The sequence below is a fragment of the Pseudomonas sp. BCRC 81390 genome (genome assembly GCF_030341915.1).
GTDB lineage: Bacteria > Pseudomonadota > Gammaproteobacteria > Pseudomonadales > Pseudomonadaceae > Aquipseudomonas.
Genome location: NZ_JATAAG010000066.1, coordinates 517,303 through 572,586, shown reverse-complemented (window position 1 = coordinate 572,586; position 55,284 = coordinate 517,303). Strand labels below are relative to the sequence as shown.

At 61.6% G+C, this 55,284-nt stretch carries 54 protein-coding genes, 4 tRNA genes and 1 pseudogene (1 of these 59 only partly in view); 23 read left to right on the top strand and 36 right to left on the bottom strand.

What is annotated here, in order from left to right; translation table 11 throughout:
* The 3 genes from QSV36_RS19240 to QSV36_RS19230 form a co-directional block, all read right to left on the bottom strand.
* Nucleotides 1-127, bottom strand: the 5' end (the start) of a protein-coding gene (locus QSV36_RS19240; RefSeq protein WP_502945692.1) for an amino acid permease. Its footprint begins 1,313 nt before the window's first position; 127 of the gene's 1,440 nt are visible here — the first part of the coding sequence; the start codon lies at nt 125-127; the stop codon falls past the left edge of the window.
* Nucleotides 128-270: 143 nt separating this feature from the next.
* Nucleotides 271-1,542: a cystathionine gamma-synthase family protein gene (locus QSV36_RS19235; RefSeq protein ID WP_289133759.1), complete on the bottom strand. Its 1,272-nt coding sequence runs from the start codon at nt 1,540-1,542 to the stop codon at nt 271-273.
* Nucleotides 1,543-1,711: 169 nt separating this feature from the next.
* Complete coding sequence (locus QSV36_RS19230; RefSeq protein WP_289134229.1) at nt 1,712-2,596, bottom strand: homocysteine S-methyltransferase family protein; 885 nt, start codon at nt 2,594-2,596, stop codon at nt 1,712-1,714.
* Between the two features lie 118 nt (nt 2,597-2,714).
* Here QSV36_RS19230 and QSV36_RS19225 point away from each other — a divergent pair, with 118 nt between their 5' ends.
* The gene (locus tag QSV36_RS19225) at nt 2,715-3,536 is read left to right on the top strand and encodes an ABC transporter substrate-binding protein (protein ID WP_289133758.1); all 822 of its coding nucleotides are present in this window, start codon (nt 2,715-2,717) and stop codon (nt 3,534-3,536) included.
* Nucleotides 3,533-4,354, top strand: coding sequence for an amino acid ABC transporter permease (locus QSV36_RS19220; RefSeq protein WP_289133757.1), 822 nt, complete (start codon nt 3,533-3,535; stop codon nt 4,352-4,354). The genes QSV36_RS19225 and QSV36_RS19220 overlap by 4 nt, the downstream gene beginning before the upstream one ends.
* A 58-nt stretch (nt 4,355-4,412) precedes the next feature.
* Here QSV36_RS19220 and QSV36_RS19215 read toward each other — a convergent pair whose 3' ends face one another.
* Entirely contained in the window at nt 4,413-5,342 is a 930-nt protein-coding gene (locus QSV36_RS19215; RefSeq protein WP_289133756.1) for a malate dehydrogenase, read from the bottom strand.
* A gap of 227 nt (nt 5,343-5,569) precedes the next feature.
* On the opposite strand from QSV36_RS19215, the pseudogene QSV36_RS19210 reads away from it, so the two are divergent.
* Nucleotides 5,570-5,755 (top strand): annotated as a pseudogene (locus QSV36_RS19210) (aromatic alcohol reductase); the annotation flags it as partial.
* A 20-nt stretch (nt 5,756-5,775) separates the two neighbouring features.
* On the opposite strand, the gene QSV36_RS19205 reads toward QSV36_RS19210, so the two are convergent.
* Both QSV36_RS19205 and QSV36_RS19200 read right to left on the bottom strand, forming a co-directional pair.
* Complete coding sequence (locus tag QSV36_RS19205) at nt 5,776-5,898, bottom strand: hypothetical protein (protein ID WP_289133755.1); 123 nt, start codon at nt 5,896-5,898, stop codon at nt 5,776-5,778.
* On the bottom strand, nt 5,895-6,335 hold the full coding sequence (locus QSV36_RS19200) for a YqaA family protein (protein ID WP_289133754.1): 441 nt from the start codon (nt 6,333-6,335) through the stop codon (nt 5,895-5,897). The genes QSV36_RS19205 and QSV36_RS19200 overlap by 4 nt, the downstream gene beginning before the upstream one ends.
* Before the next feature lie 291 nt (nt 6,336-6,626).
* Here QSV36_RS19200 and chrA point away from each other — a divergent pair, with 291 nt between their 5' ends.
* Nucleotides 6,627-7,997: a chromate efflux transporter gene (gene chrA, locus QSV36_RS19195; protein WP_289133753.1), complete on the top strand. Its 1,371-nt coding sequence runs from the start codon at nt 6,627-6,629 to the stop codon at nt 7,995-7,997.
* Nucleotides 7,998-8,088: 91 nt separating this feature from the next.
* Here chrA and QSV36_RS19190 read toward each other — a convergent pair whose 3' ends face one another.
* From QSV36_RS19190 to QSV36_RS19165, 6 genes are all read right to left on the bottom strand, one after another.
* Nucleotides 8,089-9,834 carry an MOSC domain-containing protein gene (locus tag QSV36_RS19190; RefSeq protein ID WP_289133752.1) on the bottom strand — a complete coding sequence of 582 codons (1,746 nt, stop codon included), beginning with the start codon at nt 9,832-9,834 and terminating at the stop codon, nt 8,089-8,091.
* 220 nt (nt 9,835-10,054) lie between these two features.
* Entirely contained in the window at nt 10,055-11,545 is a 1,491-nt protein-coding gene (locus QSV36_RS19185) for an aldehyde dehydrogenase (protein WP_289133751.1), read from the bottom strand.
* 13 nt (nt 11,546-11,558) lie between these two features.
* On the bottom strand, nt 11,559-12,452 hold the full coding sequence (locus QSV36_RS19180) for a dihydrodipicolinate synthase family protein (RefSeq protein WP_289133750.1): 894 nt from the start codon (nt 12,450-12,452) through the stop codon (nt 11,559-11,561).
* A gap of 65 nt (nt 12,453-12,517) precedes the next feature.
* Nucleotides 12,518-13,846 (bottom strand): MFS transporter, encoded by a 1,329-nt coding sequence (locus QSV36_RS19175; RefSeq protein ID WP_289134227.1) that lies wholly within the window; start codon nt 13,844-13,846, stop codon nt 12,518-12,520.
* A 185-nt stretch (nt 13,847-14,031) separates the two neighbouring features.
* Nucleotides 14,032-15,351: an NAD(P)/FAD-dependent oxidoreductase gene (locus QSV36_RS19170; RefSeq protein ID WP_289133749.1), complete on the bottom strand. Its 1,320-nt coding sequence runs from the start codon at nt 15,349-15,351 to the stop codon at nt 14,032-14,034.
* A 94-nt stretch (nt 15,352-15,445) separates the two neighbouring features.
* Nucleotides 15,446-16,168 carry a GntR family transcriptional regulator gene (locus QSV36_RS19165; protein WP_289134225.1) on the bottom strand — a complete coding sequence of 241 codons (723 nt, stop codon included), beginning with the start codon at nt 16,166-16,168 and terminating at the stop codon, nt 15,446-15,448.
* Between the two features lie 340 nt (nt 16,169-16,508).
* Between QSV36_RS19165 and QSV36_RS19160 the strand changes: the two genes are divergently transcribed.
* From QSV36_RS19160 to souR, 6 genes are all read left to right on the top strand, one after another.
* Nucleotides 16,509-17,201: a GntR family transcriptional regulator gene (locus tag QSV36_RS19160; protein WP_289133748.1), complete on the top strand. Its 693-nt coding sequence runs from the start codon at nt 16,509-16,511 to the stop codon at nt 17,199-17,201.
* A gap of 125 nt (nt 17,202-17,326) precedes the next feature.
* Nucleotides 17,327-18,178, top strand: a complete 852-nt coding sequence (locus tag QSV36_RS19155; protein ID WP_289133747.1) for a glycine betaine ABC transporter substrate-binding protein — start codon at nt 17,327-17,329, stop codon at nt 18,176-18,178.
* Nucleotides 18,179-18,252: 74 nt separating this feature from the next.
* Nucleotides 18,253-19,365 carry a quaternary amine ABC transporter ATP-binding protein gene (locus QSV36_RS19150; RefSeq protein WP_289133746.1) on the top strand — a complete coding sequence of 371 codons (1,113 nt, stop codon included), beginning with the start codon at nt 18,253-18,255 and terminating at the stop codon, nt 19,363-19,365.
* Entirely contained in the window at nt 19,362-20,219 is an 858-nt protein-coding gene (locus QSV36_RS19145; RefSeq protein ID WP_289133745.1) for an ABC transporter permease, read from the top strand. Before QSV36_RS19150 ends, QSV36_RS19145 begins: the two co-directional genes overlap by 4 nt.
* Nucleotides 20,206-21,057 carry an ABC transporter permease gene (locus tag QSV36_RS19140; RefSeq protein WP_289133744.1) on the top strand — a complete coding sequence of 284 codons (852 nt, stop codon included), beginning with the start codon at nt 20,206-20,208 and terminating at the stop codon, nt 21,055-21,057. The genes QSV36_RS19145 and QSV36_RS19140 overlap by 14 nt, the downstream gene beginning before the upstream one ends.
* 49 nt (nt 21,058-21,106) lie before the next feature.
* Nucleotides 21,107-22,165 carry a transcriptional regulator SouR gene (souR, locus tag QSV36_RS19135; protein ID WP_502945691.1) on the top strand — a complete coding sequence of 353 codons (1,059 nt, stop codon included), beginning with the start codon at nt 21,107-21,109 and terminating at the stop codon, nt 22,163-22,165.
* A gap of 42 nt (nt 22,166-22,207) precedes the next feature.
* Here the strand turns inward: souR and gabP are convergent, their stop codons facing one another.
* From gabP to QSV36_RS19115, 4 genes are all read right to left on the bottom strand, one after another.
* Complete coding sequence (gabP, locus tag QSV36_RS19130) at nt 22,208-23,614, bottom strand: GABA permease (protein ID WP_289133742.1); 1,407 nt, start codon at nt 23,612-23,614, stop codon at nt 22,208-22,210.
* Between the two features lie 145 nt (nt 23,615-23,759).
* Nucleotides 23,760-24,662, bottom strand: coding sequence for a DMT family transporter (locus tag QSV36_RS19125; RefSeq protein WP_289133741.1), 903 nt, complete (start codon nt 24,660-24,662; stop codon nt 23,760-23,762).
* A 378-nt stretch (nt 24,663-25,040) separates the two neighbouring features.
* Nucleotides 25,041-25,532 (bottom strand): helix-turn-helix domain-containing protein, encoded by a 492-nt coding sequence (locus QSV36_RS19120; protein WP_289133740.1) that lies wholly within the window; start codon nt 25,530-25,532, stop codon nt 25,041-25,043.
* The gene (locus QSV36_RS19115; RefSeq protein WP_289134223.1) at nt 25,529-26,893 is read right to left on the bottom strand and encodes a type II toxin-antitoxin system HipA family toxin; all 1,365 of its coding nucleotides are present in this window, start codon (nt 26,891-26,893) and stop codon (nt 25,529-25,531) included. Before QSV36_RS19115 ends, QSV36_RS19120 begins: the two co-directional genes overlap by 4 nt.
* A gap of 734 nt (nt 26,894-27,627) precedes the next feature.
* Between QSV36_RS19115 and QSV36_RS19110 the strand changes: the two genes are divergently transcribed.
* Entirely contained in the window at nt 27,628-29,322 is a 1,695-nt protein-coding gene (locus QSV36_RS19110) for a DUF262 domain-containing protein (RefSeq protein ID WP_289133739.1), read from the top strand.
* Between the two features lie 198 nt (nt 29,323-29,520).
* On the opposite strand, the gene QSV36_RS19105 is transcribed toward QSV36_RS19110, so the two are convergent.
* Nucleotides 29,521-29,596, bottom strand: a tRNA-Thr gene (locus tag QSV36_RS19105).
* 71 nt (nt 29,597-29,667) lie between these two features.
* Entirely contained in the window at nt 29,668-30,078 is a 411-nt protein-coding gene (locus tag QSV36_RS19100; protein WP_225780306.1) for a pilin, read from the bottom strand.
* 216 nt (nt 30,079-30,294) lie between these two features.
* On the opposite strand from QSV36_RS19100, the gene QSV36_RS19095 reads away from it, so the two are divergent.
* From QSV36_RS19095 to yacG, 4 genes are read left to right on the top strand one after another with little or no spacing between them, the layout of a single operon-like run.
* Nucleotides 30,295-31,503 carry a type II secretion system F family protein gene (locus tag QSV36_RS19095; protein WP_289133738.1) on the top strand — a complete coding sequence of 403 codons (1,209 nt, stop codon included), beginning with the start codon at nt 30,295-30,297 and terminating at the stop codon, nt 31,501-31,503.
* A 2-nt stretch (nt 31,504-31,505) separates the two neighbouring features.
* Nucleotides 31,506-32,372 (top strand): prepilin peptidase, encoded by an 867-nt coding sequence (locus QSV36_RS19090; RefSeq protein WP_289133737.1) that lies wholly within the window; start codon nt 31,506-31,508, stop codon nt 32,370-32,372.
* Entirely contained in the window at nt 32,372-32,995 is a 624-nt protein-coding gene (gene coaE, locus QSV36_RS19085; protein WP_289133736.1) for a dephospho-CoA kinase, read from the top strand. Before QSV36_RS19090 ends, coaE begins: the two co-directional genes overlap by 1 nt.
* The gene (gene yacG, locus QSV36_RS19080) at nt 32,992-33,192 is read left to right on the top strand and encodes a DNA gyrase inhibitor YacG (protein ID WP_225780302.1); all 201 of its coding nucleotides are present in this window, start codon (nt 32,992-32,994) and stop codon (nt 33,190-33,192) included. The genes coaE and yacG overlap by 4 nt, the downstream gene beginning before the upstream one ends.
* A gap of 197 nt (nt 33,193-33,389) precedes the next feature.
* On the opposite strand, the gene QSV36_RS19075 is transcribed toward yacG, so the two are convergent.
* Entirely contained in the window at nt 33,390-34,073 is a 684-nt protein-coding gene (locus tag QSV36_RS19075; RefSeq protein WP_289133735.1) for an energy-coupling factor ABC transporter permease, read from the bottom strand.
* 110 nt (nt 34,074-34,183) lie between these two features.
* On the opposite strand from QSV36_RS19075, the gene QSV36_RS19070 reads away from it, so the two are divergent.
* From QSV36_RS19070 to QSV36_RS19055, 4 genes are all read left to right on the top strand, one after another.
* Complete coding sequence (locus QSV36_RS19070) at nt 34,184-34,615, top strand: hypothetical protein (RefSeq protein ID WP_289133734.1); 432 nt, start codon at nt 34,184-34,186, stop codon at nt 34,613-34,615.
* Nucleotides 34,616-34,669: 54 nt separating this feature from the next.
* Complete coding sequence (locus QSV36_RS19065; protein ID WP_013970766.1) at nt 34,670-35,299, top strand: DUF1780 domain-containing protein; 630 nt, start codon at nt 34,670-34,672, stop codon at nt 35,297-35,299.
* A 133-nt stretch (nt 35,300-35,432) separates the two neighbouring features.
* The gene (locus QSV36_RS19060; RefSeq protein ID WP_013970765.1) at nt 35,433-35,606 is read left to right on the top strand and encodes a DUF3094 family protein; all 174 of its coding nucleotides are present in this window, start codon (nt 35,433-35,435) and stop codon (nt 35,604-35,606) included.
* 84 nt (nt 35,607-35,690) lie between these two features.
* Nucleotides 35,691-36,986, top strand: coding sequence for an NAD(P)/FAD-dependent oxidoreductase (locus QSV36_RS19055; protein ID WP_225780299.1), 1,296 nt, complete (start codon nt 35,691-35,693; stop codon nt 36,984-36,986).
* Between the two features lie 259 nt (nt 36,987-37,245).
* On the opposite strand, the gene QSV36_RS19050 is transcribed toward QSV36_RS19055, so the two are convergent.
* From QSV36_RS19050 to rluD, 6 genes are all read right to left on the bottom strand, one after another.
* Nucleotides 37,246-37,321: transfer RNA gene (locus tag QSV36_RS19050), tRNA-Lys, on the bottom strand.
* Nucleotides 37,322-37,327: 6 nt separating this feature from the next.
* Nucleotides 37,328-37,404, bottom strand: a tRNA-Pro gene (locus tag QSV36_RS19045).
* A 4-nt stretch (nt 37,405-37,408) separates the two neighbouring features.
* A tRNA-Asn gene (locus QSV36_RS19040) sits at nt 37,409-37,484 on the bottom strand.
* A 325-nt stretch (nt 37,485-37,809) separates the two neighbouring features.
* Entirely contained in the window at nt 37,810-40,374 is a 2,565-nt protein-coding gene (gene clpB / locus QSV36_RS19035) for an ATP-dependent chaperone ClpB (protein ID WP_289133733.1), read from the bottom strand.
* A 248-nt stretch (nt 40,375-40,622) separates the two neighbouring features.
* Nucleotides 40,623-41,363 carry a peptidoglycan editing factor PgeF gene (gene pgeF / locus QSV36_RS19030; protein ID WP_289133732.1) on the bottom strand — a complete coding sequence of 247 codons (741 nt, stop codon included), beginning with the start codon at nt 41,361-41,363 and terminating at the stop codon, nt 40,623-40,625.
* A complete protein-coding gene (gene rluD, locus QSV36_RS19025; protein WP_085626778.1) occupies nt 41,360-42,322 on the bottom strand; it encodes a 23S rRNA pseudouridine(1911/1915/1917) synthase RluD in 963 nt (320 codons plus the stop codon). Before rluD ends, pgeF begins: the two co-directional genes overlap by 4 nt.
* A gap of 147 nt (nt 42,323-42,469) precedes the next feature.
* Between rluD and QSV36_RS19020 the strand changes: the two genes are divergently transcribed.
* On the top strand, nt 42,470-43,489 hold the full coding sequence (locus QSV36_RS19020) for an outer membrane protein assembly factor BamD (RefSeq protein WP_225780296.1): 1,020 nt from the start codon (nt 42,470-42,472) through the stop codon (nt 43,487-43,489).
* Nucleotides 43,490-43,583: 94 nt separating this feature from the next.
* A complete protein-coding gene (locus QSV36_RS19015) occupies nt 43,584-43,814 on the top strand; it encodes a PP0621 family protein (RefSeq protein WP_289133731.1) in 231 nt (76 codons plus the stop codon).
* A 31-nt stretch (nt 43,815-43,845) separates the two neighbouring features.
* Here QSV36_RS19015 and thiO read toward each other — a convergent pair whose 3' ends face one another.
* The 5 genes from thiO to QSV36_RS18990 are packed head-to-tail and all read right to left on the bottom strand — an operon-like array spanning nt 43,846 to nt 46,679.
* Entirely contained in the window at nt 43,846-44,943 is a 1,098-nt protein-coding gene (thiO, locus tag QSV36_RS19010) for a glycine oxidase ThiO (protein ID WP_289133730.1), read from the bottom strand.
* 54 nt (nt 44,944-44,997) lie between these two features.
* Nucleotides 44,998-45,387 (bottom strand): type IV pilin protein, encoded by a 390-nt coding sequence (locus tag QSV36_RS19005; protein WP_289133729.1) that lies wholly within the window; start codon nt 45,385-45,387, stop codon nt 44,998-45,000.
* Nucleotide 45,388: 1 nt separating this feature from the next.
* On the bottom strand, nt 45,389-45,853 hold the full coding sequence (locus QSV36_RS19000) for a hypothetical protein (protein WP_289133728.1): 465 nt from the start codon (nt 45,851-45,853) through the stop codon (nt 45,389-45,391).
* The gene (locus tag QSV36_RS18995) at nt 45,850-46,500 is read right to left on the bottom strand and encodes a PilW family protein (protein ID WP_289133727.1); all 651 of its coding nucleotides are present in this window, start codon (nt 46,498-46,500) and stop codon (nt 45,850-45,852) included. The genes QSV36_RS19000 and QSV36_RS18995 overlap by 4 nt, the downstream gene beginning before the upstream one ends.
* On the bottom strand, nt 46,497-46,679 hold the full coding sequence (locus QSV36_RS18990) for a prepilin-type N-terminal cleavage/methylation domain-containing protein (protein WP_289133726.1): 183 nt from the start codon (nt 46,677-46,679) through the stop codon (nt 46,497-46,499). The genes QSV36_RS18995 and QSV36_RS18990 overlap by 4 nt, the downstream gene beginning before the upstream one ends.
* Before the next feature lie 109 nt (nt 46,680-46,788).
* Here QSV36_RS18990 and QSV36_RS18985 point away from each other — a divergent pair, with 109 nt between their 5' ends.
* Complete coding sequence (locus QSV36_RS18985; RefSeq protein ID WP_289133725.1) at nt 46,789-47,289, top strand: GspH/FimT family pseudopilin; 501 nt, start codon at nt 46,789-46,791, stop codon at nt 47,287-47,289.
* Nucleotides 47,290-47,345: 56 nt separating this feature from the next.
* Here the strand turns inward: QSV36_RS18985 and ispH are convergent, their stop codons facing one another.
* The 6 genes from ispH to murJ form a co-directional block, all read right to left on the bottom strand.
* On the bottom strand, nt 47,346-48,293 hold the full coding sequence (gene ispH / locus QSV36_RS18980; RefSeq protein ID WP_186674026.1) for a 4-hydroxy-3-methylbut-2-enyl diphosphate reductase: 948 nt from the start codon (nt 48,291-48,293) through the stop codon (nt 47,346-47,348).
* A gap of 14 nt (nt 48,294-48,307) precedes the next feature.
* Nucleotides 48,308-48,745 carry an FKBP-type peptidyl-prolyl cis-trans isomerase gene (fkpB, locus tag QSV36_RS18975; protein ID WP_186674028.1) on the bottom strand — a complete coding sequence of 146 codons (438 nt, stop codon included), beginning with the start codon at nt 48,743-48,745 and terminating at the stop codon, nt 48,308-48,310.
* On the bottom strand, nt 48,738-49,253 hold the full coding sequence (gene lspA / locus QSV36_RS18970) for a signal peptidase II (protein ID WP_289133724.1): 516 nt from the start codon (nt 49,251-49,253) through the stop codon (nt 48,738-48,740). The genes fkpB and lspA overlap by 8 nt, the downstream gene beginning before the upstream one ends.
* A complete protein-coding gene (gene ileS, locus QSV36_RS18965) occupies nt 49,246-52,077 on the bottom strand; it encodes an isoleucine--tRNA ligase (RefSeq protein ID WP_289133723.1) in 2,832 nt (943 codons plus the stop codon). The genes lspA and ileS overlap by 8 nt, the downstream gene beginning before the upstream one ends.
* Complete coding sequence (gene ribF, locus QSV36_RS18960) at nt 52,074-53,024, bottom strand: bifunctional riboflavin kinase/FAD synthetase (RefSeq protein WP_289133722.1); 951 nt, start codon at nt 53,022-53,024, stop codon at nt 52,074-52,076. Before ribF ends, ileS begins: the two co-directional genes overlap by 4 nt.
* A gap of 118 nt (nt 53,025-53,142) precedes the next feature.
* Complete coding sequence (gene murJ / locus QSV36_RS18955; protein WP_225780278.1) at nt 53,143-54,681, bottom strand: murein biosynthesis integral membrane protein MurJ; 1,539 nt, start codon at nt 54,679-54,681, stop codon at nt 53,143-53,145.
* 250 nt (nt 54,682-54,931) lie between these two features.
* On the opposite strand from murJ, the gene rpsT reads away from it, so the two are divergent.
* A complete protein-coding gene (gene rpsT, locus QSV36_RS18950; RefSeq protein WP_003247625.1) occupies nt 54,932-55,210 on the top strand; it encodes a 30S ribosomal protein S20 in 279 nt (92 codons plus the stop codon).
* Nucleotides 55,211-55,284: the final 74 nt, after the last annotated feature.

The window sequence follows — 55,284 nt, the reverse complement described above, 5'->3', positions numbered from 1 at the left end:
CCGATGTCAGGAACAGGCCGGTACCGATGACACCGCCCAGCGCCAGCATGACGATATGGCGGGTTTGCATATCCTGCTTGAAGCCATGCGCAGAAGCATTTGTCGTTGTAGTTGTCTGCAGGGACATTGTGGTTTTCTCATGAAAGTTGGCGGGCAAGGACGTTGCAACGACCTCGTCTTGGCAGAGCGAAGCGAATTGCCTTGCATATTGTTTTTGTTCGACTTCATGAACTGGCACCCACCGCAAGGAACGGGTGCCACGCGCCTGCCTCAGGCCTGTACTGCGGCCAGGCCGGCGTACGCGTCACCGTGCAAGTCCTTTGCTGCGGCCAACTCCTGGCGGACCGCTGCACACGCCTGTGCCAGGTCTGCCAGCAGGTCCTCGGTGTCTTCGATGCCCACCGAAATGCGCACCAGCCCCTCGGAAATGCCCAGGGCCAGGCGTTCTTCGAGGGTGTTTTCCACATGGCTGGTGGTTCGCGCCGGGCCGTAGATGGTTTCCACCGCGCCCAGGTTGCCGGCCCGGTGGGCGTATTTCAGGCGCGGCAGCAGCTGCGCCACGGTGGGCATGCCGCCCTTGAGCACGAAGCTGACAATGGCCCCGAAGCCGCGCATCTGCGCCTTGGCGATCGCATGGCCCGGGTGCTCCGGCAACCCTGGGTAGTTGACCGCTTCGACCAGCGGTTCGCTGCTCAGGTACTGGGCCAGGGCCTGGGCGCTGGCCTGTTGCTGACGCAGGCGCAAGACCAGGGTCTTGATCCCGCGGATGATCAGATAGGCGGAAAACGGGTCCAGCGCTGCACCGTTGATCTCACGGTAGTGCCGCACCTGCGCCATCAGCGGCTCGGCACCGCAAACCACCCCGCCCAGCACGTCACCGTGCCCGGACAGGAACTTGGTGGCGCTGTGCACCACCACGTCCACGCCCAGGGCCAGCGGGTTCTGGTTCAGCGGGGTGGCGAAGGTGTTGTCGGCCACTACCAGCGCGCCGACCCGGCGGGCGGCCGCACACAGGCGCTGGATGTCCAGTACCTTCAAGGTCGGGTTGGTCGGGGTTTCCAGGTACAGCACGTCGCAGCCGGCGGCAATTTCGCGCTCCAGCGCCTCGCTGTCGAGGGTGTCGCACAGGCACACCTGCACGCCCATGCGCGGCAGGAATTCTTCGAAGATCTTGTTGGTGCCACCGTAGCTGTCGCGGGTCGACACCACGCGCTTGCCGGTGCAGAGGAAGGTATGCAGCACCGCGCTGATGGCCGCCATGCCACTGCTGAAGGCCACGGCCGACTCGGCCTGCTCCAGCTCGCACAGCTTGGCTTCCAGGGTGGCGACCGTCGGGTTGCTCATGCGGCTGTAGATGTAGCCCGGCAGTTTGCCCTGGGCCACGTCGTACCAGGCGTCGATATCGTTGTAGCCGTAGGCGGCGCTGACCACGATCGGGGGCTGGGTGGCGTTGTACGGGTGCTGCACCTGCTCGCCGCCCCACACCACGCGCGTACCGACACCGGCCGCTGCATTGCCCTCGAATTTTTCGTTGTTGTTCATATCCGGTTCCCGCACGGCTGAATTGTGTATGCCGATCAAGCATCGGCTTTCAGCGGACTATAGGGACATGGCGGGGGACTGAAAAACGATGGAATCCGGGTCTGAGTGGCGTTTTTTTTAATGGCTGGGGGCTGGGCGGGTGCGGCAGCCGCCCAGCCCCCTGATAGCCTTACGCCAGATTGCGTTTCAGCTCGGCGATGTGCTCCGGGCCGATGCCACAGCAGCCGCCGACCATGCTGGCGCCACGCTTGCGCCAGTCAGCGGCCCAGGCCAGGTAACCCGGCGGGTCAAGGTCTTCGCGCAGCTCATCCAGGCCATCATTGGCGGTGGCTTCCTTCGGCTGCGGCGGGAAGGCGTTGGCATAGGCACCGATGGCAACGTCAGCGTCGTGTCGCTCGATCACCGAGCGCGCCACATCCAGCGCAGCGCCGATGACCTCGGGCTGGCTGCAGTTGAACAGCACGGCCGCCGCACCCAGGCCGACCACCGCCTCGATGGCCTCGGCCACCGGTTCGCCGGAGCGCAGGCGCGGGGTGTCGTCCACGTCTTCGTCCTGCAAGGTAAACGACACCCAGAACGGCTTGCCGTCTTCCGGCAGGTGGGCGTGGATCGCCCGTACTTCGGCAACCGAGCTCTGGGTTTCGGCCAGCCACAGGTCGACATGCGGCGCCAGGCCCTGCAACAGCGGCGACAGCACTTCCTCGACGCGCTCGGGCTGGAACAGGTCCGGGCGGTAGGAGCCGAACAGCGGCGGCAGCGAGCCCGCCACCTTGACCGGGTGCGCGCCGACATCGGCCGCGTGCCGCGCCAGCTGCCCTGCGATATTGGCCAGTTGGCGGCCTTCCTTGGCAAAACGCTCTTCGCCAATGTGGAAAGGCACCACCGCATAACTGTTGCTGGTGATGACCTGGGCACCGGCGGCGATGAACGCAGCGTGTACGCCAACCACCGCTTCGGGCGCCTCGCTCAGCGCCAGCGCCGACCATTCAGGCTGGCGAAACGGCGCGCCACTGCGCTGCAGTTCACGGCCCATGCCACCGTCGAGAATCACCATCGCTCGCTGTTTCATATAACTACTCTGCAGGTTCTTATGAATTAAATTCATTATGTGAGTTTGGTTTATAACTATTAAATACACTTTCTCCCCATTGGCCAACATTTCAGGTATGTACATGCGTTTTCCTACTGTGCTCGGTGCGGGCCTCGTGCTGCTCGCGACTGCTTCCCAGGCCTTTGCTGGCGCCACGCTCGAGCGGGTTGAATCGCGCAAGGAACTGGTCAACGTGCTGATGGAAAGCTACCCGCCGTTCTCCTTCGTCAACGAGCAGAACCAGTTGGCTGGTTTCGACGTGGATGTGGCCAAGGCCGTGGCAGACAAGCTGGGCGTCAAGCTGCGCCTGGAAACCCCGTCTTGGGACGTGATCGCCGCGGGCCGCTGGAGTGGCCGCTATGACATCTGCATCTGCTCGATGACCCCGAGCAAGGCCCGCGCCGAGGTGTTCGACTTCCCGGTGGAATACTACGCCTCGCCTGCGGTGATCGTGGTCAACGCCAAGGATGAGCGCATCCATGGCGCGAAAGACCTGGACGGCCGCAAGGTCGGCCTGACCAGTGCATCGAGCTACGAGAGCTACCTGAACAAGAACCTGGTGATCGAAGGCAAGGAAGAGCAGAAGATCGACTACCCCTTCGACTTCGTGCAGATCGCGCCGTACGACACCGACAACGTCGCCTTCCAGGACCTGGGCCTGGGCGCTGGCGTGCGCCTGGACGCCATCCTCACCAACCTGGTGACCGCGCAGCCGCGCCTGGACCAGGACAAGCGCTTCAAGCTGGCCGGCGCCCCGCTGTACGAGGAGCCGAACTCGGTGGCCATCGAAAAAGGCGACCCCGAGTGGGATGCCAAGGTACGCCAGGTGTTTGCCGAGCTGAAGGCTGATGGCACCCTGGCCAAGCTGTCGCAGAAATGGATCGGCGCCGATATCAGCAAATGAGCACCTTCCCCCCGTCCCTCAAGCCCGTGGTGAAAACCACGGGTGCCAGCCTGTTCGGCTTTCGTACCCGCCTGCTGCTGACCTGGCTGGCGCTATTCGGCCTGTTCGTCGCGTTTTTCCTCAGCTTCGACCTGAAGTTCTCGATCATCCTGGAGAAGTTCCCCAACCTCGCCGGCTTCAAGCTGGAGCCCAACGGCTTTCTGCAAGGTGCGGCGCTGACCCTGTTCCTGTGCCTGTGTTCGATGCTGGTGTCGGTGCTGTTCGGCTTTGCCGCGGCCTTGGCGCGCTTGTCGAACAGTGCAGTGCTGGTGGGCATCGCCAGCTTCTACACCTCGTTCTTCCGCGGCACGCCGCTGCTGATCCAGATCCTGCTGATCTACCTGGGCCTGCCACAGCTGGGCCTGGTGCCGGGCGCCATCAGTGCCGGCATCATCGCCCTGTCGTTGAACTATGGCGCCTACCTGAGCGAGATCTTCCGCGCCGGCATCCTCGGTGTCGCCCGTGGGCAGCGTGAAGCGGCGCTGGCACTGGGCATGCGCACGCCGCAGATCTTCTGGCACATCGTCCTGCCCCAGGCCATGCGCGTGATCATTCCACCGACGGCCAACCAGTTCATCTCGATGCTCAAGGACTCGTCGCTGATCTCGGTAATGGGCGTCTGGGAGGTGATGTTCCTGGCGCAGTCGTACGGGCGCTCGAGCTATCGCTACCTGGAAATGCTGACCACGGCGGCAATCATCTACTGGGTGCTGTCGATTCTGCTGGAGCTGGTGCAGGCGCGGCTGGAGCGGCATTTTGGCCGGGCTTACCAGCGCTGAGGGCCAGGCTCGGTAGGCAGCTCTCGGTGGGAGCGGATGTACCCGCTCCCACAGACAGTCAAAGTGCTTTCATTTCGGCAATATCCCGCGCCACCTGATCGGCCGACTGGTCGAACATCGCCTGCTCCTGCGCATCCAGCGGCAGCTCGATCACCCGCGCCAGCCCCTCCTCGGCCAGTACGCAAGGCACGCCCATGGCGATATCCTTGCGCCCATACTCGCCCTCCAGAATCGCTACCGCTGGCAAGATGCGGTTCCGCCCGTTGGCGATCGCATCCACCATCTGCGCAATGGCCACACCCGGCGCATCGCAGGCGCTACCCAGCTTCTTCAAACCAAGGATCTCGCCGCCACCTTTGCGCGTCCGCTCGACGATCTGCTTGATCTGCTCACTGGACAGGAAGTGCGACAACGGCACCGAGCCGATCTGGCAGTAGCGCATCAGCGGCACCATGCTGTCGCCATGCCCGCCCAGCACCAGCGCGGTGATATCACGGGCCGAGAAACCGGTCTGTTCGGCGATGAAGCATTTCATTCGCGCGGTATCCAGCACCCCTGCCTGGCCGAACACCTTGTTGCGCCCCTGCCCGCTGAGGCTCCAGGCGCGGTAGGTGAGCACATCGACCGGGTTGGACACTACCAGCACTGTGGCCGCCGGCGCGTGTTGCTTGATGTCCGCCATGATGCCGTCGAGGATGGGCAGGTTGGTCGCGAGGACATCCTGACGCGACTGGCCCGGCTTGCGCGGCACGCCTGCGGTGATCACCACCAGCTCGGAGCCCTGCAGCAACTCGGCGTTGCCGCCGCCATGCACGCGGGTATCGGAACCTGATTCGACGGCGGCTTGCCACACGTCCAGCGCCTTGCCCTTGGCCATTTCACCCTGCACGTCCATCAGCACCAGTTCACGGCACAGCTCGTCCCGGGCAATGATCTGGGCCGCCGCCTCGCCGACGATGCCGGCGCCTACGATTGACAGTTTGTTCATCTGACACCTCCCAGCGGCGCGCGCCACCAGGAACACGCCTGCGTATAGAGATGAAGTATTGTCCGTTGGGGCTGAATGACCAGTCGCAGGTCGATGCACGGTAGCCATGCGACTACCGTCGATACGCTCGAGGACGCGGCGCGGTCCGTCCATGAGCGCGGGTCCCCTCGCGTACATGGACGAAGCCCGTGCCATGCACCCCGCCACCGACCCTCACTGCCACAGGTTTCGAGGTGATCGGGCGCGGCAGCCCACAGGACCTTGTCGATGCCCAGCTTGATGTCCGCGAGCTGCTGCGGGCCCAGGACCGGACCGAGTGGGTGATCATCTCGACGGGCATGTTCACCAGCTTCCTGTTCGAACCGGTCTTTGAAGTGGTCGATTTAAAAAACGCCACCGTCAATGCACTTGGCAAGGCATGACGTGATGGGCGCTACGGCCGTTGGCGAATGCCCGACAACGCCAGCAAGTGACCCGGGCAGGACCAGTAGTTCCACTTGATCAAGCCCTGGCGGGTGTGCCGCGCTGCCACCGGGCAGACGGGGTCCGGCGTCATGGCATGCTGCCGAGCACCACAAGCGTCAGCGCCAGGTAACGCCCGCCCTTGGCCAGGATGACCAGCAGCAGGAACCGCCAGAACGGCTCGCGCATGACCCCGGCCACCAGGGTGATCGGATCGCCGATCAGCGGCACCCAGCTCAGCAGCAGTGACCAGTATCCGTAGCGCCGGTACATGACCTGCGCCTTCTCCAGCTTGGCCTCGCTGACCGGGAACCAGCGCCTGTGGCGGAACCGTTCGATGCCTCGGCCAAGCCCCCAGTTCGCCACTGAGCCGAGCACGTTGCCGGCGGTGGCCACCGCGACGAGCGTCACTGGCAGGTAGTGCCCGGACAGGAGCATCGCGACCAGCGCCGCTTCCGATTGCATGGGTAACAAGGTCGCCGCTGCAAACGCGGCCAGGAACAGCCCGAGGTAGCTGGTGAGTTCGAACAAGGCGCTACAGGTACCTGGTGATTTGCTTGCATTTGAGGGCGGCCGATGGTTGTGGGGGATCGGCCAGCGAAACGTTTCGTTGGCGATGCTAGCCGCCCTCGGGGAGAGGGTCAACGCGACGTGGCCGCTACTTGCTTGAATGTAAGAGGCAACCAACCTTCCGAGACGTCGGGTATAGAGCGTATCCTCGCAAGCTTGTGAGAAAGCAATGGCAATCACAACCAACTGACTACAGTTGCCGGGGCATCTTCGATGGGCTGCTGACGGCTTTCGCAAGTGAGGAAATCGAAAATGGTTGATACCCCCTCCGCCGTGAGCGAACAGTCAAAGCCGCACGCTGCCCTGCGGCCGGTCGGCCTGTTCGAGGCCTTCCTGTTCTGGCTCAAGCTGGGTTTCATCAGCTTTGGTGGGCCTGCCGGGCAGATTTCGATCATGCACCAGGAGCTGGTCGAGCGCCGTCGGTGGATCAGCGAGAAGCGTTTCCTGCATGCACTGAACTACTGCATGCTGCTGCCCGGCCCCGAGGCCCAGCAGCTCGCCACTTACATCGGCTGGTTGATGCACCGCTCGTGGGGCGGCGTCATTGCCGGCGCGCTGTTCGTGCTGCCTTCGCTGTTCATCCTGATTGGCTTGTCCTGGGTCTACCTTGCCTTTGGCGATGTGCCGGTGGTCGCCGGCATCTTCTATGGCATCAAGCCGGCGGTCACCGCCATCGTCGTTCATGCGGCCCACCGGATCGGCTCGCGGGCGCTGAAGAACGGCTGGTTGTGGGCCATGGCTGCGGCCTCGTTCGTGGCTATCTTCGCGCTCAACGTGCCGTTCCCGCTGATCGTGCTGGCCGCCGCGCTGATCGGCTATGCGGGTGGCCGCTTCGCCCCGGACAAGTTCGTGATCGGTGGTGGCCATGGGGCTGCGAAGAACAGCTATGGCCCGGCGCTGATCGATGACGACACCCCGACGCCCGAACATGCCCGTTTCAGCTGGGGTCACCTGCTGCGCCTGCTGCTGGCCGGTGCTGCGCTGTGGTGCCTGCCCATGGCACTGCTGACCCTGGCGTTTGGCTGGGGTGCGACCCTGACCCAGATGGGCTGGTTCTTTACCAAGGCGGCGCTGTTGACCTTTGGCGGGGCCTACGCCGTGTTGCCCTATGTCTACCAGGGCGCTGTCGGGCATTACGGCTGGCTGTCACCGGCGCAGATGATCGACGGGCTCGCCCTGGGTGAAACCACGCCAGGGCCACTGATCATGGTGGTGGCCTTTGTCGGCTTCGTTGGGGGTTACCTGCACCCGATGTTTGGCACGGAACACCCGTTCCTCGCTGGCGCGGTCGCGGCCAGCCTGGTCACCTGGTTCACCTTCCTGCCGTCGTTCCTGTTCATTCTCGGCGGTGGGCCGTTGGTGGAGTCGACGCATAACGAGGTGAAGTTCACTGCACCGCTGACCGGGATTACGGCGGCGGTGGTAGGGGTGATCCTGAACCTGGCGATGTTCTTCGGTTATCACGTGCTTTGGCCGAAGGGGTTCGCTGGCGCGTTCGACTGGCCTTCGGCGGTGATTGCGGTTGCGGCGGCGGTGGCCTTGTTCCGCTTCAAGCGGGGGGTGATTCAGGTGCTGTTTGGCTGTGCCGTGCTTGGCCTGGTGGTGCATTTGCTGCGGGCTTGAAACCAGGGGCGATTCACAATGGGAATCGCCGCAGCAACGCGACACCCGGGTCATTCTGCAACCTGCCGAATCGATCCGGCAGTTTTCACCTTCAACAGTCTAATATGATGTCACTTGCAGGTACTGCTGCGCATAAGTAGGCATAGCCATCATTTGTCACTGGTGAATCAGTGAGATTCTGAATTTTTCCCTCCAACACCGCGCACCCGCAGGTTTGACATAACCCGGCACGGCAATGGGCCGGTAGTACGAGCCCTTTGGCTTCTGCGAAGCTGAGAAGGGGGCCGTCCGAAGGATGCCAAGTCGCCGAAAGCCCTGTTCTGCTAAAAGTGACGGTGAATGGACCACATTCAGGAATTTTGCGCATCTCAACTGGACTATCGGGGGTTGCGAAGCTGTCCATGTGCAGCCGATCGGCAGCGTCCGCCTGAATGACGCTGTTCTGTACCTGCCTCTGAAAGCCTTCAGGCCCGCAAACATGGATGGCAGCTCCACTATCGGCAGCATCGGTAACCAACGCGGATAGGTCCGGCCTGTATTTGATCGCGCCTTCAATGCCCCTCTTCCCCTGGGTCACATGCAAAGCGATAGAACCTTGGCTCAGTTGCCCAACCAGCTTGGTAACCTCATTCCACAGCGCTAAATCGTCGCTGCATTTCACGGTATGCACGACACGCACAGGATGCGGGTAGCCCGCTTCCACGAGTGCTCTAAGCTTGGTGATCGTAGGGGTTATGCCTATCCCCGCGGTAAGAAAGAGATTAGCTGGAGCGTCCAGACTGAAGGCATCTGGGCCGCAAGGCCCTGTCAGATGTAGACGCTGCCCTGTTTCTAAAGCATGGATAGCTTGGGAGCCGGCACCACTCCCCTGCTTCACCGTGATTCGCAACCGATCATCCTCGATGCCTGACACGGTGTAGCGACGCCACGTGCCATCTACTGCCAGGTGATGAACTGCAACATGCTGCCCAGCCACAAAGCGGTCCAGCGAGCCAAGCACGGCCAGGGGATCTCGGAGCCATACTGAGCGAATGCCCGGCGCTTCCTCAAAAATCTCAACCACTTCGGCAGGACGCGGCCAGGAAACCAACGCAGGTGCCCTGGGAACCTTGGCAGCTATTGCCAGCCGTTCGCTGTAATGCGCCTGCGTCGCTGCAATCCTATCGTCAGGTAATAGCGTTCCTGCTTGCTCGACCTGTGCATAGACACCGCAATACATGTGACCGAAATGTCGGTTCAGTTGGGCGGGAATGTTCATGTCCAGATCGCCCGTCTGCGGGTTTACCGAGGTCGCGCGACAGCGCTTGATTGGCCGGATAATCGAGAGACGGGACTGACCAAAATCTACACCTTTGCCAAGCCATCCGAATTCCGAGAAGGGTTCCGCATCGATATAGATGTTGCCGCGAAAACGCATGGGGTCGATCGTTACGCCCATTAGCGTAGACAGCGCCTGTACTGTCCTGACATTGATGATGGACAGTGCCGAGTCATCAAAATCCCAATGGCCGAGACAATCGTTTCGATCAACGACGCGTGCTTGTGCACCAAAGAATTCGGCCAGTAGTGCTGGATCAGTCAGCAAGTCTCCACGAGGCACCGGCTGCCTTTCATGGAGCGTCGCTGCGCCGAGGCTTTTGCCAGGTAGAAAATGAACAAGCGCCGGATTGGTCGTGAGCTGCTGATAGGGGGCGGCGCCAGCAGCCGCTCCACTTCGTGTAATGGCTACCGCACGGTCGCCTGGAAAACCTTTACCGTATTCCAGCGAGACACTGTCGAGCTTTTCACCCGCGAAGCCCTTTATTGGATAGCGGAACAGCGAAACGACGTGAGCCATCTGACATGCCCTATTCACAAGTTCGTAGGAATTACTTGAAGCCCTGCGTGACCTGACGGCGCCGAATCGCTGGATGCATGCAATGCCGGTCATCCATTCGCTCGCCACTGATGCAAAAAAAAGCCACTGCCCGGAGGGGCAGTGGCCGGGTCCGCACCGAACTCCGTCAGAACAGCGCGGGATCAGGACGCAGGCCATTGCACCACCCGCGTCCCACCAGTCACGAAGCGTTGATCCAGATGGTCTTCAGCTCCGTGTACTGATCATGGGCCCAGATGGACTTGTCGCGCCCACCAAAGCCAGACTCTTTGTAGCCACCGAACGGCGTGGAGACATCACCTTCACCGAAGCAGTTGACCGTCACCACACCGGCGCGGATTTCGCGCGACAGGCGCAGCGCATTGCGCAGGCTGCCGGTATAGGCCGAAGCGGCCAGGCCATAGACGGTGTCGTTGGCCAGTTCGATTGCCTCGTCGATGGTCTCGAAGCTGGTCACGCTCAGCACCGGGCCAAAGATTTCCTCGACAAACAGCTTGTTGTCGCGATCAACGTTGTCGACGATGGTCGGCTGCACGAACACGCCTTCCTCGGTTTCGCCGCCCTGAACGATGCTGAGTTTCTGCTCGGCAGCGTATTCCAGGTACGACTTCACCTTCTCGAAGTGCGACTTGCTGACCATGGCGCCCAGGCGGTTGTCCGGGTCGAGCGGGTCGCCCAGCTTCCAGTCCTTCAGGTGCTTGGCGATCAGACCCAGCAGCTGGTCCTTTACGTCCTTGTGCACGATCAGGCGCGAGGAAGCAGAGCAGTTCTCACCCATGTTCCAAAATGCACCGGCGGTGACGTACTGGGCCACTTCGTCGAGGTCTTCGCAGTCGTTCATGACCACGGCTGGGTTCTTGCCCCCCAGTTCCAGGACGATGCGCTTGAGGTTGGACTCGGCGGCATACTTGAGGAACAGGCGGCCGGTGTCGGTCGAGCCAGTAAAGCTGACCATCGGGATGTCCATGTGGCGGCCGATGGCCTCGCCCACTTCACGGCCACCGCCTGGTACCAGGTTGAATACGCCTGCGGGAATACCAGCCTCGTGGGCCAGTTCCGCCACGCGCAGGGCGCTGAGGGTGGTTTCCTTCGCTGGTTTGACCACGATCGAGCAACCGGCGGCCAGCGACGGGGCGATCTTCCAGGCCAGCATCAGCAGTGGGAAGTTCCACGGCAGCACCAGGCCGACCACGCCGATGGCTTCACGCACCACCATGGTCACAGCGGCATTGCCGGTTGGGGCAGTGGCGTCGTAGATCTTGTCGATCAGCTCGGCATGCCAGCGGATAGTGTGAATGGTTTCCGGCACGTCGACGGTTTGGCACTCGCTGACCGGCTTGCCGCTGTCCAGCGCTTCCAGTACCGCCAGCTCGTGGGCGTTGTCTTCGAGCAGTTGGGCGAACTTCTGCAGCACGTGCTTGCGGTCGTTCGGCTGCATCTTCGACCAGGTGCCCGCTTCGAAAACACGTTTGGCTGCAGCCACGGCAACGTTGACGTCGTTGACGTCGCAGGCGGCGACCTCAGCCAGCTGCTTGCCGGTGGCCGGGTTGGTGGTGACGAAGGTGCGGCCTGAGATGGCATCGCGGAATTCACCGTCGATGAACGCCTGGTTGCGCAATTGCAGGTCGGCGGCGATGGCCGCGTATTGTTCCTTGCTCAGCAATTCAGCCATTTTCACAACCTCCTTATTTGATCTGGGCGATGGTGGCCTTCAGTTCACTGACCACGCGCTGCAGTTCCTGCTTCTCGGCAGCGTCGAGGTCGTACAGCGGCTTGCGTACGCCGCCGGTGCTCAGGCCATTGAGGGCGCAGCCGTACTTGATCGACTGGACGAACTTGCCACCTTCGAGGAAGTCCATCAGCGGCATCATGGCGGCCATGATCTTGCGGCCTTTGTCGAAGTTCTTCTCGACCACGCAGGCCTCGTACAGGGCCACGTGCTCGCGCGGGATGAAGTTGGAGCCGGCGCAAACCCAGCTCTTGGCGCCCCAGGCGAAGAACTCCAGGGCCTGATCGTCCCAGCCGCACGACAGCTGGATGTACGGGCGCTTGATGGCCAGGCGATGGAGCTGGGCCATGTCACCGGAGCTTTCCTTGATGGCAACGATGTTCTTCACGTCGGCGACGGCGTCGAAGAACTCCTCGCCCATGCTCACGCTCATGCGGCCTGGGTAGTTGTAGAGCATGATCGGCAGGCCGGCGGCAGCGTCGACTGCTTTGACGTGCAGAGCAATTTCCTGCTGGGTCGGCAGCGCATACGGCGGGGTACCGACCAGCAGCGCATCGGCCTTGATTTCCTTGGCATGCTTGGCGAAGGCCACGGCGTCTTCGGTGCGAATGCCACCGGTACCAACGATCAGCGGCAGGCGGCCATTGAGCACGTCCTTGGCCTGGGCGGCCAGTTCGATGCGCTCTTGAGTGGTGTGAGCATAGTATTCACCGGTCGAGCCGCCGATGATCACACCGTGAATCTTCGACTCGACCAGATACTCGAGCACTTCGGCGAAGGCCGCTTTGTCGATCGAGCCGTCCGCTGCCAATGGAGTGATTGCCGGGGTGTAGATGCCTTCAAATTTCACGGTAGGTTCTCCAGGGATACAAGTGAAAGCCGCGACGCTGCGCGCCGCGACAGTTGTGGTTCAAATCAGGCGAGCGAGGCGGCCTGTTGCAGATTCATCGATCGGGTTTCGGGTGCCAGCGCGAAGGAGAACGCCAGGCCGACGAAGGTCACTGCCGCGGCGGCATACATGGTTGCGCCGATTCCGTAGGTATCGAGGGCAATCGGCACCAACCAGGTACCGACCGCAGCGCCGACGCGCGACATGGAGGTGCCCACACCCACCGCGCCGGCGCGGACTTCGGTAGGGAAAAGTTCATTGGGGTAAACAAGCTGCAGCACTTGGGCACCGCCAATGAACAGTGCATAGGCGCCGAACAAGGCCAGGATCAGCATTTCCGAACCGTTACTGAATGCGCCCAGGCCCAGCAGCGCCAGCCCCGACCACAGGAAGCTGTGCAGCAGCGTGGTACGCCGGCCAAGGCCGTTGATCAGGCGTGTAGCAACGATGCAGCCGACCACGAACAGGCAAGTGATTGCGACGGAGCCGATCGACGCCCACTCGCCTTTGAGGTTGAGCGCGCCGAGCACCTTCGGGGCGAAGGCATAGACGGCGAACACTGGAATGACCGAGCACGTCCAGAACATGGTGACGAACAACATGCGCTTGCCGTAGCCGGAATGCAGCAGGCTGAGGAATGACAGTTTTCGCGTTTTTGGCTCTTCTGGCAGGTTGCGCAGCGAGAAATCATTGCCATATACACGCTTGATAACCTGCTCAGCCTCGGCGCTGCGGCCCTTGCTGATAAGCCAGCGTGGCGACTCAGGGGTACCCAGGCGCAACATGAACAACACGCTACCAACTACTGCTGCGCTGGCCAGGACCATGCGCCATGCATCATCACCGCCGTGGTGAAGAATCGCTTCCCCGACCATGTAGGCCATGGCCGCACCTGCGAACCACAGCACAGTGAGGGTGGCCAGGCGGGGCCCCCGGTTCTTCTTGGGCAGGAACTCTACCAGCAGCGAAGTGGCTACCGGATATTCGATGCCGACCGCGATGCCAATGGCAAAGCGCAACAAGAACAGTGCTAGCGCCGATTCGACCCAGAACTGCGCGACGGATGACAGAACGAACAGGGTGGGGCCGACGAAGAAAACGCGTTTGCGACCAAAACGATCGGTCAACCACCCGCCGAAGAAGCCGCCGAAAAAAATGCCGATCAACGCCGAGGCGGCGATCATGCCCTGCCAGAAACTGGACAGGCCAAGCCCGACGGACATTTGCGCCATGGCCACGCCAATGATGCTAAGCACATAACCGTCAACGAACGATCCACCGCCAGAGCGTACCGTCAGAAACTGATGAAACCGATTAATAGGGACGTCTTCGATTGATACATTGGAATTTGTCATTGTTTTCTCCTGCCATGACCAAAGTGCAGCCTGTTTGAGGACGAACGACTCCGCGAAGCTGAAAATCACATTCAGCTCCGTGTTGTCGAAGTGCGCTTCGACCCTAAACAGCACGCAATAGAAACCGCAGGCCAGGCACATCGTTGCCTGGCAAATATCAATAAGTTATTTAGCTTTGAACCAACTTAACTTTCTTTTCCGGCGCGGTACTGTCCCCATTTCAAATTCACATTCAAACCCAGCGACACCAAGGGCGCCGGTGGGTTCGCGCACGGTCCCGGTGCCTGCCGAACAAAATCGATCAGTTCATTCTTTTCACCGGCGAGCCAGTCAGCCAGCAGTTTGCCGGTCGCGGTGCCGCGGGTAACACCCAAGCCGTTGCAGCAAAGGGCACCGTAAACGTTGGGCGCCAACTCGCCGAAATAACCCATGTGGTTGCGCGACATGGCCAGTGCACCGCCCCAGGTGTATTCGAAGGGCATGTCTGGCAGCATCGGAAAACGACGTTCGAAGGCGTCACGATGACGAACCACGAAACGTTCGAGGTATTTGCGATTGGCCCGGCCGTCGGGGTTGAAGCTGAAACTGTTACGGATCAACAAACGGTTATCCGGCGTGCGACGCACAGTCGTACCGAATGGATCAGCGGGGATTACGCCCCAGTAGGGTTTGCCGCCCAGCCTCGCCTGCTCTTCTTCGCTCATCGGCCGGGTCAGGCTGGCATAAGTGAACACGGGCAGCATGCGGCCTTTGAGGAAACCGAAACTCATACCGAAGGCGTTGGTGGTAAGCACCAGCTTGTCAGCCGTGATCGAGCCATTGGCATGCTTGAGCACGGTCTTTGCGCCGTACTCGACTTCGGTGATCGGCGTCCGTTCGTACAGCGTGACATTTGGCGGAAGATTATCGGCGAGCCCTTTTACCAATGCCGAGGGTTGAATCAGGGAAGTACCCGGAGTGAACAGGGCCTTACGGTAGAAATGGGTGCCGATATGGTCTGGGAGCTGATCGGCGTCGATCATCTCGTAAGGCTGATCGAGTTTGTCCAAGCCGCGCCGGTAGGCATCCAGGACGGCGATGCCGCGCGGCTCTACGGCTGCCTGGTACTTGCCGCAATGCTTCATCTGGCAATCGATCTGGTAGCGCTCCACCAGTTCCTTCAGGAAGGACTGTCCGCTGAGATTGAGCTTGAGCGTGGTCCTGGCGATGGCAATATCACCAATGTAATCATCGGCGCCGATGTCGTGGGGCAGGTCGATGGCAAAACCGGCATTGCGCCCCGACGAGCCAAACCCCACTTCCTGGGCCTCCAGCAGCACGACCTGGTCATCCGGAAAATTCAACGCCAACTGGCGGGCAGCGGCCAGCCCGGTAAAGCCGGCGCCGACGACAACCCAGCGAGCGGCGGTGTGCCCACGGTGTGGAGCTTTGATCTGCCGTCCTTTGCTCAGGTGATACCAGCCACACGTAGTGTCGTCAGCCGGCAACGAGGTGATCTTTGTCATTTCAGGAACCAGATATTGTTGTTAGCGTCTGTTCCTCATCACGCCTCGCCATACCCGGCATCCTGCAGGGTATTGGCGTGCGGTGAGCATTACTTCATAAGGCCAGTGCCACTTCCATCCCTTGGGGCGCCGCGTATTCGGCCATGCGGCGACGGGACAACTCGAAGTGCTCGCGCACCAGTTGTCCGGCAGTTTCAGGATCTCGACGCTCGATCGCCTCGATCATTTGATCGTGCTGCTGGCAGGCGACTTCCAAGTCGCGCTGCATGTCATCGGTGGTCGGATGACGGTAGAAAATCTTGCCCAGCCGTGTGTGGTCGATCAGTAGGCGCCGCAGGCTGGGCAACAAGTAGTCGTTATGCGCCATCCGGCCGATCTCGAGATGGAAGGCATCGTTGTAGAGCACACGGTTTTCCACGTCGCGCTCTTCAATGGCCTGGCGAAACATCGCCTGAATAACCTTGAGCCCCTCGATCTCACGCGCGGTCGCGTGTGTTGCCGCCAGCTGGGTAGTGGCGATGTAGATCAACGGCGCGGCCAAGAAAAAGCTATGCAGGGAATCATGGTTCATCGCAGCCACGCGAGGTGCCCGATTAGCTTCCAACTCGATGTAGCCCTCTGCAGCGATTTGTCTGAGCAACTCGCGAACCGGCGGGCGGGACAGGCCGAACTCTTCACTCAAGGCCAGCTCATCGACCACCGCGCCAGGTGCCAGCTCCATGCTCAGGATGCGCCGGCGCAAGGCATCAGCGAGGACACCCTTGCGGTCCAGCGGCACGTCACCAATCAGTGGATGAGCCTCAGCAATGGCTTTCATGGCGGCTTTCTTGGTTTTCATATTGGTGTGTCTACAATTTGTATAATGAATATAGGGGTCGTTAGACAATGTGTCTACTGGTTTTTCGACCATCGGTAAAGCGTGATCACGATGGCGTGAAGCGCACATTTCCATCCGCGACAATATCATGCCAACCCACGACCAAAGCGGAGCGCAACGCGCCCGGCGCAAACCCGGATGATCACTGGGCTCGCGGGTATTCTTTCGAAATTATCTTGGTATACACAAAGAATACAATTGCATTGACGGGGTTCTGATCCCGTGCCAGTCTGCTTGAAACAGTGATCACTCCGGGTTTTGGTGAACGGTGGGGGGTTCCATGAGAGGCGGCAAGAACGAGCTGTACGATGATCTGAAAAGCCAGATTCTGACCATGGAGCTCAGCCCCGACCAATTGCTGGACGAGCTGGGGCTAAGCGAACGTTACGGGCTCTCGCGAACCCCGGTCAGGGAAGTCTTTCGTCGCTTGGCGGGCGAAGGCTATCTGGACATACAGGAACATCGTGGCGCCCGAGTCGCACCGATGAACCACAACACCCTGCGCAACTTTTTTCTGGTCGCGCCCATGGTGTATGCCGCCATTGGGCGGCTCGCAGTTCAAAACTACAAACCCGCTCAGCTGCGCGACCTGCACGCCACCCAGGAGCGCTTTCGCACGGCGAGCCAAGTTCGCGACCCTCGGGCAATGGTCGTTGAGAACAACCGCTTCCACGAGATCATGGGCGAGATGTCGGGCAACCCTTATCTCGAACCCAGTTTGGGTCGCCTACTGATCGACCACGCGCGTATCGGCCACACTTTTTTCCGTCCGCGCAACAGCGAAATGGAGCGCCACCTCTGCTTGGCCGTCGAGCATCACGACAGTTTCATTGAAGCTTTCAGCCGGCATGACGAAGGCGCTGTCGTCGATTTGGTGTTTGAACACTGGGAGCTTTCGCGCTGCAACATGCAGCTGTTTATCGCCCCGCAAAGCCTGGTTGAAGACGTGGCACGCGATATCAACAGCGGCTGACAGGCGCCCGTAAGACAGTATTGCAGTACCGCCATGGACGGACATTGACCGACCACGGATGCACGCAGGTGAAATTCAACAAAAACAGGGCACAACGCCCAGCCACCACAATGCAGGAGTTCAACATGAATCGTATCCGCAAGGCACTGTGCGCTATCGCAATGATCGGTTTAGGGCTGTGTCAGGCCCATGCCGAAGAAAAGGTCATCAATATGGGCACCCTGTCCTGGGAAGACCTCACGCCCATCACCGGAATCACCAAGAAAGTGCTGGAAGACGCCGGCTACACCGTCAAGGTGACTTCGTTTTCCGAGTGGGGCATCGCTTACGCGGCCCTGAGCAAGGGTGATGTGCAGATCCTCGCCTCGCAGATCGATTACGTGGCCCAGGACTTCTGGAACCGCAACAAGAACCGCCTGGAAAAAATCTCGCCGGTTTCCCACGGGCTGTACCAGGCGATTGCCGTGCCCAAGTACGTGCCAATCGACTCGATCGAGCAGCTCAACGAAAACGCTGACAAGTTCGGCAACAAGATCGTCGGGATTGAACCCGGGTCGGGCCTGATGAGTGATGCAGCCAAAGCGGTCAAGGCTTATGACCTGAAACTCAACCTGCTCGAAGGCAGCACCGCGGCCATGACCGCCGCGCTGAAATCGGCGGTCGATCGCAAGGAATGGGTAGCCGTGACGCTCTGGGAGCCTACGTGGATGGCCCTCAAGTACGACACCAAGTTCCTCAAGGATCCGAAAGGCGTGTTCGCTCCAGCGCAAGGCTACTACTGGATTGGCCAGAAAGGCTTCTCAGCGGAAAACCCCCAGGCCCGTGAGGTTATCGCCAGCGTTTATGTACCGCTGGCCGACATCAGTGCGATCAACAGCGCAGTGAACGATGGCAAGACCATGGACCAAGCCGTGAAGGATTGGACCGACAGTCATGCCGATCTGCTCAAGCGTTGGGAAAACATCAAAAAATACTGACAGCAGCGTTTCACCTTGCCACTGCCGAACTTGAAACAAGAACACACCAGAAAAACTCTGGTTCGGGTGCACACATGAATACCAACAATGTTGTTGAAACACTGGTCGATTGCCGCGGTGTCTGGAAGATCTTCGGCGACCGCGCGCCGGCCGCCATGCAGGCCTACCGCGAGCGCGGCCTGACGAAAACCCAGATCCTCCAGGATTACGGCTGCGTGGTAGGCGTCTCCGACGTCAACCTGCAGGTACGCCGCGGCGAGATCTTCTGCATCATGGGGCTTTCTGGCAGTGGCAAATCCACGCTGATCCGGCTTCTCAACCGTCTCATCATTCCTACCAGTGGCGAAATTCTGGTCAAGGGCCGCGATATCGCCCAACTGGACGCTGCCGCGCTGCGGGAAGTACGTGCCAAGCATATCGGCATGGTGTTCCAGAGCGTCGCCTTGCTGCCACATCGCACAGTGCTGGAAAACGCGGCCTTCGGCCTGGAAGTGCAAGGCCTGTCCAAGGCCAAACGCCATGAAGTGGCCGGGCGCGCCTTGGCCAAGGTTGGCTTGAGCGATTGGGCCAACCGCTACCCCGCCGAACTGTCCGGCGGCATGCAGCAGCGTGTCGGTCTCGCCCGTGCGATCGCTTCCGACCCTGAGGTGATCCTCATGGACGAGCCGTTCAGCGCCCTGGACCCGCTGATCCGTCGGCAGTTGCAGGACGAGTTCAGGCAACTGACCAAATCTCTGGGCAAATCCGCGGTATTCATTACCCACGACCTGGAAGAGGCCATTCGCATCGGCGACCGTATCGCCATCATGAAAGATGGGGTGATCATCCAGGAAGGCACCGCCGAAGATATCGTGCTGAACCCGGCCGACGACTATGTCGCCGAATTCGTCGCTGGGATTTCACGCCTGCACTTGGTGAAAGCCCATTCCATCATGCAGCCGCTTGCGGAATACAGTGCCCGCCACCCGCACGAAAACCCCGAGCAATTGCAATGCGCTACCCCCGAGAGCGACCTGGACTCGCTTATCAACCTGTTGATTCGCTCAGGCCACGATGCCGTAGGCGTGCGCGAGAACGGAACATTGCTGGGGGTGATAAGCCAGCGTGACTTGCTGCGCGCCGTCCAAGGCGTACGGGACGACGAATCCCATGCCCAGGAACGTACGTCGGTGGAGGGTCTGGCATGAACCCCGAAGACTTCGCTTCCGCCTTCGATGAACATGTCGACAACGCCTTGATGTGGTTGTCAGACAATGCCGCTGGCTTGTTCGACCTGTTCAACGACCTTCTCAAAGCGCTGTACCAGGCTGTGTACACGGTACTGGAAGTACCACCTTTTTATGCTGTGGCATTGGTGTTCGCCCTGCTGGCGTGGCGCCTGGCCGGGTGGCGCTTTTCGCTTGGCACCCTCCTGGCATTGCTAATGTGCGCGCTGATGGGCTTGTGGCCGCAAACCATGAGCACCCTGGCGTTGGTGCTTACCGCCACCAGCCTGGCGCTGATAATCGGTATTCCCTGCGGGGTAGCGGCCGGCCTCTCGCCTGCGGTGAATCGCATCTGTGAACCGGCCATGGACCTGGTGCAGACGTTACCGCCATACATCTATCTGCTGCCGGCCATCGCATTGCTCGGCTACGGCACCGGCACAGCACTGGTGGCCACGGTCATCGTGGCCGTGCCGCCAGTGCTACGCCTCACTGCGCTGGGCATCCGCATGACACCAAAAGCGTTTCTGGAGCTGGGCAACGCAAGCGGCACTACCGGCTGGCAGCAATTCGTCAAAATCCGCTTGCCGTTCGCCATACCGAGCATCATGACAGGCATCAACCAGAGCCTGATGATGGCCTTCGGCATGGTGGTCATCGCCGGGATCGTTGGCTCTGGAGGGCTTGGAGAAGTGATCTACAGCGCCATCCGGACATTGGACATCGCCCGTTCGATCAACGCCGCCATTGCCATCGTGATCCTCACCCTGATCCTCGATCGGCTGGCCCAGAGTGGCATCCGCACTGCCGAGGAGGCACGTCATGGCGCTCACTGAAATGAACCTCTCCCCCGGCGCCTACCTGGCGCCCGTGTTCGATTGGTTGAATACCAACTTGCATGGGCTGTTCGCCGTCATCAGCCGCTTCGTCGAGAGCATGCTGGGCGCGATCGAGGCGTTGCTGTTGCTACCACCGGCTTACGCACTGATTGCCGGCGTATGCATTGTGACGGGGCTGGTGATCAACCTACGCAGCGCGGGGCTGGCGGGCGTACTGCTGGGCTTTTGCTGGCTCAGTGGTTTCTGGACCGCTTCCATGCAGACCATCGCCCTGGTGTCGGTGGCCGTAATGATTGCGGTTGCCGTGGCCTTCCCGCTGGGCATCCTGGCGGCGCGGGTAAAACGCTTCGACAACGCTGTCAGCCCGCTGTTGAACGTGATGCAGACCGTGCCGCCATGGGTGTACCTGATCCCGGCAGTGATCATCTTCAGCCTGGGCAAGGTGCCGGCGATCATGGCCACGATCATCTATGGCATTCCACCAATGCTGCGTCTGACTACCCTGGGCTTTCGCCAGGTACCCAAAGACCTGCTTGAGCTCGGCCAGGCCACCGGTGCAAAGCCCGGCACCATCTTGTTCAAGATCGAACTTCCCAGTGCCATGCCCACCCTGCTGGTGGGCCTCAACCAGTGCATCCTCATGTCGCTGGCCATGGTGGTACTGGCCGGGTTGGTTGGCGCAGGCGGCCTTGGCGCCGAAGTCACCCGCGGCCTGACACGCATGGAAATGGGCCTTGGCCTGCGTGCGGGCTTGGCCATTGTCGCTGTGGCTTTACTGCTCGACCGGCTTTCACGTGGCCTGCTCAGCCGTCGCGCAGGCCTGCAACTGCAGTAACCCCGGAAAACACGGCGGGCCGTTGTGGCCCGCCCCTACTCCTTGCCAGATGAAAGAGAAACACCCGTTGCGCCCGACTCGTAGCTTCAGCAACGCCCTGAATGGGCACAATTCACGTTTTACCCGCTCGGCCGAGCAGCCCATCCCTCAACAGACGCGCGTGGGCTTTCTTCTGCTCGAGCACTTCTCCCTGCTAGCGTTTACCCAAGCCCTGGATACCCTGGTCACCGCCAATCTGATTCAGCCACAGGCCTGTGTGAGCACTACCTTCAGCCTGGACGGCCAATCGGTTATCAGTGACTTAGGTATCGACATTTCTCCTGCCGCAGCGCTGGAATCAAGCCTCAAGCTACCTCTGGACCTACTGGTGATCTGCGGCGGCCTGCGTACCGCGCTGGTAGCTTCGGCAGACTTGAGCACCTGCCTGCAGGGCTTGGCAAAGAAGGGCGTTGCCCTGGCTGGGCTGTGGAACGGCGCCTGGTTCCTGGGGCAGTCCGGATTGCTTGACGGCTACCGCTGCGCTGTTCATCCAGAGCACCGCGGGGCGGTGGCAGAAATCGCCCAGCACAGTCACGTGAGCACCGACAGCTTCGTGGTCGACCGCGACCGCTTGAGCGCGGCCAGCCCTGCCGGTGCGTTCAACATGGTGCTGGAATGGTTAGGGCAAAGAAGGGGCACGGCACTGACCGAGGGCGTTACCGCCATCCTCGCATTCGAAGCCTCTCGTTACCGGCGCACCATCCCGGCCCCCCACACCAACATCAGCGAACCGCTACGTGAAGCGATCAGCCTGATGGCCGCAAACATCGAAGAGCCGCTAAGCCAGGATCAGATCGCCGAGTACGTTGGCCGCTCCAAGCGCCAGATCGGGCGCTTGTTCCAGCATCAACTGGGCACGACCCCCGTGCGCTATTACCTGGAGCTTCGTATCACCGAAAGCCGACGCTTGCTGCAATACTCCGACCTGCCCCTGTTGGGTGTGGCGGTGGCCTGCGGGTTCGTTTCTGCAAGCCACTTCAGCAAGTGTTATGCCTCGTTCTTTGGGTACAGCCCATCAAAGGAAAAACGCTTTGCCTGCGTGAAAAGCAAGCAGCGCGAAGCGAGTTGACGGGAGCCCGCTCGCAGGCGTGCTGCGAACGGGCTTTTTATGTCACGCAACCTCTGTCGTCGACAACGCCACTACCTGCCCATGGCGTCGGCTGTTGATCACACCAATCAGCAAGATCAGCAACGCCAGGCCGATGGTTAGCGATACTTCCAATCGATGTTGCGGCATCACGAACATCACACCCAAAGCGAAGATGATGAAGCAGATCACCCCATAGGTGAGCCAAGGGTAGAGCCACATCTTGAAGGCAATAGCCTGGTTCTGCTTTTCCAGCACTGCGCGCATGCGAAGCTGTGAGAAAGCGATCGCCAGATACACCAGCAGCGCGATCGAACCCGAACTGGCTAGCAGGAAGGCAAACACCTCGGACGGTGCGAAGTAGTTGACGATGGTGGTCGCCATGCCGATCAGGGTGCTGCCTATCACGGCAGCACGCGGTACCCCGGCCGCCGAAGTACGGCCGATGGCTGCCGGTGCATCGCCGCGCTTGGCCAGGGAAAACAACATGCGCGAAGCGATGTAGATCGACGAGTTCAGGCAACTGGCCACGGCCACCAGCACCACCATGTCCACCATCAGCTTGGCATAGGGAATATTCATGATTTCCAATGCCCGTTGATAGGAGCCATGCACTGGCAGCAGCGGATCATTCCACGGCACCACCGAGATGATGATGAAGATGGAAACCAGGTAGAACACGCTGATCCGCCAGATCACCGAGCGTGTCGCCTTGGCGATGTTGCGGGCAGGGTCGGCAGACTCGGAAGCGGCGATGGTGACCGCTTCGGTACCCAGGTAGCTGAACATGGTAGTGAGCAAGGCGCCAATGATGGCCGTCCAGCCATTGGGCATGAAGCCGCCATGTGCGCTCATCAGGCTTGCCAGGCCGCTGACTTCGCGCGCCGGCAACGCGCCTGCCAGGGCCAATCCGCCAAGTGCGATGAAGCCGACAATGGCGATCACCTTGAGCATGGCGAACCAGAATTCGAACTCGCCGTACTTGGCTACGCTGAACAGGTTGGTGGCCGTCAGCAGCACTGTCATCGACAGTGCGAAGCACCAGGGTTGAACCCCTGGGAACCAGTTGTTCAGCACGACGCCGGCAGCAATTGCCTCGATCGGAATCACCAGCACCCAGAACCACCAGTACAACCAACCAATGGTGAACCCCGCCCAGCGGCCGATTGCGCGATCGGCGTAGGTGGAGAACGAACCGGTGTCTGGGCTGGCCACCGCCATCTCGCCGAGCATCCGCATTACCAGCACTACCAGTGCGCCAGCCAGCGCATAGGCAATGATTGCTGCCGGGCCTGCCGCGGCGATCGCTTGCCCAGAACCTACGAACAAACCCGCGCCGATGACACCGGCAATCGACAACATGGTCACATGTCGAGGCTTGAATCCCTGCGCCAACTGATCGCTGGCTTTCCCAGACGTCGTCATAGTCATTATGGTCCCTGCTTTTGCTCTTGTTATGGGTAGGGTGCAGTGCCAAGGGCACTGCACCGTTCAACCATAGAGAGCGAAAACAGGGCTCAATTGACTGGGTCGGACATCAAATGCAGTGAGCCGGACATCCCTCTGCGGCGCGGCGTCAGTGAGGCGATGGCTTGCGCCGGGCACCCAGTACAGTTGCCAGGACTACCAGCGCCGCTCCCGCGCCCATGCGCAACGACGGCTGCTCGCCAAATAGCCACCAGGCACAGGCGATGGCGTACACCGGCTCCAGCGCGATGATCATCCCCGCCGTGCGAGCCTGCAGGCCATCCAGGCTCTTGACGAACAGAAATTGCGAAAGCCCGGTGCAGAAAACGCCCAGGAGCGCCAGGTTCACCCAATCGTCAGCCCGCAGGCTGGCGTTGGCGAGGTGGCTGAAGGCAAATGGCATCATCAATGCCGCCACCACCACGTTCTGCCAGAACGCGATCTGCAAGGCGTTCATGCCCGCCGTATGGCGACGGTTAGCCACCGCCAGCAGAGCGAACGACAAGCCCGAAGCCAGCCCCCAGACCAAACCGATTGTGCCGTTGTCGAGCAGGTCGAACGACGGAACCACCAGCACCAGCCCGGCTGTCACCATCAGCAGTAGCAGGCTTTCGGTGGTACCGATGCGCTCACGAAACAGCAGCAAGTCTACAAGCGCGATGAACGCGGGGAAGCTGGCGAAGCCGAGCGTAGCGACTGCTACGCCCCCCACCTTCACAGCGATGAAGAAAGTAACCCAGTGGGCGGCCAATAAGGTACCGGTGAGGCCAATGACCGGTAAGTTGCGCCAGCTCAGGGCATCCAAGAGGCGGGTGCCCTTGAGGCCTGCAACAAAACCGAGAGCGATGAAGGCAAATGTTGCCCGGCCGAACGTGATGACACTGGCATCGGCGAGAATCAAAGCGCCGAGGATACCAGTGAGCCCAAACAGTACCGCAGCGACATGCGCGGCGAGCAAAGCATTGCGATGACCGGTGGAAACACCGGTGCTGGGAGCGGAAGTAGCGATCATGGCAGTCAAGTCTTCAATAGGCGCGCGAGGGCGTTCCGCGCGGCGCGGCGCGGCGTTGGGTACGTATAAGGTTTTATCTTTTATGAGTGCTACCGGATTGCCGGTGCAAGGGGCGCCGCAGCATTGGAATTGTGAGACGAGGCTGCTTACTCGCGAAACCGCAACGGCTGGCCTGTGGCGCGAGGCGGGCCGTTATGTGAATTATTGATGGTGGCTGGCTTGTGCAACTGTTCGGGAACGACAGGGCCTTGTCCAAACCGGACGTTTTTTATGTCACAGGCCGCCACCGCGTGAGCGCGCCGAATGATCTTGCCGGCCCAGAGAATGAGACGGACGTTGTTGGTCGTGAGGGCCCGGTTTTCGCGGAGCTCATCAATCTCACTTTTCCTGAGTGCTTTTCCGTGCCCGTGGCGATGCCGGCCTCGACACTGCCTTCTTCGCCTTGGCTGCCGCAGGGCTTTTCCCTCGTTTCGGTCCGGCCACCACGTTAGAACTGGCCAGCGGCGAAAGATTCGCCACCAGTGGCGCGGCCACAGCGATTGGCCCACCAGCCTTCAACTGGCCGACATTGTTGGCGACGACCGTTGCAGTGGGCTTATCCTTGGCAGTCATCACCATACCCATCCGCACGCCAAACAGACGCAACACGGCCTCCAAAGTGCTGAGCTTTGGATTCGACTTCCCGCTTTCCAGTTCGTACAGGCTTTTCGTGGATATCTTGCACATGGCCGCGAAGGTCTCTTGGTCAAGCCCGGTGACTTCGAGCCGCAAACGGCGGATGGATGTCCCAATTGGATCGAGCCCCGCCGCGTTGCGCTTGACGATATCCTCTACGAGCTGAGCGCGCTCTTCAGGCTGTAGTTTTTTCATCGCAGTCCCCACTCCACGAGTCGCTTGTCCAGGTTATTCACGGGTATAGAGGCTGCATTGCGCATCGATTCTGGAGCATCGGTCAGTAGGTCGGGCAACGCCCTGAATTCCTCAGCCGCCTTCATCAACCGTTGCAGCAGAGCATCGGGATCAGTGTAACCAGCGAGCTCAGCGCAGTTGTCGCTCCAATCAGAAGACCCCTTGCGCTCCGCCGCCCACTTCGTCGTCCGTGTGATGCCCTCTTCATCCAGGATCATTGGCGCGAGGTCATAGATTGGCGCCAAACGAAACTTCCCACCCACACGCATGATGGAGGTGTTGCGGCCGTGGTTATCGGTGTTGCCTAGAATACGGTTCAGCAGATCGCGCCGCACATACTCGAACACCAGGTCGTCCACCTCATCCTGCTGGCCGTTGTCGATCCATAGACCTACCAGTCGGTGAACCACTTCGGCATGCGCGATCGGTTGCGCGTAGCCGGTAATGCCGCAGACCGAGTACACCGACTCCAGCGGTATCCGCTCCACCACGCCGTTCACTACTCGGCGATCAAATCGTGGCATCCAGAGGCTTGGCTTCACTGCTTCTTCAAGGGCCAAACCATCAGTGGGAACCGTATCGAGACCGAGGGCAGCAACCGCCTTGTAGTAATGGAACTCTGTTCGCAGGATGTCTTTGTCGCGCTCGCCGCCTCGATTGCGCGCGAACTTGATCAGCCAGTGACGGCACGCCTGGTTATCGGGGAGCATCGCATCAGCGTAAAGAGCACCGTCGTGGGCTTCGGTCATGACCAGCTTGGGGGCTTGCCCGTTGGCCCCGGTAGCACCGCCCAACGCCGCGCCGGTTTCGTAGGCGTACTCAAGAAATTCGTTCGTCCTGTCCACGACCTCAGCATGCGCGAAAGCCTCGTTTCGATCTGGTTGAAGGCCTTCCACCGACTCCTTGATGCGCAAATGCCCAACAGGGGCCGGCGTGAAGCGTTCTAGTAGGTACAGCCCCATTTCCACGCCTTCGGGCTTAAGACGCCCGTAGCGAGATTCAAGAGAGTCCTTGGCAGCACCAGAGGGAATGATGTCGTAGAGGAATGCGGGATACCCTTTGACGTCATGGTGGTCCCAGTTCAACGGCAGGTTAACGCTTAGGGCCAGTTCGCAACGATCTTCCATGCGATCAAAGTTCGCGATGATGTAGTCGCTGTCATATGCGACAAGGCACCTTCCATCAGCAACACGCTCCGGGTTCTCAACCGTGAGTGTCGCTGCATCGCTCCATGCGCCATCGGAGAAAGCTTGGATCGTGAGTCTGAGCGGCATCGCGACACCATTAATCAGCATTTGAATGCTGATTATCATAATGCGCATGGCAGAAACCGGCAATATTTTGCTGATTAACAGCTCCAGCACGGGTAAAACCGGCACCACACTACCGATTACGAATTCACCGCGCGCTGGAGGTGCTGGAGGTCGCAGCGCCTGGCAAGCAGAAACTGTCTGTGATTCGGCCTATGGTTTATAGGGCCCATTTTATTTGCGCTGGTCAGGTGTTAGCTGACATGGGCTTCGTCCGTGATCGCGGGTAAAACCCGCTCCCACAGGACGGGAGCGGCCTATAAAAATGGGTCGCGTGGTGGCGCTAACCACAGATGTTGGAATGGGTGAGTCCGAGGCTAGCAGGCCTGCTGAAAAAGAACAGGCGCAAGAAAGCCCGCACTAGGCGGGCTTATTGATGGCGCGATAGCAAAGAACACTATCGCCGAACTGTCTGGTGCGGAGACAGACGGACGGTTGTAGGACGTGAGGGCCCGGTTTTCGTGGGGCTGGAATTTGGTGGATTTTTCGATGTACCTCAAAGGTTATCTATAAAAAAATCAGCTATTTATGGCTTTCGGTGGAATCGAATCGGGAATTTTTGGGCTGTCTAAATTGGTGCCCAGCGAGAGTAGGAGATTGCATACCGCTTGGCCATTGAGCCCTAACCGCGAAGCCCTGGGGATGCTGACGGGGCCAAGCAAAATAAATGTAGTGCCCAAGCATGCAAAAAAGCACAACTCAAGCGATGATGAGGCAAAACGCCACTACCCATAAGGACATACCTCTTGGAAGCATCTTCAACCATTCGCAACATGCTGGCCAACAACCGCATCGTCGTGCCCACATATCAACGCGCTTATGCCTGGGATACGCCAACTGAAGGTTCAACCCGCGTCAGTCAGACAGCGGTATTTCTGTCCGACCTGGAAGCCTATCGCAGCAGCAAATCCCGCAGCCCTTATTACTTTGGCCATTTCCTATTTGAGCAAACACAGGGAGAGTATCGGGTAATTGACGGCCAGCAGCGCCTGACCACGATCACGCTGTTTCTAGCTGCATTGTTCGCATGCCTACAAGCCAAGCGCGCACTCACCGAAGATGAGCAGGACTGCTACAAAGACATGATCAAGCGGGAAAGTCAGATCCGCTTCAAGACGGTCGGTTACGACAACCAGACCTTTGTCGATTATGTGATCAACCAGTCCAGAACCGTCGCCCCTGCTTCGCTGACCACATCTGCCCAGCGACTCATCAATGCTTTCGACTTTTTCAAAAAGAAGCTGGGTTCTCAGCCCGAATCCTACCTGACCGACATGCTGCGAATCGTGTCCCAGGCATCATGCAGTACACACCCAGTGCGGGACGAGGCTGAAGCCATACAGATGTTCATCTTTCAGAACAACCGCGGCAAGCGCCCGTCCAATCTTGAGGTGGTGAAGGCGCAGTTCATGTATGCCATCCATCTTCATAGCGAAGATCAACAAGCACGGGACAACCTGATCGAAGAGATCCAGAACCGCTTCGAAACCATCTACAAGTCGATCTCGGCAATTGATTACCGCATCAATGAAGACGACGTGCTGCAGCACACCTTGCGCGTTCACTTCAATTCGCTGTGGGAAAGCGGTGCGCTGGACCGGGTTGAGAAAATGCTTACAGCAGAGTCGCCTCTTGAGTTTGTGAAAGACTTCACCAGCTCACTGGCCATCAGTTTCGAACATTTAACGGCATTTTTCGGCGCTGACGAGCGAAGCAGTTTTCCGATTCACTCACTGGTGAGCTTGGGCGGAATCGGGATTGTACTGCCATTTATTCTCAAGGCCTACAGCTTTGGTCTTTCTCTCCCGGACAAGAACCAGCTTTGTGTTGCCTTTGAAAGCCTGATCATCCGACATCGCCTGATTGGTACTCGTGCGGATATCACATCCCGCATTAATGATACTTACGAGGCATTTACCAGTGACGCACCGGCGATAGGGCCTATCCTTGAGAACATCGAGCGTCTCAAGACTGTAGGCAGTGGGTGGTGGGCTTATTGGAACAATGAAAAACTGGCAGAGGCTCTAGAATGGGGTATTAGACACTCCACCGCTAGGCACCTGCTATGGAAATACGAAGTGCACCTAGAAGGACAAGGTCAGCGCGGTTATGAGCCGCGGCGTAATGACGACATCAAGCGTCCAGAACTGGAGCACATCGCCCCAACCACCGAGCCCACAGCTAGTCCTCATGGTTACGGCGCCTACGACGAAACCTTCAAGAGCGAATACCTGAACTGCCTCGGCAATTACCTTCTGGTGTCAAAGTCCCACAACTGCGCAGTGGGAAACATTCCATTTGCCGAAAAGTTGGAAACATACCAGCACAACTTCCAACAACGGGAAATAGCAAAATTTGTCAGCGCAGGTAGTATTTGGGACCAAAATGCAATCCAGATCCGGCACGACAAAATCGTCGCAACACTGATGGCTGAGCTTTAAGTAAACTAAACTCTGACCTCAGTCATAAAAATTATGACTGAGATCATGTCATGGTGGAAATACGCCGCCCCCAAATACACCCCTGATTAATGGGGATTTTGTTGGTTTCCGACAGAGGCTTATGGAAAATAAAAACCGGCCAGAAGGCCGGCTTAGAGGGCTTCCAAAGCATTCAGCGGAATGCAGTGGCGCTAGATGTGGTGCCGGAGACAGGAATCGAACCTGCGACCTTCGCGTTACGAGTGCGCTGCTCTACCGACTGAGCTACACCGGCGTGTAGCGCAACGTACCACTGCTCGCACCCGTTACGCAAACCCCTGTTTCGCCTACCTTATTACCCCACCCTCAAGGCGCCTTGCAGCCCTTCGGTGCCAGGTCTTCTTCAATGTCGGTGGTACACGCCCAGCCAGCCGCCGCGCGGGTCAGGGTAATGGCTTTGCCGAGCACGGTAGCCGGCGCATCCACCAGGGTACAAACGATGCTCCCGGTGCCATCCGCCGCCTTGCCGCTGGCCGTGATCGCACAGTGCGCCGTAGCCGGCTGCCCACCCAGCTCGGCCACCGCCGCCACGTCCTTGCCATCATTCAGGCGCAGGTCCATCGCGGTCTTCAGCGCGCTGATTTCCAGCAACCCGGCCGCAGCCTTGGAGCGGGACTGGTGGTTGGTGTACATCGGTAAGGCGATGGTCGCCAGAATGCCGATGATCGCGACAACGATCATCAGTTCGATCAGGGTGATACCGCGTTGCCCTTTCATGAACGGTTTCCTTTTTGATACGCGTACTCGTTGAGGTCTGTCTCGCCCCAACCGGCAGCGGCGCAGTAGGCCTGAACAGACACCTTTTGTCACCCCTGCCCGCTTGGGCGTCATCTTCGCTGAACTACTCTAGTGAGCATCATGGACGCTCGCCCTGGCATGGACGCGGCAAGCTGTTTCGAAGCTTGTCGCATGGGCAGGAAAAAGGACCTTGGCATGAACCCATCAACTCCTCTCTACACCTGGCACGGCACCGACGCCAACGGCCAGCCGGTCAGCGGCCAAACGCCCGGGCGCAGCCCGGCACACGTGCGCGCCGGGCTGATTCGTCAGGGCATCAAAGTGGCAGGTTTGCGGCCCGCCGGCGGGCTGACCTTCAGTTTGCCGAAACGCCAGGCAAAAGCCGACCCGGCGGGGTTCAGCCGGCAATTGGCGACCTTGCTCAAGGCCGGGGTACCGCTGCTGCAGGCGTTCGAGGTGATGGGGCGCAGTGGCTGCGATGCGGGGCAGGCAGCGTTGCTGGGCAAATTGAAACAGGACGTGGCCTCGGGCCTGGGGTTGGCGGACGCGTTGCAGCGCCACCCAGGCTGGTTCGATGCGCTGTACTGCAACCTGGTGCGGGTGGGTGAGCAATCCGGCACGCTCGACCGCCAGCTGGAACAGCTGGCAAGCATGCTGGAACAACGCCACGCGCTGCTCAGGAAAGTGCGCAAGGCGATGATCTACCCGCTGCTGCTGTTGCTGACCGGGTTGGGGGTATCGGCGATTCTGCTGCTGGAGGTGATACCCGAATTCGAGAACCTGTTTTCAGGTATGGGCGCGGCGCTGCCCGCGTACACCCAATGGGTCATCGACTTGTCCACGCTGCTCAGCCGGTTTGCGCCGCTGTTGCTGGTGCTGGGCGCTGCGCTCGGTTTCGCCATGCGCCGACTCTACCGGCAGCATGCACCGACGCGCCTGTGGTTATCCCGGCAAGTGCTGGGCTTGCCGGTGTTCGGCAAGTTACTGGCGCAGGCGGCGCTGGCGCGGTTTGCGCGTAGCCTGGCGACGGCCTATGCCGCCGGGGTGCCGTTGCTGGATGCACTGGGTACGGTGGCGCGCGTGAGTGGTGGCGACTTGCACGAACAGGCGGTATTGCGGCTGCGCCAGGGCATGGCCAATGGGCAAGGGTTGAACCAGGCGATGGCCGCCGAGCCGCTGTTTCCGCCATTGCTGGTGCAACTGACAGCGATTGGTGAAACCAGCGGTACGCTGGACCAGATGCTGGAGAAAGCCGCCTGCCATTACGAGGAACAGGTCAGCCAGGCGCTGGACCAGTTGACCAGCCTGCTGGAGCCAGCCATCGTGCTGATCCTGGGCGTGCTGGTAGGCGGCCTGGTGGTGGCGATGTACCTGCCGATCTTCCAGTTGGGTAGCTTGATCTGAACATGACTTCATGGACTTTGCTGGCGGAGCAGCCAGCGTACTTCCTCACCCTGGCCACGCTACTCGGCCTGCTGGTAGGCAGTTTCCTCAATGTGCTGGTGTACCGCCTGCCGATCATGCTGGAGCAGCAATGGCAACGTGAGGCGCAGGAGGTGTTGGGGCTGCCGACAACGGCGCACGAGCGCTTCGACCTGTGGCTGCCAGCCTCGCGATGCCCGCATTGCGGCCATCGCATCCGCGCGTGGGAGAACATTCCGCTCATCAGCTACCTGGCCTTGCGCGGGCGTTGTTCAGCCTGCAAGGCCCGCATCAGCCCGCGCTATCCACTGGTGGAGGTGGCCAGCGCGCTGCTTTCGCTGGTGGTGGCCTGGCACTTCGGTGTGTCGTTCGAGACCTTGCTGGCACTGCCGCTGACCTGGTGCCTGCTGGCCCTGAGCCTGATCGATGCCAGGCACCAGCTGTTGCCGGATGTGCTGGTGCTGCCGATGCTGTGGCTGGGGCTGATCGTCAACGCCTTCGGCCTCTATGTGCCCTTGGCCAGTGCGCTGTGGGGGGCGGTGATCGGTTACCTCAGCCTGTGGACGGTGTACTGGTTGTTCAAGCTGGTCACTGGCAAGGAGGGCATGGGCTATGGCGACTTCAAGTTGATGGCGCTGATCGGGGCCTGGGGGGGCTGGCAGGTATTGCCGTTGACGTTGTTGCTGTCGTCGCTGGTCGGGGCGTTGGTGGGGCTGTGCCTGCTGCGCCTGCGTCGGCATGCCTTGGGCACGGCGATGCCGTTTGGGCCCTATCTGGCGATTGCGGGGTGGATTGCCGTGCTCTGGGGTGATGAAATATACGCCTCATACCTGCAACTGCTTGGATTCTGATGACCATTGCGGCCTTTACCCCCTGGATTCTCGGCCTGACCGGCGGCATCGGCAGCGGCAAGAGCGCCGCTGCCGAGCGCTTCGTCGAGCTTGGCGTGCACCTGGTCGATGCCGACCAGGCGGCACGCTGGGTGGTCGAACCTGGCCGACCGGCGCTGGCCAGCATCGTCGAGCGCTTCGGCCCCGGCGTGCTGCAGGCAGACGGCCAGCTCGACCGCGCAGCCCTGCGCCAGCTGATCTTCGCCGACCCGGCGCAACGCAAATGGCTGGAGCAATTGCTGCACCCGCTGATCGGCCAGGAAATCTTCACTTACCTGGCCAAGGCCGAGTCGCCGTATGCGGTGTATGTTTCGCCGCTGTTGATCGAGTCGGGGCAATACCAGAAAACCCAACGGGTGCTGGTGATCGATGCGCCGCAAGAGCTGCAGGTGGCGCGCACCCTGGCACGGGACAACACCAGTAGCGAGCAGGTGCAGGCCATACTCAAGGCCCAACTGGCGCGTGAGGAGCGCCTGCGCCATGCCGACGATGTGGTGGTCAATGACGGCGACCTCGCCGCGTTGCATGAACAGATTGACCGCCTGCACCACTTTTACCTGACTTTACGAGGAGGCCAGCCATGAGCCAGCCATTGACCGTCGATTGCCCGACCTGTGGCGCACCTGTGGAATGGAACGAGAAAAGCCCGTTCCGGCCGTTTTGCTCGGACCGTTGCAAGCTGATCGACCTGGGTGCCTGGGCGGCGGAGGAGCACAAGATTCCGGGTTCGGATGAGGCCGAGGACGAGCTGTATTCGGGGGACCTGGAGCCACGCCACTGAGTCCACTGCACGCCGCTGGAGGCGGGGCCTCGTGTGGCGGAAGGGCCGCTACGCGGCCCCCTTCCATCGCGTCATGGCAACTATTGCCGGGGCTGCTTCGCTGCCCTTTCGCGGCACAAGGCCGCTCCTACAGGAATAACGCCAGCTTTGAACATTTGAGCAAGACAGTTGCTCCCGCAGGTGCATGTAGTTGCGCACTATCGCTCATCTTCCTTCCATGGCGCCTGCAGATACCGTGTGCGGTTGAAGGTTTCCAGCCACTCCGGGCAAAACACCACCAACGCACTGATCACCGTGCCATTGATGAACGCCTCGGGGAACATCATCAGCCACAGGTAGCCGACAAAGTCGCTCAGCCACTCCGGCATGGCGAAGCGCCCGTTCAACCACAACAGGCCCAGCCCGGCCGACAGGCAGGCCAGTACGGTCAGTGCTGCGGGGAAGAACCCTGAACAGAAGATGTACACGAAGAGGTTTCGCGGCTGGGCACGCTCGACCGCTATCGCGCATGCTTCGGCAATCAGCACCGGCAAGCCAACCAGCAACAAGCCATTGATCCCCAGCGCCGCCAGGTCCTGGCGCCCCAGTACCAGCAAGCCGATCTGCGCCATGCAACCGCCCAGCACTGCCAGCGGCCAGTCCAGCAACAGCGTCACCGCCGTCATGCCGATGAAGTGGTACGACACCCCGGTATCGAAATCGCGCCTCACCAGCCACAGGGCAAACAGGCAGAACACCGTGCCGAACAGCAGGTGCTGGCGGCGCCGGTCGCTGAACAGTTCCACCCAGCGCACCTGGCTGGCCGCCCAGGCCAGCAACGGCACGTAACCGAGCCAGCCGAGGGTAAGGGTGGTACCGGACAACACCTGCGCGCTGATCACCTGAACAATGCCCCTTGCCGCCCTGTGGATAATGGCGAGTCTACACCTATTCTCCGTTTCATTCGGCTGCGGTAGGCTGGCGGACTCATTCGATGCAGGACGCATTGCTCATGCCGGAAGGAACCAACCTCGCCCTGCTGCTGGCAGCAGCACTCGACGCCATTATCGGCGTGCTTCACCTGGCCATCATCGCCGTCGGGCCACGCTGGTACCGCTTGTTCGGCGCCGGCGAACGCATGGCAGTGGCCGCCGAAAGGGGCCGCTGGTACCCAGGCCTGATCACTGCCGCCATCGCCTGCGTGTTGCTGGCCTGGTCGGCCTATGCGCTTTCGGCTGCCGGGGCAATCGCGCGGCTGCCCTTGCTGTTGCCGGCCATCTGCCTGATCACCCTGGTGTTCCTGGCGCGCGGCTTGCTGGGGCCGATGCTGCTGGCTGGCACCGGGCGCTCGCGGCGGTTTATCGTGGTCAGTTCGCTGGTCTGCCTGGGCTTTGGCCTGGTGCATTTGCTGGGGCTGGTGCAGCAGTGGCCGGTGCTGCGCTGATTTTTCCGCACAAACAGCATCTTACCGTCATCGATTAGGGTCTAAGCTTGCCCCATGGATGACTCAGATTACCTGCGCCTGCTTACCATCCAGGCCGAACAAGCCAATGCCTTTCTCTCCAACGCCCGCAAGTGGGAGCGGGAGCGTTGGGTGTGCCAACGCCTGTTGCAGGGGCTGAACATCCCCTACCGCAGCGAGGACTTCACCCCGGCCGGGCAGGAGCCGCCAGACGTGCTGTTCCGCGATGCCGCCTTCGAAGTGTTTTTCGTGCTCGACGAAGGCCGCCGGCTGAACGATGAATGGCGCGAAGAGCTGCAGCGCCGGCGCAGTGCGTTTTCCCTGGCGCAACTGGTGCGCCGCGAAGCGCGCCCGCGGCGCATCAGTGCCACCGAACTGCTGGGGCGGCTGGCGCCGACCTTGCGCAAGAAGGCGCACAACTACCGTGAACGCGGGCTGGAGCTGAACGAGCTGGATATCATCGCCTTCGCCAGCCTCAAGCGCGAAGTACTCGACCTCAACACCCACTTCCCGCCCCCCACCGAATACCTGCGCCAGGGCTGGCGCTCGCTGTCGCTGGTCGGGCCGACCTTCGCCCGGGTGCTGTTCGCCCACCCGGATGCGCCGGACTTCCTGCGCGGCAACCTGGGGCGCAGCATCGTGTTCGACGTGGGCATCAGTCTTTGATCCAGTGCAGCGAGTGTTTGCGATGGCGTACACTCGGCGCCAGAGATACAAAGCATTATCATTTGTTTCAAGCGCCTGCGTGAACGCTGTAGCGTTTGCGCAGTCACAAACGTCTACCTGACGAGGCCCCACCATGACCAGCCGTCTGAATCCGGAAGATCAGCGTCGTGTCGATGAGTATCTGCGAGCCCCTCAGCACCAAGTCGAGCGCAGGCCCTTCCGGCCGTGGCTGCTCCTTGTGCTGGTGGTGGCCGTGACCATCGGGTTGGGTCTCATCAGCCGCCTGCTGAGTGGCCTGGTGCTATGAGCTGCTTCGCGCTCGCCCGCCCCTCGCGCAGTTTGCGGCCGGCCCCCTGGGCCACGAATTCCGTAAACCTTATGAGATATCCCCATGACTCATCGCATCGTGATTGTCGGCGGCGGCGCCGGCGGCCTGGAACTGGCGACCCGCCTGGGTAAAAGCCTGGGCAAGCGCAAGCAGGCCGAGATCACCCTGGTCGACGCCAACCTCACGCATATCTGGAAACCGCTGCTGCACGAAGTGGCCGCCGGCTCGCTGAACTCCTCGGAAGACGAACTGAACTACGTGGCCCAGGCCAAGTGGAACCACTTCAACTTCCAGCTGGGGCGCATGAGCGGCCTGGACCGCGAAGGCAAACAGATTCAGCTGGCCGCCACCCTCGACGAAGAGGGCCGCGAGCTGCTGCCTGCGCGTACCCTGGGCTACGACACCCTGGTGATTGCCGTGGGCTCCAATACCAACGACTTCGGCACCCTGGGCGCGGCGCAGCACTGCCTGTTCCTCGACACCCGCAAGCAGGCCGAGCGTTTCCACCAGCAACTGCTCAACCATTACCTGCGTGCCCATGCCGGTGACGTGGCCAGCGAAAAAATCAGCGTGGCCATCGTCGGCGCAGGTGCCACCGGTGTGGAACTGGCCGCCGAGCTGCACCACGCAGCGCACGAACTGGCGGCGTATGGCCTGGACCGTATCCAGCCCAAGGACATGCACATCACCCTGATCGAAGCCGGCCCGCGCGTGCTGCCGGCACTGCCCGAGCGCATCAGCGTGCCGGTGCACAAGACCCTGGAAAAACTTGGGGTCAAGGTGATGACCAACGCCGCCGTCAGTGAAGTGACCGAGGATGGCCTGAAGACCAAGGATGGCGAAGTGATCCAGGCCAGCCTGAAGGTGTGGGCGGCGGGTATCCGTGCGCCGGGCTTCCTCAAGGACATCGATGGCCTGGAAACCAACCGCATCAACCAGCTGGTGGTGCGCCCGACCCTGCAGACCACGCGCGACGACAACATCTTTGCCTTCGGCGATTGCGCCGCCTGCCCGCAACCCGGCAGCGACCGCAACGTGCCGCCACGGGCGCAGGCCGCACACCAACAGGCCTCGATGCTGGCGCAGAGCCTGAAGGCACGGCTGGAGAACAAGGCGCTGCCGACCTATGCGTACAAGGACTACGGTTCGCTGGTGTCGCTGTCGCGCTTCTCGGCGGTGGGCAACCTGATGGGTAACCTGATGGGCAGTGTGAAGCTGGAAGGCTGGCTGGCGCGTATGTTCTATGTGTCGTTGTACCGGATGCACCAGATGGCGCTGTACGGTTTCTTCCGCACTGCGCTGATGATGCTGGGCAGCAAGATTGGCCGCGGTACCGAGCCGCGCCTGAAGTTGCACTGACAGGCATCTGGCTCCACCTGCAAGAGCAGGCTTGCCGCGAAGCAGGCGTCGCGGTGCTGGGCACGGGCTTTGCCCGTGTTCGCGGGGCAAGCCCGCTCCTACAGGAATAGCGCCAGCTTTGAACATTTGAGCAAGACAGTTGCGCCCAGAGGAAAATGCCTGGCGGTCGGCCTGGCCAGGCCGTGTTGAGGGCACATTCTTTGGGGATGAATTCGAGGCAAAAGAAAAAGGGCATCTCATTCGAGATGCCCTTTTTACATGGTGGGTCGTGTAGGATTCGAACCTACGACCAATTGGTTAAAAGCCAACTGCTCTACCAACTGAGCTAACGACCCGGAAAATGGTCGGGGTGAGGGGATTCGAACTCCTGACATCCTGCTCCCAAAGCAGGCGCGCTACCGGACTGCGCTACACCCCGAGATTGGCTCCGCGACCTGGACTCGAACCAGGGACCCAATGATTAACAGTCATTTGCTCTACCGACTGAGCTATCGCGGAACTGAACTTCGGCACAACCTTTACTACCTCGAAGCTTGTGTTAGCTTCGGTCTCTTTGGCTATCCGCTTTCGCGTTGTCGCTGCTGAGGCCGGCTATTCTACATTCTTCGTTTTGCTTGTCAACCACTTTTTTTCGTTCAACTTACTGATTTGTAAGTTGTTTTGCGATCTCCTGTGTTGCTGGTGATTCGCTTAGTGCCTGACAACGCGGCGTATATTAGGGGCACTCGATTTTAGATGCAAGCAAAAATTTCAAAATTTTCAGAAACTTATCACCTCACCTGGGGCGGTATGGAAAAAGCCCCGCCGTAGCGGGGCTTGCGGGTCAGGCGAAGACGATTTCCTCGCCTTCCACCTTGGCGGTAATCGCCGTACCGGGCATGAACTTGCCTGCCAATATCAGCTGCGCCAGCGGGTTCTCGATCCAGCGCTGGATGGCCCGCTTCAGTGGCCGTGCGCCATACACCGGGTCGTAACCCACGGCAATCAGCTTGTCCAAGGCTTCCGGGCTCAGGCTCAGCGACAGTTCGCGCTCCTGCAGACGGCTGCGCAGGCGGCCAAGCTGGATTTCGGTAATACCGGCAATCTGCTCGCGGCCCAACGGCTCGAACACCACCACTTCGTCGATACGGTTGATGAATTCCGGGCGGAAGTGCGAACCCACCGCATCCATCACCGCCGCCCGCTGTGCCTCGCGGTCACCCACCAGCTCCTGGATCTGCGCCGAGCCCAGGTTGGAGGTCATTACGATCACCGTGTTGCGGAAGTCCACGGTGCGCCCGTGGCTGTCGGTCAGGCGGCCGTCTTCCAGCACCTGCAGCAGCACGTTGAACACATCCGGGTGGGCCTTTTCCACCTCGTCCAGCAGCACCACCGAGTAAGGCTTGCGGCGTACCGCCTCGGTCAGGTAACCGCCCTCTTCATAGCCGACATAGCCTGGCGGGGCACCGATCAGGCGAGCCACGGAGTGCTTCTCCATGAATTCGGACATGTCGATACGCACCATGGCCTCTTCGGTGTCGAACAGGAACTCGGCCAGCGCCTTGCACAGCTCGGTCTTGCCCACCCCGGTCGGGCCGAGGAACAGGAACGAGCCACTGGGCCGGTTCGGGTCGGACAGCCCGGCACGCGAGCGGCGCACGGCGTTAGACACGGCGGTCACCGCCTCGCCCTGGCCGATCACGCGCTGGTGCAGCAGCGCTTCCATCTTCAGCAGTTTCTCGCGCTCGCCTTCGAGCATCTTGGCTACCGGGATGCCGGTCCACTTGGACACCACTTCGGCAATTTCTTCCTCGGTCACCTTGTTGCGCAGCAACTGGTTGTCGGCCTTGCCGTGCTGGTCGACCATCTGCAAGCTGCGCTCCAGGTCGGGGATCACCCCGTACTGCAGCTCGGCCATGCGGCTGAGGTCGCCTTTGCGGCGGGCGGCTTCCAGTTCCTGGCGGGCCTGCTCGATCTTTTGCTGGATCTGCGCCGAGCCCTGCACTTCGGCCTTTTCCGACGCCCAGATCTCTTCCAGGTCGGCGTATTCACGCTCCAGCCGGGTAATTTCCTCGGTGAGCTTCTCCAGGCGTTTTTTCGCGGCTTCGTCTTCTTCCTTCTTCAACGCCTGCGATTCCACCTTGAGCTGGATCAGGCGACGGTCGAGGCGATCGAGCACTTCCGGCTTGGAGTCGATCTCCATGCGGATGCGGCTGGCCGCTTCGTCGATCAGGTCGATGGCCTTGTCCGGCAGCTGACGGTCAGTGATGTAGCGGTGGCTGAGCTTGGCCGCAGCAATGATGGCACCGTCGGTAATGGCCACCTTGTGGTGCACTTCATAGCGCTCCTTCAGGCCACGCAGGATGGCGATGGTGTCTTCCTCGCTCGGTTCCTCGACCAAGACCTTCTGGAAGCGCCGCTCCAGGGCGGCGTCCTTCTCGATGAACTGGCGGTATTCGTTGAGCGTGGTGGCGCCCACACAGTGCAGCTCGCCGCGGGCCAGGGCCGGCTTGAGCATGTTGCCGGCGTCCATGGCGCCCTCGCCCTTGCCGGCACCGACCATGGTGTGCAGTTCGTCGATGAACAGGATGATCTGGCCTTCCTGCTTGGACAGTTCATTGAGCAGGCCTTTGAGGCGCTCTTCGAACTCGCCGCGGTACTTGGCGCCAGCGATCAGCGCGCCCATGTCCAGCGCCAGCAGGCGCTTGCCCTTGAGGCCGTCAGGCACTTCACCGTTGATGATGCGCTGCGCCAGGCCTTCGGCGATGGCGGTCTTGCCGACCCCAGGTTCGCCGATCAGCACCGGGTTGTTCTTGGTCCGGCGTTGCAATACCTGCACGGTACGGCGGATTTCGTCGTCACGGCCGATCACCGGGTCCAGCTTGCCTTCCTCGGCACGCTTGGTCAGGTCGACGGTGTACTTGTCCAGCGCCTGGCGCGATTCCTCGGCGTTGGCGTCGTTGACTGCCGCACCGCCGCGCAGGTTGTTGATGGCGTTTTCCAGGGCCTTCTTGCTGACGCCCTGGCCGAGCAGCAACTTGCCGAGCTTGCTGTTCTCGTCCATGGCGGCCAGCAACACCAGCTCGCTGGAAATGAACTGGTCACCCTTTTGCTGGGCCAGGCGGTCGGCCTGGTTGAGCAGGCGCGCCAGGTCCTGCGACATGTTCACGTCGCCGGTCGGGTTCTGGATTTTCGGCAGATGGTCGAGTTCTTTCACCAGCGCCTGGCGCAGGCTGTTGATGTCGAAGCCTACCTGCATCAGCAGCGGCTTGATCGAACCGCCCTGCTGCTCGAGCAGTGCCTGCAACAGGTGCACGGGCTCGATGGCTGGGTGGTCCATGCCAACGGCCAGGGACTGGGCATCGGATATGGCAAGCTGCAGCTTGCTGGTCAAACGGTCTATTCGCATGGGATACCTTCCTTTAAAGGGCAGGTCGGAGCGATGGACAGCGCCTGTTGATGAAGAAACCTGCCTGAGATGACCTTATAGATAAGGCTGATTGTGGAAGATTCAAGCGTAGCGGGGTTGACCAGAGTCAACCTGTTGGATTGCCGCCATGGGTTTCGCGGGCGTGCCCGCTCCCACAGGTACACCACAGGTTTCAATGGTTGTGAATTACCTGTGGAAGCGGGCGCCCGCGAAGAGGCCCGTGCAGGCTAGCGCGGCTCCAGCCACACCAGGGAAGCAAACCGCCCACCCTGCGGAGTACGGCGATAGGAGAAGAACCGCTCGTCGCTGACCGTGCACCAGCCACCGCCATAAACGGCAGTCACCCCACGCGCCGCCAGGCGAATGCGCGCCAGCTCATAGATGTCGGCCATCAGCTTGCCCGGCCGCTCGCCAGCGACAAAGGCCCGCGCCGCTTCGGGGTGCACCGCCGTAAAGGCATCGCGCACTTCCAGGCCGACTTCGAAAGCCTGCGGCCCGATCGCCGGCCCCAACCACACCAGCACCTCTTCAGGCGCCAATGCCAGGCGCTCGAGCGTGGCTTCCAGCACGCCCCCGGCCAGCCCGCGCCAGCCGGCATGCGCCGCCGCCACGCGGGTACCGGCACGGTCGCAGAACAGCGCCGGCAGGCAATCGGCCGTCATCACCGCGCAGGCAATGCCTGGCCGGTCGGTCCAGCTGGCGTCGGCCTCGGCGACCACGCCCGGGTCGGCATCGGCCACCACCAGGCCGTGCACCTGCTTGAGCCAGGCCGGCTGGATGGCGAATGCGTCGCTCAGGCGGCGACGGTTCTCGGCCACCGCAGCCGGGTCATCGCCAACGTGGTCGCCAAGGTTGAAGGTTTCATAGGGCGGCAGGCTGACGCCGCCCTGGCGCGTGGTGACGCAGGCGCGCACCGAGGCCGGGGCCGGCCAGTCGGGGTATAGCAGCGTCTGCGTCAGGCCACTCATCCGATAAAGCTCTCGCGGTCCTGGTTCAGCAGCGACAGCAACCAGACGAAGTCATCCGGCAGTGGCGATTCCCACTTCATGACTTCACCGGTGATCGGGTGGGCCAACGCGAGGAAGCGCGCATGCAGTGCCTGACGCGGGAAGGTTTTCACCGCCTCGACCATGGTCGGGCTGGCCGCCGGAGGAATCCGGAAGCGGCCACCGTAGGTCTGGTCGCCGACCAGCGGGAAACCCACATGCGCCATGTGCACGCGAATCTGGTGGGTACGACCGGTTTCCAGCTTGACCCGCACGTGGGTGTGCGAGCGGAAGCGCTTGAGCACACGGTAGTGGCTGACCGCCGGCTTGCCACCGTCGGTGACCGCCATGCGCTGGCGCATGCCACCATGGCGGCCGATCGGGGCATCGATCTTGCCGCCAGCTGTGACCACGCCAATCACGATGCACTCGTAGATGCGGCTGACCTTGCGTGCCTGCATCTGCTCGACCAGCCTGGTCTGCGCCTGCAAGGTCTTGGCCACCACCATCAGGCCGGTGGTGTCCTTGTCCAGGCGGTGAACGATACCGGCGCGCGGTACGTTGACGATGTCCGGCACGTGGTGCAGCAAGGCATTGAGCAGGGTGCCACTGGCATGACCGGCGGCCGGGTGCACAACCAGCCCGGCAGGCTTGTTGATCACCATGATGTGGTCGTCCTCGTAGACGATATCCAGTTCGATATCTTCCGCGACCCACTCACCCTGGGCCTCCTGCTCGGCCTCCAGGACAAGCTGCGAGCCACCATGGACGAGGTCTCGAGGGCGCACTACCGCGCCATCGACCGTCAGGCGGCCTTCTTTGATCCACGAAGTTAGCCGCGAACGCGAGTACTCGGCGAACAATTGGGCGGCGACCTGGTCGAGGCGTTGACCGCCCAGTTCGGACGGCACCTCTGCGCTAAGTTGAATGATCTCGGACATGCTCGATTCGGCGGGCGCACAGCCTTTGGTTTCGGCTGCGAGCTTGTGGTTAAATACGGCTTCTTTTGTCCCGGGGTTGGCCGGGGCGCTCATCATAACAGGACGGCACCGCCCAAGACAGCGGCCGTCAAAGGGACGCAAGCCGCCATGCAAGTGAAACACCTGCTGCTGATCGCCATCCTCGGGCTCACCGCGGCCTGTTCCTCCAATAAGGAAGTCATTGACGAGAACCTCAGCGAGGCCGAGCTGTACCAGCAGGCGCAGGCTGACCTGGACAACTCCAGCTACACCAGCGCCGTGAACAAGCTCAAGGCCCTGGAGTCGCGCTACCCGTTCGGCCGTTATGCCGACCAGGCGCAGCTCGAGCTGATCTACGCCAACTACAAGAACTCGGAGCCCGAAGCTGCCAAGTCGGCCGCCGAGCGCTTCATCCGCCTGCACCCGCAGCACCCGAACGTCGACTACGCCTACTACCTCAAGGGCCTGACCTCGTTCGACCAGGACCGTGGCCTGCTGGCGCGCTTCCTGCCGCTGGACATGACCAAGCGTGACCCGGGCGCCGCGCGCGACTCGTACAACGAGTTCGCCCAGCTGACCAGCCGTTTCCCCAACAGCCGCTACGCGCCTGATGCCAAGCAGCGCATGATCTACCTGCGCAACCTGCTGGCCGCGTACGAGATCCATGTGGCCGACTACTACCTGAGCCGCCAGGCCTATGTAGCTGCAGCCAACCGTGGCCGCTACGTGGTGGAGAACTTCCAGGAAACCCCGTCGGTCGGTGATGGCCTGGCGGTAATGGTCGAGTCGTACCAGAAGATGCACCTGGACGAACTGGCGGCCACCAGCCTGGAAACCCTCAAGCTCAACTACCCGGACCACCCGAGCCTGGTCGATGGCCAGTTCCAGCCCAAGCAGACCGAGTCTGATGGCCGTGGCTGGCTGTCCAAGGCCACCCTGGGCCTGATCGAAACCGACACCCCGCTGCCGCCGGGCGAAACCCGCGCCAACCAGGACGTGGTCAAGCAGTTCCAGGACGCGCGTGACGAGATGCCGCAAGAGCTTCTGCCGAAGGACGAGAACGGTGACCCGATCGTGCCGGAAGGACCGAAGGAAGCCGAGCAGGACCGCTCCTGGTTCAGCTATATGACCTTTGGTCTGTTCGACTGATCTGCTGCTGCAGGTGAAAGGGAGGCCATGGGCCTCCCTTTTTTATTGGCCGCGTCCTAGACTGTCGGCTTCTTCAACCGACAAGCTGGACACCATGGTTCGCCTACTTTTCTGGATCGCCCTGATCGCCGCCGCGTTCTGGCTGTGGCGCAAATTCAAAGTCAGCCAGCAGTCGCGCCCCGAGGCCAAGCTGGATGCGCCGCTGAAGATGGTGCGCTGTGCCCATTGTGGCGTGCACCTGCCCAACGACCGAGCGCTGCAGCAAGGCAACGAGTGGTATTGCAGCCAGGCGCACCTGCAGCAGGGGCCGGGGCAATCCCGCTAGGCCCCGGGGGCTGCTTTGCAGCCCGATAATGTCAGCCCAACCGCCCAGCCGGTGCATACGGCGCCGGGTCAATGATCGGCTCCGCCCCGGTCAACAGGTCGGTAAACAGCTGGCACGAAGCCGGCGCCAGCACCAGCCCGTTGCGGTAATGCCCACAGTTCAGCCACAACCCTTGGTGACCCGGCACCGGCCCGATGTAGGGAATGCCTTCCGGCGAGCCCGGCCGCAGCCCGGCCCAATGCGCTACCACCTCGGCCCCTTCGAGCCCGGGCAGCAACTCCACCGCCGACGCCTTCAGGCTCTCCAGCGCATCCACCGTGGGCGTCTTGTCAAACCCGGCATGCTCCAGCGTACTGCCCACCAGAATGTGACCGTCGCGCCGCGGGATCGCATACCGCCCTTTCGCCAGCACCATGCTGGGCAGGAAATCTTCGGCGCACTTGAACAGGATCATCTGCCCTTTCACCGGTTCAACCGGCAGCGCCAGGCCAAGCGTACGCAGCAGCTCGCCACTCCAGGCTCCGGCGCTGAGCACCACCTCATCCGCCGCCAGCACGCCGTCGCCCGTGTGCACACCGGTCACCCGGCCGTCGCGCTCGACAAAGCCGGTTATCTTGCAATGCTCACGCAAGGTCACGTTGGGCAGCGCCAGCAAGGCCGCCTTGAGTGATTTCACCAGGCGCGGATTGCGCACGTTGGCCACGCCGGCCATGTAGATGGCGCGGCGGAAGCCTGGGCCCAGTACCCGCACCGCGTCATAGGCCGCGGAAATGTCCACCGCACTCAGCGGCCGCCGTTCGCGCGCGGCCCAGGCCAGCGCTTCGGCCTCGTCGTCCAGGTCGAGCCAGTACAGCCCGGTGGTGTGTACTTCCGGGTCGACGCCAGTGCTGGCGCACAGACGCTCGCCCAGCTGTGGATAGAAGTCCTGCGACCAGTGCGCCAGGGCCGTTACTGCCGGGCTGTAGCGCCACGGGTACAGCGGCGAAACGATGCCACCGCCGGCCCAGGACGACTCGCGGCCGACCTCGCCCTGGTCACACACCACCACCTGCCCGACTTTGGCGGCCAGGTTGAATGCCGTCAGCAGGCCGATCACCCCGCCGCCAACCACCACTACTTGCTTGCTCATCTGTCGATCCAACACCTGAAGTAATTCCGCGATGCACCTGGCATCATCCAACCTTCAGCTTCCCCAGCAGTGTGCGCTGTCGCCAACGGCGCCCGGATTGCTCCTTACGCCAGCCTGGTCGAGCTGGAAGTCACCACAGCGGTCCTGCGCCATCAGTCCGCCCGGCAGCCGCCGGGCGCGCAAGGTGAATATGTCCTTGTCGCGCTGGGCCTGCAGAACGTAGTAGCGGTTACCAACGGGCAAGGCCGGCTCGCCCTCGGCGTACTGCCCGGTGAGCGCGCGGTGGCGCTCCAGGCGCAGGGCGGCATCGTGCAGCAGGCCGACCGCCTCGCTGCGGGCAGCGCGCCGGAGCTGGTCGTGGTAACTGGGGTAGGCAATGGCTGCCAGAATGCCGGTGACCGCCAGCACAATCAACAATTCAATCAGGCTCAGGCCTTGCTGCATGTCAGTCTCCTCGCAATCTTTGCCGCCAGGTGACACGGCGGGTTGTGTCGTCAACCACGGCATAGACCGCTTCCAGCACATATCGCGGCTCGGCGTGCAGGCTGACCGCAGTGACCCTGAACAGGGTGGCCTGCTGCCCTTCCGGCATATGCGCGGCACGATCACTGGTGCCCAGGTTCTGTACCTGGAAAAACCCGTCCCCGGCACGCTGCCAGAGCCCGACCAGCTCGTGCGGTCGGCTTGGCGGCAGGCACGCTGAACAAAGCGCTGGGGGCGCCCGCCGAAGCTCGCCCTCCCCTGCCAGCAAGGTTGCCTCAGCCTGCTCCAGCGCCAGCAAGCCATCGCGCAGCTCGCCGGTCAGCCGTGTTTCCACCAACGCTTCACGCAGGGCCGATGCCGCAAGCAGGCCGAGCAACAGGCTGAGCACCAGGGCCAACAGCAGAACCACGCCACGCTGGCGGCTCATGGCGACGCTACCGGGTTGCGAATTGCCACGCTCAACGCGTGCTGCTGGCGGATGCCCAGGAAGGGTTCATGCAACGTCAGGGCGATATCGACCCGCTCCCCGCCCGACGTTTGTACGCGTTCGATACGCATGTCCTGCACATGCTCCACGAGCGGCTGCAGGCGGCCTGCTGCCCGCTTGAATTTGAGGGTGTTGCCCTGCAGCTGGTAGACGTATGTGCTGATGGGATAGGCCAGCGGGTAGAACTTGCCCTCGTTGCGTTCTTTTTCCACTATCACCTCCTCGACGCAATCGGTCTGCACGAACCATTCCGGCGCCCCAGAGTGGCCGGGCAACTCTGCCACCACCAGGCGAAGTGTGGCCCCCTCAATTTCCAGGGGGCGAGCAAAAGCCTGCCGTGCTGCCAGACTCCTGAAATCGCCGGGCTGCAAGCGCAGGCAACCGAACATCCCTGCCATGCGGATGTCCTGGGCCATGCGCAGCAGCGCCAGACGGGCCTCACTGTGCATGCGCACCGCAGTACTTTGCAGGCGCCAGTTCTGGTGGGCAGAGACGAACAGCTGGCCGACCGCGGCCATCAGCAGCAAGCCGAGGGCCAGCGCCAACGTCACCTCCAACAGGCCGAACCCGTCCTGGCGGCGCTTCACCGTCGCCCCCGTTCATGTTCGCTATGCGCCGCCATGGCGGCCTGGCCGTCGCGGCGCGCGCTTTCCACGGCCTGCAATGCCTGCAGTTGCAGGCCTGCCGCTGCAAACAGGCCGACCGCCACTACCACCACCGCCAAGAGCACTTCCAGCAGTGTCATGCCTCGTTGAACTACCTGCATCCCTGCACCTCCTGCGACTTTTCCTGCAATTGCCTTGAACTCGGGCGACTGGTGCTCCTGTCCAACGACCGAGAAGCTATAGCCAAGCACTTCCATGGAGGAATGCACGGTGAAGCAACGAGGCGTAACACTGATTCAAATGTTGTCGGCCTTGGCCGTGGCGGTATTGCTGGCCCAGCTCGGCATGCCGGCCTATGCACGGTTGAGCGATGACTTGCACAGGGCTGCTGCCGCCCGCGACCTGGCGCAGGCCCTGCGCAGTGCGCGCAGCCATGCCATGTTGCAAGGCCAGCCGGTGCTGGTGCAGCCGCTGGACGGTAAGTGGGGGAACGGTTGGCGGGTACTGCTGGAACATAACCAGCAAGTGTTGCGTGAACAGCGTCTTTCACGGCCGCTGGAGATTGCTGGCAATGGTGGCGGGCAGGTGAAATTCAGTGCGCAGGGGGTTCCGCTGGGGCCGAGCAACCAGTTTCTGGCTGCCACCTTGCGTGTTTGTGAACGCTCGCCAGGCGATAGCCGCTATAACGTGGTGCTGGCATCGACCGGCAGAGTCAGGCTGGATACAGAAGCCGCCCCAAGCACCAAGTGCCCGGCGGCTGCCCAGCCCTGAACCGGCCGTAGCCACCTATCGCTGGCAAGCCAGCGATAGGCCGGGACAGGGCCAGATCAAATCAGCGAACGAACCCGCAGCTCTTTGGGCATGGAGAAGGTGATGTTCTCTTCACGCCCATCCAGCTCTTCAGCGCCGGTAGCGCCCCAAGCCTTGAGCTGCTCGATCACGCCACGCACCAGCACCTCGGGGGCCGAAGCGCCGGCAGTAATGCCGATTCGCGCCTTCTGCTCGAACCAGCCACGTTGCAGGTCTTCGGCGCCGTCGATCAGGTAGGCCGGCGTGCCCATGCGCTCGGCCAGCTCGCGCAGGCGGTTGGAGTTGGAGCTGTTCGGGCTGCCGACCACCAGTACCACGTCGCACTCGTCCGCCAGTTGTTTCACCGCATCCTGGCGGTTCTGGGTGGCGTAGCAGATGTCGTCCTTGCGCGGGCCGCCGATATTCGGGAAGCGTGCGCGCAGGGCGTCGATGACACGGCTGGTGTCGTCCATCGACAGCGTGGTCTGGGTGACGAAGGCCAGGTGGTCCGGGTCTTTCACCTGCAGGTTGGCAACATCCTCCTCGTCCTCGACGAGATAGATGGCGCCGCCGTTGCTGGCGTCGTACTGGCCCATGGTGCCTTCGACTTCCGGGTGCCCTTCATGGCCGATAAGGATGCACTCACGGCCATCGCGGCTGTACTTGGCCACCTCGATGTGCACCTTGGTCACCAGCGGGCAGGTAGCGTCGAACACTTTCAGGCCACGGCCTGCGGCTTCCTGGCGCACGGCCTGGGAAACTCCGTGGGCACTGAAGATGACGATGACGTCGTCCGGCACCTGGTCCAGCTCCTCGACGAAGATGGCACCACGGTTGCGCAGGTCTTCCACCACGAACTTGTTGTGCACCACTTCGTGACGCACATAGATCGGCGGGCCGAAGACTTCCAGCGCGCGGTTGACGATCTCGATCGCCCGGTCGACCCCCGCGCAGAAGCCGCGAGGGTTGGCGAGTTTGATTTGCATGTTCGGCTCCAGGCTTACAGGGCCTTGACCTCGAGGATCTCCACCTCGAAGGTCAGGGTCTTGCCAGCCAGTGGGTGATTGAAGTCGATGGTCACCTGGTCGTCATCGAACGCTTTGACCACACCCGGCAGCTCGGTGTTGGCGGCATCGTTGAAGATGATCAGCAACCCTTCGGACAGCTCCATGCCCTCGAACTGAGACCGCGGCATGACCTGCACGTTCTGCGGGTTGGGCTGGCCGAAGGCGTTCTCCGGGGCCACCACCACGTTGCGCTTGTCACCGGCCTTGAAGCCGAACAGGGCATTCTCGAAGCCCGGCAGCAGGTTGCCATCGCCCACCTTGAAAGTGGCCGGGGCCTTGTCGAAGGTGCTGTCGACGGTATCGCCGTTTTCCAGGTGCAGCGCGAAGTGCAGGGTGACTTCGGTGTTCTGGCCGATACGGGTGTCAGTCATGGACCGGATCCTCGGACTTCTTGCTCTTGAACATATCCAGCGCCAGCATCACCGCACCAACGGTGATGGCGCTGTCGGCCAGGTTGAAGGCCGGGAAGTAATGGCGGTTCTGCCAGTGCACCAGGATGAAGTCGACCACATGGCCGAGCACGACGCGGTCGTACAGGTTGCCGATCGCACCACCCAGCACCAGCGCCAGCGCCACGGCCAGCCAGGTCTCGTTGCGCCCCAGGCGCTTGAGCCACACCACCAGCACGGCGCTGACCACCACGGCGATCAGGGCGAACAGCCAGCGCTGCCAGCCGGAGCTTTCCGCCAGGAAGCTGAAGGCCGCGCCGGTGTTGTAGGCCAGGGTCCAGCTGAAGTAGTCGGGAATCACGACGATCTGCTGGTACATGGTCAGGGCGTTGTTGAAATACAGCTTGGTGGCCTGGTCGAGGACCAGGACCAGCAGGCTCAGCCAAAGCCATGCAAGGCGCCCGAAGCGCCCCACTGCAGGGTTAGGCATAGTGGCGCACCTCACCCGAGCCGCTCAGGTTGTCGACGCAACGGCCGCAGATTTCCGGATGCTCCGGATGGCTGCCGACGTCGGCGCGGAAGTGCCAGCAACGGCCGCACTTGGCGTGGCCGGACTTGACCACCTTCAGCTTGAGGCCTTCGACTTCGGTGGCCACGGCTTCGGCCGGCGCCTGGGCGAACGGCACCACGCTGGCGGCCGAGGTGATCAGCACGAAGCGCAGCTCGTCGCCCAGCTTGCCCAAGTCGGCGCTCAGGCCTTCATCGGCATACAGGGTGACTTCGGCCTGCAGGTTGCCGCCGATGACCTTGGCGGTACGCTGGTTCTCGAGCTCCTTGTTGACCGAGGCCTTCACCGCCATCACGCGGTCCCAGTAGGCGCGGTCCAGCTCGGTGCCTTCCGGCAGCTCGTTCAGGCCCTGGTACCAGCCATTGAGCATCACCGACTCGTTGCGCTCGCCTGGCAGGTATTGCCAGATTTCGTCAGCGGTGAACGCCAGGATCGGGGCGATCCAGCGCACCAGCGCTTCGCTGATGTGGTACAGCGCGGTCTGGCAGGAACGGCGGGCGACACTGTTGGCGCCGGTGGTGTACTGGCGGTCCTTGATGATGTCGAGGTAGAAGCCGCCCAGTTCCTGCACGCAGAAATTGTGCACCTTGGAGTAGACGTTCCAGAAACGGTACTCGCTGTAGTGCTCTTCCAGCTCGCGCTGCAGCAGCAGGGTGCGGTCCACCGCCCAGCGGTCCAGTGCCAGCATGTCTTGCGGGGCCAGCAGGTCACGCGCCGGGTCGAAGCCGGACAGGTTGGACAGCAGGAAGCGTGCGGTATTGCGGATACGACGGTAGGCGTCGGCGCTACGCTGCAGGATCTGCTCGGAAACGGCCATCTCGCCGGAGTAGTCGGTGGCGGCGACCCACAGGCGCAGGATGTCGGCACCCAGGGTGTTGTTGACCTTTTCCGGCTCGATGGTGTTACCCAGCGACTTGGACATCTTGCGGCCGTTCTCGTCCACGGTGAAGCCGTGGGTCAGCAGCTCGCGGTACGGCGCATGGCCGTCGATGGCGCAGCCGGTCAGCAGCGAAGAGTGGAACCAGCCGCGGTGTTGGTCGGAACCTTCCAGGTACAGGTCGGCACGCGGACCGGTGGCGTGGCCGATGTCGTGCGAACCACGCAGCACATGCCAGTGGGTGGTACCCGAGTCGAACCAGACGTCGAGGGTGTCGGCGATCTTGTCGTACTGCTCGGCCTCGGCGCCCAGCAGTTCGGCAGCGTCCAGCTTGAACCAGGCCTCGATACCTTGCTGCTCGACGCGCTTGGCCACTTCTTCCATCAGCTCGACGGTACGCGGATGCAGTTCGCCGGTCTGCTTGTGCAGGAAGAACGGGATCGGCACGCCCCAGTTGCGCTGACGCGAGATGCACCAGTCCGGGCGGTTGGCGATCATCGCGTGCAGGCGCGCCTGGCCCCAGGTGGGTACGAACTTGGTGTCCTCAATGGCTTTCAGCGCGCGCTCACGCAGCGGCTCGCCAGTGGACGGCTGCTTGTCCATGCCCACGAACCACTGCGCGGTGGCGCGGTAGATCAGCGGGGTCTTGTGGCGCCAGCAATGCATGTAGCTGTGGCTGATGGTTTCGGTGTGCATCAGCGCACCGACTTCGCTCAGCTTGTCGACGATGGCCGGGTTGGCCTTCCAGATGAACTGGCCGCCGAAGAATGGCAGCGAATCCACATACACGCCGTTGCTCTGCACCGGGGTGAGGATGTCGTCGTTGACCATGCCGTAGCGCTTGCAGGTGACGAAGTCGTCTTCACCATAGGCTGGCGAGGAGTGCACCACGCCGGTACCGGCGCCCAGTTCGACGTAGTCGGCCAGGTACACCGGCGACAGGCGGTCATAGAACGGGTGACGGAAGTTGATCAGCTCCAGTGCCGAACCCTGGGCGGTGGCGATGACCGAGCCTTCCAGGTTGTAGCGCTTCAGGCATGCTTCGACCAGTTCTTCGGCCAGCACCAGCAGGCGTGCGCCGGTATCGACCAGGGCGTACTTGAACTCGGGGTGGATGTTCAGCGCCTGGTTGGCCGGGATGGTCCACGGGGTGGTGGTCCAGATCACGATGGCGGCCGGCTTGGCCAGCGCATCAAGGCCGAACGCGGCGGCCAGCTTGGCCTCGTCGGCAACCGGGAAGGCCACGTCGATGGTCTGCGATTTCTTGTCGGCGTACTCGACTTCGGCTTCGGCCAGCGCCGAGCCGCAATCGAAGCACCAGTTCACTGGCTTCAGGCCCTTGAACACGAAGCCTTGCTTGACCATCTCGGCCAGGGCGCGGATTTCACCGGCCTCGTTGGCAAAGTTCATGGTCTTGTACGGGTTGTCCCAGTCACCCAGCACGCCCAGGCGAATGAACTCGGTCTTCTGCCCTTCGATCTGCTCGGCGGCATACTCGCGGCACAGCTCGCGGGTGCGGTCGGCGGACAGGTGCTTGCCGTGGGTGACCTCGACCTTGTGCTCGATCGGCAGGCCATGGCAGTCCCAGCCCGGCACGTACGGCGCATCGAAGCCGGCCAGGGTCTTGGAACGGACGATCATGTCCTTGAGGATCTTGTTCAGCGCATGACCGATGTGAATCTTGCCGTTGGCATAGGGCGGGCCGTCGTGCAGGACGAACTTGGGACGATCCTTGCCAATTTCGCGCAGCTTCTGGTACAGGCCAATGCTGTCCCAGCGCTGCAGGATCTGCGGTTCGCGCTGAGGCAGGCCGGCCTTCATGGGGAAGGCGGTGTCCGGAAGGTTTAGCGTGGCTTTGTAGTCGGTCATTTCAGGCTCTTCGTTAGCGGTTGAGCGTGCCAATGTGCACGTGCGGCGGCGATATCCGCATCGATCGCCGACTTGAGCGCCTCCAGGGAGGCGAAACGCTGCTCTTCACGCAGCTTGTGGTGGAACTCCACCGTCAGGCGCCGGCCATACAGGTCGCCGGCATAGTCCAGCAGATGAATTTCCAGGTGCGGGCGCCCGTCACCGGCAACGGTCGGACGCACGCCGATATTGCCGACACCCGGCCAGGCCTTGCCGTCGATCTCGATGCTGGCCAGGTAGACCCCGGACAGCGGCACGCGGCGACGCTTGAGCTGGATGTTGGCAGTGGGTGTACCGAGCTGGCGGGCCAGCTTCTGGCCGTGCAGCACGCGGCCGCTGATACTATAGGGGCGGCCCAGCAGGTGCTCGGCAAGTTCGAAGTTGCCCTCGGACAGCGCCTTGCGTATTTCGGTGCTGCTGACCCGCAGGCCGTCCCGGACCACCGTATTGGCGGCCTCGACGGTGAAGCCGTACTGCTTGCCGGCATCGACCAGGAAGGCAAAGTCGCCGGCGCGGTCGCAGCCAAAGCGGAAGTCATCGCCCACTTCGAGGTGGCGTACACCCAGGCCGTCGACGAGGATGGTCTTGACGAAGGCATCGGCGCCGAGCTGGCTCAGGCGCTGGTTGAATGCCAGGCACAGGACCTGGTCGATGCCTTCGGCCGCCAGCAGCTCGATCTTGTCACGCAGGCGGGCCAGGCGCGCCGGCGCGGTATCGGGGGCGAAGTATTCGCGTGGTTGGGGTTCGAAGATCACCACGCAGGTGGGCAGGCCCAAGGCCTGGCCGCACTCGCGCAGACGCCCCAGGATCGCCTGGTGGCCGCGGTGAACCCCGTCGAAGTTGCCAATGGTGGCGACACAGCCCCGGTGCTCGGGGCGCAGGTTGTGAAGACCTCGAACCAGCTGCATAACGCGCTTCTTGCTCATAAAGTGGCCGATTATAACCACACCCGGGCGCCGGTGACAGGCAGCAGCGCCCAAGGGCGGCGTGGAATGCGAAAAACCGACGCCTGACCCGCCCGATGCCTCAGTGCAAGGCCTTGCGGGCAAAATGCCGAGGCCGGAAACCACACAGGTACAGGCAGCCGAAGTAGCTCACCACACCTGCCAGTACCAGCGCCCCCAGGCGAACCAGGCGCGCCAGCATGTTGCCCTGCTCCCAGGCCGGCAGGTAGTGCATGCCGGCCAGCAACACCGCCGACATCAGCCCCACCGCCAGCAGCAGCTTGAGCAGGAACATCGCCCACCCAGGCTGTGGCTGGAACAGCTGCTGGCTACGCAGTTTCCAGAACAGCAGGCCGGCATTCAGGCAGGCCCCCAGGCTGATCGCCAGGGCCAGGCCGGCATGCGCCAGCGGGCCGATCAGGGCCAGGTTGAACAGCTGCGTGCAGACCAGGGTGAACACCGCGATCTTCACCGGCGTGCGGATATTCTGCTGCGCATAGAAGCCCGGGGCCAGCACCTTGACCAGAATGATCGCCAGCAAGCCCACGGAATAGGCGATCAATGCCCGCTGGGTCATGGCCGCGTCGGTGGCGGTGAACTTGCCGTACTGGAACAGCGCCACGGTCAGCGGCTCGGCGAGGATGGCCAGGGCCAGGGTGCAGGGCAGTACCAGCAGGAAGCACAGGCGCAGGCCCCAGTCGAGGATCCGCGAGTACTCTTCCCGGTCCTTGTTGGCGTAGGTCTTGGCCAGGGTCGGCAGGAGGATGGTGCCCAGGGCCACGCCCAGCACGCCTGAAGGCAGCTCCATGAGGCGGTCAGCGTAGTACATCCAGGACACCGAGCCGGCTACCAGGAACGAGGCAAAGATGGTGTTGATGATCAGCGAGATCTGGCTCACCGACACCCCGAGAATCGCCGGCAGCATCTGCTTGAGCACCCGCCAGACGCCGGCGTCGCGCAGGTTCAGGCGCGGCAGCACGAGCATGCCGATCCGTTTCAGCGCTGGCAGCTGGTACAGCAGTTGCGCCAGGCCGCCGGCCAGCACGCCCCAGGCCAGGGCCATGATCGGCGGGTCGAAGTACGGCGTGAGCAGCACGGCGAAGACGATCATTGCCACGTTCAACAGGGTCGGGGTGAAGGCCGGCACCGAGAAACGGTTCCAGGTATTGAGGATGGCCCCGACCAGCGAAGACAGCGAGATCAACAATATATAAGGAAAAGTCACCCGCAGCAGGGCGGTGGTCAGCTGGTACTTTTCGGCACTGTCGACAAAGCCGGGGGCGGTCGCCCAGACCACCCACGGTGCGGCCAGGATGCCGATGGCGGTGACCAGTGCCAGGACCAGGGTCAGCAGGCCGCTGACATAGGCGATGAAGGTACGGGTGGCCTCCTCGCCTTGCTGGGTCTTGTATTCAGCCAGGATCGGCACGAACGCCTGGGAAAACGCACCTTCGGCAAAGATGCGCCGCAGCAGGTTGGGCAGCTTGAAGGCGATGAAGAAGGCATCGGTGGCGATGCCGGCGCCGAAGATACGCGCCAGGATGGTGTCGCGGACAAAGCCCAGCACCCGCGAAATCATGGTGATCGAGCTTACCGCAGCCAGGGATTTGAGCAGGTTCATCGAAAAGATTCACGCCAGGGACAGAGGACGCTGCCAGACAGCGTCCGAATGTGCGATACTCCCGCGCCTTCGCAGGGGAGCCAAAAATTCCCGAGTTTACAGGTCGCGCAGCAGAAAGGAATCTTTCCCTCCTGTTGGCGCACCGCTCGGCGGAACCTTGCAGGTGGCCTTGACATCCGCTCGACTGATCGGCATGATTCGCGGCCTATTTTGTTTGCTATTTACCTAAAGTCTTTCGAGGAGCTCGACGGTGGCCAACACACCTTCCGCCAAGAAACGTGCAAAACAGGCTGAGAAGCGTCGCAGCCACAACGCCAGCCTGCGTTCCATGGTCCGCACCTACATCAAGAATGTAGTCAAAGCCATCGACGCAAAAGACGCCGAAAAAGCGCAAGCCGCTTACGTTCTGGCTGTGCCTGTAATCGACCGTATGGCCGACAAGGGCATCATCCACAAGAACAAGGCTGCTCGTCACAAAGGCCGTCTGAATGGCCACATCAAGGCGCTGAAAGAAGCTGCAGCTGCCTAAGCGACGCGCTAGTCGAAAAACCGACCCTAGGGTCGGTTTTTTATTGCCTGCGATTTGTGCTTCAGTACTGCCCC

What these genes read in the sequence shown, in the direction of transcription:
- QSV36_RS19235 (WP_289133759.1), bottom strand. Translation starts at nt 1,542, where the DNA reads ATGAACAACAACGAAAAATTCGAGGGCAATGCAGCGGCCGGTGTCGGT.
- QSV36_RS19230 (WP_289134229.1), bottom strand. Translation starts at nt 2,596, where the DNA reads ATGGTGATTCTCGACGGTGGCATGGGCCGTGAACTGCAGCGCAGTGGC.
- QSV36_RS19225 (WP_289133758.1), top strand. Translation starts at nt 2,715, where the DNA reads ATGCGTTTTCCTACTGTGCTCGGTGCGGGCCTCGTGCTGCTCGCGACT.
- QSV36_RS19220 (WP_289133757.1), top strand. Translation starts at nt 3,533, where the DNA reads ATGAGCACCTTCCCCCCGTCCCTCAAGCCCGTGGTGAAAACCACGGGT.
- QSV36_RS19215 (WP_289133756.1), bottom strand. Translation starts at nt 5,342, where the DNA reads ATGAACAAACTGTCAATCGTAGGCGCCGGCATCGTCGGCGAGGCGGCG.
- QSV36_RS19205 (WP_289133755.1), bottom strand. Translation starts at nt 5,898, where the DNA reads ATGACGCCGGACCCCGTCTGCCCGGTGGCAGCGCGGCACACCCGCCAG.
- chrA (WP_289133753.1), top strand. Translation starts at nt 6,627, where the DNA reads ATGGTTGATACCCCCTCCGCCGTGAGCGAACAGTCAAAGCCGCACGCT.
- QSV36_RS19190 (WP_289133752.1), bottom strand. Translation starts at nt 9,834, where the DNA reads ATGGCTCACGTCGTTTCGCTGTTCCGCTATCCAATAAAGGGCTTCGCG.
- QSV36_RS19185 (WP_289133751.1), bottom strand. Translation starts at nt 11,545, where the DNA reads ATGGCTGAATTGCTGAGCAAGGAACAATACGCGGCCATCGCCGCCGAC.
- QSV36_RS19175 (WP_289134227.1), bottom strand. Translation starts at nt 13,846, where the DNA reads ATGACAAATTCCAATGTATCAATCGAAGACGTCCCTATTAATCGGTTT.
- QSV36_RS19170 (WP_289133749.1), bottom strand. Translation starts at nt 15,351, where the DNA reads ATGACAAAGATCACCTCGTTGCCGGCTGACGACACTACGTGTGGCTGG.
- QSV36_RS19165 (WP_289134225.1), bottom strand. Translation starts at nt 16,168, where the DNA reads ATGAAAGCCATTGCTGAGGCTCATCCACTGATTGGTGACGTGCCGCTG.
- QSV36_RS19160 (WP_289133748.1), top strand. Translation starts at nt 16,509, where the DNA reads ATGAGAGGCGGCAAGAACGAGCTGTACGATGATCTGAAAAGCCAGATT.
- QSV36_RS19155 (WP_289133747.1), top strand. Translation starts at nt 17,327, where the DNA reads ATGAATCGTATCCGCAAGGCACTGTGCGCTATCGCAATGATCGGTTTA.
- QSV36_RS19150 (WP_289133746.1), top strand. Translation starts at nt 18,253, where the DNA reads ATGAATACCAACAATGTTGTTGAAACACTGGTCGATTGCCGCGGTGTC.
- QSV36_RS19145 (WP_289133745.1), top strand. Translation starts at nt 19,362, where the DNA reads ATGAACCCCGAAGACTTCGCTTCCGCCTTCGATGAACATGTCGACAAC.
- QSV36_RS19140 (WP_289133744.1), top strand. Translation starts at nt 20,206, where the DNA reads ATGGCGCTCACTGAAATGAACCTCTCCCCCGGCGCCTACCTGGCGCCC.
- souR (WP_502945691.1), top strand. Translation starts at nt 21,107, where the DNA reads ATGAAAGAGAAACACCCGTTGCGCCCGACTCGTAGCTTCAGCAACGCC.
- gabP (WP_289133742.1), bottom strand. Translation starts at nt 23,614, where the DNA reads ATGACTATGACGACGTCTGGGAAAGCCAGCGATCAGTTGGCGCAGGGA.
- QSV36_RS19125 (WP_289133741.1), bottom strand. Translation starts at nt 24,662, where the DNA reads ATGATCGCTACTTCCGCTCCCAGCACCGGTGTTTCCACCGGTCATCGC.
- QSV36_RS19120 (WP_289133740.1), bottom strand. Translation starts at nt 25,532, where the DNA reads ATGAAAAAACTACAGCCTGAAGAGCGCGCTCAGCTCGTAGAGGATATC.
- QSV36_RS19115 (WP_289134223.1), bottom strand. Translation starts at nt 26,893, where the DNA reads ATGCGCATTATGATAATCAGCATTCAAATGCTGATTAATGGTGTCGCG.
- QSV36_RS19100 (WP_225780306.1), bottom strand. Translation starts at nt 30,078, where the DNA reads ATGAAAGGGCAACGCGGTATCACCCTGATCGAACTGATGATCGTTGTC.
- QSV36_RS19095 (WP_289133738.1), top strand. Translation starts at nt 30,295, where the DNA reads ATGAACCCATCAACTCCTCTCTACACCTGGCACGGCACCGACGCCAAC.
- QSV36_RS19090 (WP_289133737.1), top strand. Translation starts at nt 31,506, where the DNA reads ATGACTTCATGGACTTTGCTGGCGGAGCAGCCAGCGTACTTCCTCACC.
- coaE (WP_289133736.1), top strand. Translation starts at nt 32,372, where the DNA reads ATGACCATTGCGGCCTTTACCCCCTGGATTCTCGGCCTGACCGGCGGC.
- yacG (WP_225780302.1), top strand. Translation starts at nt 32,992, where the DNA reads ATGAGCCAGCCATTGACCGTCGATTGCCCGACCTGTGGCGCACCTGTG.
- QSV36_RS19070 (WP_289133734.1), top strand. Translation starts at nt 34,184, where the DNA reads ATGCCGGAAGGAACCAACCTCGCCCTGCTGCTGGCAGCAGCACTCGAC.
- QSV36_RS19065 (WP_013970766.1), top strand. Translation starts at nt 34,670, where the DNA reads ATGGATGACTCAGATTACCTGCGCCTGCTTACCATCCAGGCCGAACAA.
- QSV36_RS19060 (WP_013970765.1), top strand. Translation starts at nt 35,433, where the DNA reads ATGACCAGCCGTCTGAATCCGGAAGATCAGCGTCGTGTCGATGAGTAT.
- QSV36_RS19055 (WP_225780299.1), top strand. Translation starts at nt 35,691, where the DNA reads ATGACTCATCGCATCGTGATTGTCGGCGGCGGCGCCGGCGGCCTGGAA.
- clpB (WP_289133733.1), bottom strand. Translation starts at nt 40,374, where the DNA reads ATGCGAATAGACCGTTTGACCAGCAAGCTGCAGCTTGCCATATCCGAT.
- pgeF (WP_289133732.1), bottom strand. Translation starts at nt 41,363, where the DNA reads ATGAGTGGCCTGACGCAGACGCTGCTATACCCCGACTGGCCGGCCCCG.
- rluD (WP_085626778.1), bottom strand. Translation starts at nt 42,322, where the DNA reads ATGTCCGAGATCATTCAACTTAGCGCAGAGGTGCCGTCCGAACTGGGC.
- QSV36_RS19020 (WP_225780296.1), top strand. Translation starts at nt 42,470, where the DNA reads ATGCAAGTGAAACACCTGCTGCTGATCGCCATCCTCGGGCTCACCGCG.
- QSV36_RS19015 (WP_289133731.1), top strand. Translation starts at nt 43,584, where the DNA reads ATGGTTCGCCTACTTTTCTGGATCGCCCTGATCGCCGCCGCGTTCTGG.
- thiO (WP_289133730.1), bottom strand. Translation starts at nt 44,943, where the DNA reads ATGAGCAAGCAAGTAGTGGTGGTTGGCGGCGGGGTGATCGGCCTGCTG.
- QSV36_RS19005 (WP_289133729.1), bottom strand. Translation starts at nt 45,387, where the DNA reads ATGCAGCAAGGCCTGAGCCTGATTGAATTGTTGATTGTGCTGGCGGTC.
- QSV36_RS19000 (WP_289133728.1), bottom strand. Translation starts at nt 45,853, where the DNA reads ATGAGCCGCCAGCGTGGCGTGGTTCTGCTGTTGGCCCTGGTGCTCAGC.
- QSV36_RS18990 (WP_289133726.1), bottom strand. Translation starts at nt 46,679, where the DNA reads ATGCAGGTAGTTCAACGAGGCATGACACTGCTGGAAGTGCTCTTGGCG.
- ispH (WP_186674026.1), bottom strand. Translation starts at nt 48,293, where the DNA reads ATGCAAATCAAACTCGCCAACCCTCGCGGCTTCTGCGCGGGGGTCGAC.
- fkpB (WP_186674028.1), bottom strand. Translation starts at nt 48,745, where the DNA reads ATGACTGACACCCGTATCGGCCAGAACACCGAAGTCACCCTGCACTTC.
- lspA (WP_289133724.1), bottom strand. Translation starts at nt 49,253, where the DNA reads ATGCCTAACCCTGCAGTGGGGCGCTTCGGGCGCCTTGCATGGCTTTGG.
- ileS (WP_289133723.1), bottom strand. Translation starts at nt 52,077, where the DNA reads ATGACCGACTACAAAGCCACGCTAAACCTTCCGGACACCGCCTTCCCC.
- ribF (WP_289133722.1), bottom strand. Translation starts at nt 53,024, where the DNA reads ATGCAGCTGGTTCGAGGTCTTCACAACCTGCGCCCCGAGCACCGGGGC.
- murJ (WP_225780278.1), bottom strand. Translation starts at nt 54,681, where the DNA reads ATGAACCTGCTCAAATCCCTGGCTGCGGTAAGCTCGATCACCATGATT.